Source organism: Polymorphospora sp. NPDC050346 (assembly GCF_040655695.1).
Classification (GTDB): domain Bacteria; phylum Actinomycetota; class Actinomycetes; order Mycobacteriales; family Micromonosporaceae; genus Polymorphospora; species Polymorphospora lycopeni.
The window spans coordinates 130,673-188,343 of record NZ_JBFAKM010000001.1 but is presented as its reverse complement, the minus strand read 5'-3'; the positions used below and the strand labels follow the sequence as shown (position 1 = coordinate 188,343).

Genomic DNA, 57,671 nt, shown 5'->3' with positions numbered 1-57,671 from the left:
GACGATCCTGGCCACCAACACCTCCTCGCTCTCGGTCACCGAGATCGCGGCCGCCACCGGCCGGCCCGAGCAGGTCGTCGGGGTGCACTTCTTCAACCCGGCGCCGGTCATGCGGCTGGTCGAGGTGATCCGTACGGTGGTCACCGCGCCCGAGGTCGTCGCCGACGTCGAGGCACTGTGCGCCCGGCTCGGCAAGACCGGTGTCACCGTCGACGACCGGGCCGGCTTCATCGTCAACGCCCTGCTGCTGACCTATCTCAACCAGGCGGCCGGGATGCTGGAGTCGGGCCACGTCGGCCGCGAGGACCTCGACACCGCCATGCGGCTCGGCGGCGGCCTGCCGATGGGGCCGCTCGCCCTGCTGGACCTGATCGGCCTCGACACCGCGTACGAGATCCTCGAGACCATGTACCGCCGCGGCGGCCGGGACCGGCGGCACGCGCCCGTACCGCTGCTGCGGCAGATGGTCACCGCCGGCTGGCTCGGCCGCAAGAGCGGACGGGGCTTCTACAGCTACGAGAAGCCGGGCTCGGCGGTGGTCGTACCCGACGGGTGGGCGCCGTCCCCGGCGCCGGCCGGCGCCGCCGCGCAGGTCGCCACGGTCGGTGTCGTCGGCTCCGGCGAACCGGCCGAACGGCTCGCCGAACTCTTCACCGGAGCCGGGTACGACGTCGTCGCGGTGACCGGCGAACTCGACCGGCTCGCCGGCGCCGATCTCGTCGTGACCGCCGGCCCCGGCGACCCCGACGCCGACCGGGCGCTGTTCACCGCCCTCGACGGGATCTGCAAGCCGGGCGCCGTGCTCGCCGCGTCGACCACCCGGCTGCCGGTGATCGACCTGGCCATGGCGACCGGACGGCCCGCCGACGTGCTCGGGCTGCACTTCCTCGACCCGGCACCGGACCGGGCCCTGGTCGAGATCGTCCACACCGTACGGACCGCGCCCACGACGACCGCCACCGCCCGCGCCGTCTGCGAGCGGCTCGGCCGGGCCGCCGTGGTCTGCGCCGACCGGGCCGGCTACGTGGTCGACGCGCTGCTGCTGCCGTACCTCAACGACGCGGTGCGGATGCTGGAGGCGTCGTACTCGACCGCCGACGACATCGACCACGCGATGAGGCTGGGCTGCGGTTACCCGGTGGGGCCGTTCGAACTGCTCGATCGGATCGGGCTCGACGTGGCGCTGGCGACGCTGCGCGACCTCTACCGGCAGTCGCGGGAGCCGGGCCTGGCACCGGCGCCGCTGCTCGAACAACTGGTGACCGCCGGCCGCGGCTTCCGCGTCCACCCCGGGGACTGAGCCGGGCGGGACCGGGGTTCCGCCCGACGTCACTCCGCCGCGAGAGCCGCCACCGGGGGAACCCTGGCGGCCCGCCGCGCCGGTACCACCCCGGCCAGCAGCCCGACCACCGCCGCACCGACCACCACCAGGGCGATCCGGCCGTACGGCAGGGCGAGCACCAGCCAGTCGCGGGGGATCGCCGCGTAGGCGGCCGCGACCCCGAACCCGACACCGAGGGCGACCCCGACCACACCGGCGACGGTGGCCAGCACCACGCCCTCGGCGAGCAGCATCACCCGCAACTGCCGGCGGGCCAGGCCGACCGCCCGCAGCAGCCCGAACTCCCGGGTCCGTTCGAGCACCGACAGGGTCAGCGTGTTGGCGATCCCGGCCACCGCGATCACCACCGACAGCACCACCAGCGCGCCGACCACCGCCAGCAGCCCGTCGATGATCGCCCCGGTCTGCTCGCCGCTGCTCTGCACGTCGGCCACGACCGCCAGCGGTTCGGTGTCGGTCACCGACGCGACGGCGATCCGGGCGGCCGGCGGCGGGACACCGTCCGCCATCCAGACCAGCACCCCGTGCGGGGCCGGCGTGCCGACGACCGCCGCCGCCTCCGCCGGGGTGAGAAGCACCTCCGGCAGTGGCGCCGACGGGACGGAGAGCACCGCCGACACCACCACCTCGACGCTGCCGTCCGGCCCCTCGACGGTGATCCGGTCGCCGGCCCGGACCGCCAGCGCCCGCGCGGTGTCCGGGGCGAGCACCGCGCCGCCGGCGGCGAAGTCCTCGACCCTGCCGGACCCGGCCGGCAGCGCGAACTCGCGGCGCAGGAGATCGGGGTCGAAGCCGCCGACCTCGGCCGACCCGGTCCGCGTGCCGGCCCGCAGCCCGCTGCCGGTGGCGGCCAGCGGCACCGCGCGCTCGACCTCGGGCACCGCGGCGAGCCGGGCGGCCAGGTCGCCGGGCAGCCGGTGCCCGTCCGGCGCGGTCACCAGGTAGTCCAGCGGGTACCGCTTGCGCATCTGGTCGTCGAGGCTGTGTTTGAGCGTCTCGGCGCTGACCAGGAACGCCGTCACCAGGGTGATGCCGACGGTCAGCGACAGCGCGGTCGCGGCGGCCCGGCGCGGGCTCCGGTCGCCGCTCGCGGCGGCGAGGCGGCCGGCGACCCCGAACAGCAGCGCCGGAATCCGCCCGACGAGCCGGGCCAGCGGACCCACCACGACCGGCCCGAGCGCAAGCACGCCGAGGGCGACCGGCAACCCGCCGGCGACGGTCGGCATGATCGCGCCGGTGGCCGCGCCGACCACCACGAGCGCCGTACCGAGCAGCAGGGCGGCGATCCCGACGGCCACCCGCAGCACCCCGGCGCCACCGGTGGGTGCCAGGTCCGGCTGGTTGGCCAGCGCCGCGACCGGGGCGACCCGGGTGGCACCCCGGGCCGGCAGGGCCGCCGACCCGACGGTGATCCCGACCCCGACGAGCAGCGCCACGGCGACGGTGTTCGCCCCGACCTGGAGCGGTACGTCGAGCCCGACCCCGCTGGTCCGGCCGAGAGCGGCCGCGCCCAGCCAGCCGAGGCCCAGCCCGAGACCGAAGCCGATCAGCGCCGCCAGCACCCCGAGCACCGCCGCCTCGGCCAACACCGAACCGAACACCTGGCCGCGACCGGCGCCGACGCAGCGCAGCAGGGCGAGTTCCCGTTGCCGCTGGGCCACCAGGATCGCGAACGTGTTGTGGATGACCAGCGCCGCCACGAGCAGGGCGACCAGGGCGAAGGCGCCGAGCGCGAGGCGGATCTGGGCGACGTCGCCGACCGCGGCCGAGGCCAGCGCGTCGGCGTACCGGGCGCCGGTGACGACCTCCACCGGTCGGCCGGCCAGCGCCCCGGCCACCGCGTCCCGCAGGTCGTCCTGTGCCGCGCCCGGGCCGGCCAGGACGTCGACGGCGCCCCAGCCCGACTCCCCGGTGACCGCCGTCAGATCGGCGGCGGACAGGTGCACGACCGGCCACGACTCGGTGGTGTCGGCGGTCCCGGCCAGCCGGAACGTGACCGTCTCACCCGCCGCCGTGACCAGCCGGACCGTCGCCCCCGGCGGCCAGCCCTGGGCGGCTGCCGTGTCGCGGTCGACGACGATCTCGCCCGGCCCGGCCGGGTACGCCCCGGCGGCCAGGTCGAAGCCGGCGAGCCGGGGGTCGTCGGCGAGGGCCCGCAACGTCGAGTCCGGGTTGCCCAGGCTGGTCACCACCCGCCCGTCGGCACCGAGCAGCACACCGGTCGCCCCGGCCCGACCGGCCGCCGCCGCCACCCCCGGCACATCCCGTACGGCGGCCAGGTCGGCGTCGGTCAGCCGCCCGGACCCGTCGGCGGTGACCCGTACCGCCACGTCCCTGGCCTGCCGGGCGGTGCTGTCGTAGAGCTGGGCCGCGAGGGTGTCGGTCATCGCGACCGTGGCGACCACGAAGGCCACCCCGAGCGCGACGGCGGCGGAGGTCAGCAGCAGGCGGGTGCGCCGGGCCCGCAGCCCGGCCAGGATCACGTGGCGCATGTCGGTCGACGCTATGACGCGGCGCCCGCCGCGGCGTCGGCCCCGGGTCGCGCCCGGCTCCGTCTCAGGCACGGTCCGTTCCGGGTACGGCGTACGACCCGGGTCGTACGCCGTACCCGCGGGACCCCTACTTCTTGACCCGGACGATGATCGTCGCGTCGGACGTCTGCGCGCCGGAGGTGATCCGGTAGCCGAAGATGTCGCGCTTGTCGTGGCTGGTGTCGGTGCGGACGTACGCGATCGTGTTCTGCGCGGTCACCGTCGCGGTGCCGTACTTCGGCGGGGTGGTGACGGTCAGCACCGTGCCGGGGACGACGACGTCGTTGTCCAGCACGTTGATCCGCTTGCGGTTGGTCGGGCCGACGGTCACCCGGTCCTCGACGGCCCGGATGCCCGGCGTGAAGGTGCCGTCGCCGTTGTTGACGAACAGTCGGACGGTGCCGGACCAGTTGGTGGTCTGCACGTCGGGGCGGCCGTTGCCGTCGAGGTCGACGAGGTCGACCTCCCACCCGTCGTCGCCCCACTCGTCCTGCTCGAGATAGCGGGTGCTGCCGTCGTCGAGGACCACGACGACGCCACTGAACGGGCCGCACCAGCCCTCGTAGAAGGCGATGACGACGTCGGTGGCGCCGTTGCCGTCGAAGTCGGCGAGTTCGAAGTCCGGCTGGCCGCCGCAGTATTCGACCGGGCCGGGCACCAGCGTGCCGGCCTCGGTGTTCAGGAACGTGCGGAACCCGTCGCCCTGGTCGGTCCACTCGTAGACGTCCTGCCGGCCGTCGCCGTTGAAGTCGGCCAGGCCGATGTAGCTCGGCTGGAAGATGGCGTCGAAGCCGCCGGCCGGGGCGTAGTCGCGCAGCACCAGCAGGTCGTGGGTGACGCCGGGCGGCCGGCCGTCGAACCAGGCCAGCACGAGTTCGACGGTGCCGTCGCCGCCGAGGTCGACCACGACGCCCATGTCCGGGCAGTGGCCGCCACCGCCGCTCGGGTCGGGATAGCCGTGCACCGTTCCCGGGCCGTACCCGCCTCCGCCGGTGCCGAGTTCGACGGTGACCCCGCACTCGTCCGGGCCGCCACCGGCCAGGGTCACCCGGTCGGTGACGTGGTCGCCGTCGACGTCGCCGAAGAGCGGATCACCCTGCCAGCCGGCCCAGGCGGCCGGTGCCGCCGTCATGACGGCACCGGCGACCGCCGCCGCCAGTACGCCGCCCAGAACACGTCCACCACGCATGGTCGGACCTCCCCGATGCGGCCGGCCCCCGTGGCCGGCCCGCAACCGGGACGCTACGTGACCGGCGGTATCCCCAGTGGACGCTGACCGTGATCCGACATCGTCCACTGTGGACACGTCAACGGCCGGCGCGGACCAGCCCGTGCTCGTACGCGTACACCACCGCCTGCACCCGGTCGCGCAGGTCGAGCTTGGTGAGGATGCGACCGACGTGGGTCTTCACCGTCGTCTCGGCCACGAACAGCTCGGCCGCGATCTCGGCGTTCGACCGCCCGGCCGCCACCAGCAGCAGCACCTCGCGCTCGCGCTCGGTCAGCGACCGGGTCGCCCGGTCGTCCGGCGCCTGCGCCGGATCGGGCAGGTAGGCGGCGAACCGGTCGATCAGCCGCCGGGTGGTCGACGGGGCCACCACCGCGTCCCCGGCGTGCACCACCCGGATCGCGGCCAGCAGCTCCTCCGGCGGTACGTCCTTCAGCAGGAATCCGGCGGCCCCCGCGCGCAGCGCGACGAAGGCGTACTCGTCGAGGTCGAAGGTGGTCAGCACGAGCACCCGGGGCGCGGCCGGCACGGCACAGATCCGCCGGGTCGCCTCGACGCCGTCCATCCGTGGCATCCGTACGTCCATCAGCACGACGTCGGCCTGGTGGGCACGCAACACCTCGATGGCGGCCGCGCCGTCGCCGGCCTCGGCGACGACCGTCATGTCGGGCTGGGCGTCGAGCATCATCCGGAAGCCGGTGCGGACCAGTTGCTGGTCGTCGACGAGCACCACGCGGATCACCGGATCACCTCCCATCGGTCGGGCCGCCTTCGCGGTCGAGTCCCATCAGTCGGGCCGCCTTCGCGGTCGAGTCCCATCGGTATGGCCGCCGTCGCGGTCGAGCGGCAGGGTGGCCGCCACCTGGAAGCCACCCTCGGGACGGGCCCCGACCATGAGTCGGCCGCCGGCGGCGAGGACCCGCTCGCGCATTCCGATGATGCCGTGCCCGCCGGCGCCGGTCTCGGCCGGCCCGGCGGTGCCGGTGTCGCCGCGCCGGGGATGCGGCCAGGCACCGGTCGGCGGCCCGTCGTCGGTGCCGGACCGCTGGCGGTGCCCGTCGCGGTCGGGGCCGGGCGCGGCGCCGTCGGGGCGGCTGCCGTCGTCGAGGACCTCCACCCGCAGGTGGTCGCGCGCCCAGGCCAGCCGCACGGTGGCCCGGACCCCCGGACCGCCGTGCTTGAGCGTGTTGGTCAACGACTCCTGCACCACCCGGTAGGCGGTCAGCGCCGTGCCGGCCCCGACCGGCCGGGGGCGGCCGGCGACCGTGTGTTCCACCGCCAGCCCGGTGCCACGCAGTTGACCGACCAGCTCCGCGATCGAGTCCAGGCCGGGTTGCGGGGCCCGGTCGGCGGCCTCGCCGTCCGCCGTACGCAGCACGCCGAGCAGCCGGCGCATTTCGGTCAGCGCTTCCCGGCCCGTACGGGAGATGGTGCCCAGCGCCTCGCGGGCCCGGTCCGGGTCGCCGGCCAGCGCGTACCCGGCGCCGTCGGCCTGCACCACCATCACCGACACGTGGTGCGCCACCACGTCGTGCAGTTCCCGGGCGATCCGGGCCCGTTCCTCGGCCACCGCGACCCGGTCCAGCGCGTCGCGTTCGCGTTCCAGCCGGTCGGCCCGGTCGGCGAGCTGGGCGTAGAAGCGGCGCCGGATCCGTACCGAGTTGCCCCAGACCCAGGCGGCGACCAGCGGGGCGGCGAGCAGGCCGGTGAACACCACCAGTTCGGTCAGCGGCCACGGGTTGCCGGCCCGGCGCATGCTGCCGTACGTGTCCATGGCCAGGACGGCGAGGATCGGGGCGACCGGGATCCAGAAGACGCCCAGCCGGCGGGCCCACGCCGGACCGATCGCGGCGGCGGTGTAGAGCAGGATCGGCATCGCGAGGTGGGCCGGCACCAGCATGCCCAGCTGGCCGGACGCCACGGTGGCCAGGCCGACGGTGATCACCAGCAGGTAGGCGGCGGTGAACCAGACCCGGCGAATCACGACGGCGAGGATCAGGAGGCCGTCGAAGACGACGGCGACCGGATGGCGGGCGATACCGGTCGCCGACATCAGGGTCAGCAGGATGATCGGCGCGGCGATCATCAGGTCGACGACGACCCGGTGCCGCTGGAGCCACAGGTGGAGCCGGTTCACCTGTCGAGGGTACGCATCCCACCGTTACTGTTGGTCGACGTGAGCCCCCGTCGCAACCGCCCGCGCCCCGAGGCCGGTCCGCCGCTCGACGACGACCGGGTGCGCCGTGGTGTCGACGCGGTCCAGACCTGGAGCGACGGTGAGTGGCAGGTACGCGCCATCCCCGGCGGCGCGGCGGTCAAGACGTACCGGTGTCCCGGTTGCGACCAGGAGATCCGGCCCGGCGTGGCGCATCTGGTGGTGTGGCCGGCCGACGGGCGCGGCGACCTCACCGACCGGCGACACTGGCACTCCGGCTGCTGGCGGGCCCGCGACCGGCGCTCGCCCGGCATCCAGCGTTCCCGCAGCGCCCCCCGCTACGGCTGACGCGCGCACTTCCTTGCGTTGATCAAGGAGAAGTCGTGGGGGATACGTCGGGTTTGTCGCTCAACAACCCCTCGATCGGCGGATCGGTGCGGGCCGCGGGCGGGGCACGGGCGGAGTGTGCGGGTGTGGGCGGGGGATATACGTCACGTGGCGGGCGGCACGGGCTGACGGAGCGGCAGGGCCGCGCGAGACTGGACCGGTGAGCGAACCAATCCGCGCGACCTCGATCCTGCCCGCCCACCGCGAGGACATCGAGCTGCACACCGCCGACGGCCTACGCCTGGTCGGCGAACTCGCCCGGCCGCTGGACCGTGACCCGGTCGCCACCCTGGTCTGCCTGCACCCGCTGCCCACCCACGGCGGGATGATGGACAGCCACGTCTTCCGCAAGGCCGCCTGGCGGCTGCCGGCCCTCGCCGGCCTCGCCGTGCTGCGCTTCAACACCCGGGGGACCAGCAGCGTGCGGGGCACCAGCGAGGGCACCTTCGACGCCGCCGACAGCGAGCGGTTCGACGTGGCCGCCGCGATCGAGTACGCCGAGTTCGCCGAACTGCCCGACATCTGGCTGGTCGGCTGGTCGTTCGGCACCGACCTCGCCCTCAAGCACGGCTGCGACCCGCAGGTGTCCGGCACCGTCCTGCTCTCCCCGCCGCTGCGCTTCTCGACCCCGGACGACCTGCGCACCTGGGCCCGGTCGGGCAAGCCGGTCACCGCCCTGATCCCGGAGTTCGACGACTACCTGCGCCCCGACGAGGCCCGCGAGCGGTTCGCGGCGATCCCGCAGGCCGAGGTGGTCGGGGTGCCCGGCGCCAAGCACCTGTGGGTCGGCGACGCCGAGACCGTGCTCGACGAGATCGTCCGCCGGGTCGCCCCGGATACGCCGGTGCCGCTGCCCCGGGAATGGGACGGGCCGATGGAGGTCGGTGACGCGAGCGCGTACGCCGACCGTACGGTGGCCGCCTTCGCCGACGTACCCGTGGCCGGCCCCCGCCCCGGCGGCGACCCCACCTCGTGACCCCGCCGTGCCCGCGCCGCCGCCCGGCGGCGCGGGACGCCGATCGAGGACTCGTAGAGTCGCAGCTTCCCTAGGCAGGCGGCCCGGAGCGGGCGGACCGGGCGGACGGATCGGGCGGGACCGGGACCACGGGCGGCAGTTCGGCGAGCGGTGGCCAGCCGGCGAGCCAGGTGCGGCGCTGCGCCCACACCTCCCGCCAGTAGCCGGCCCGGCCGGTGAGCCGGGCACCCGCCGCCCGTACCGCGATGCCGGCCGCCAGCAGCGCCCGGCCAACCGCCGCCCGCGACCCCGACCAGCGCAGCCGCACGTACGTCGTCTTGCCGCGCAGCACCATCACCCGCTTGCCGACACTGGTCGACGACGCACCGCCGATGTGCAGCACCCGGGCCGTCGGTACCAGCACCGGGGTCGCGCCCAGCCCGGTCGCCCGGTGACACAGGTCGATGTCCTCGCTGTACATGAAGTAGTCGGGCGCGAAGCCGCGAAGTTCGGCGAACAGCGCCCGCTCGATCAGCAGCAGGCAGCCGGACGCGGCCGGCACCGGAGTCGGCCGGTTCCGGTCGAGGCCCGGCAACTCCTCCGGATTGAACAGCCGGGAGCCGCGGAACACCGTCGACAGCCCGGCGGCGAAGCAGAAGTAGCCCCACAGGCTCGGCAGCGCGAACACCGACCGGCCGTCGTCGGTGCCGTCCTGGCGCAGGGTACGGCCGGTGTAGACGCGATGCGCGGGATTGGCCCGGGCGAACGCGACGAACTCGCCGAGCACGTCGCCGACGGGCTCGGTGTCCGGGTTCATCAGCAGCACGTAGTCGCCACGGGCCAGCTCGGCGCCGACGTTGACCGCCCGGCCGAAGCCGACGTTGTGCGCCAGCCGCACCACCCGTACCTCGGGCAGGGTCGCCGCGATCGCGTCGGCGGAACCGTCGGCGGAGGCGTTGTCGACCACGATCACCTCGTAGTCGACCCCGGTGCCGGTGTCCCGCAACGCGGTCAGCGCCCGCACGATCAGGTCCCGGGTCTGGTAGGAGACCATGACCAGGCTCACCGTCGGGTTCATCGGGCCACCGGAGTCCGGCTCGACTCGTCGCGGCCCCACGCCGCGCCGGGGCCGGTGCGGCGGGCTTTGATCCCGGCGATGACGGTCAGCGCCAGGTAGCAGACCCCCGCCGGCAGCAGCCACGGTCGGGGCAGCACCACGTCGACCAGCCACGACATCTTGCGGGACGGGCGCACCTCGGTGTCGGTGGCGGCGGCCCGCAGCGCGGCGTTGCCGGCCCGGACCCGGCCGAGCCGGCGCAGCAGGTCGGCGGTGCGCCGTGGCGTCGCCACCACCGAGGCGACCCCCTTGACCTCGCGCTTCTCGGCGTCGGTGAAGAGCGAGTCGAGGAACAGGTCGTCGGCGATCACGTCCGGAAACCGCTCGAACCGGGCCCGGCCGGCCCGCGACAGCACGATCACGCCCCGGCCGAAGAGCGCGTTACGGAACGCCGGCAGCCGTCCGTTGATCGCGAAGTACGCCTTGACCAGCAGCGGCCGGCCGCTCGTGTCGAGGACCCGGCGGGGCGCGGCGGCCAGCGCGCTGTCGTCGACCGCGCGGGAGAGCGTACGCAGGTCGGCGGTCGACAGGGCGATGTCGGCGTCGAGATAGATCCGGGGCAGGCTGGTCGCCGCCCGGTCACCGGCGTTGAGCGCCGCCGACTTCGACGCCTCGGCCAACTCGACGACGGTCACCCCGGGCACGGCGCGGGCCACCTCGGCGGTCGCGTCGGTGCACCCGTTGGCGACCACGATCACCTCGAACTCGCCCGGGGTCGCGTTGGCGAGCATCCGGCGCAGGCACCGGTCGATCACCGCGGCCTCGTTGTGGGCGGCGATCACCACGCTGGTCACCATGGCGCCCGCCCGGTCAGCGCGCGCCGGATCCGGCGTACGGCGCCCCGGCGGCGGGCCCGCCAGCCGCCGTACTCGCGCAGGTCGAGGGAGGCGGCCTGCACCACCCGGGCCGAGTGCCGCATCTGCTCGGTCCACTGCGCGACCGTGGTCACCCCGGTGTTCTTCGCCGACAGCGGCCGCCGGGCCATGAAGTCCGCGTCGGTGTGGTAGATCGTGTGCGGGCTGCGCGGATCGTCCATGTGGTCCTCGGGCAGGAACGGGTGGTACCAGCCGTTGACCCAGCCGAGCCGGGCCGAGCGGAGGCACCACGCGGTGAACGACTCGGTCGGCCCGATCGGCCCGGTCTGCGCGACGGCGGCCCGCTTGAGCAGATAGCCGCTGCCCTGCACCCAGTGGTTGCGCATCAGCCGGTGGCCACCCGGATAGTCGGCGAGCTTCTTCGCGACGAGCGCGTCGTCGACGTCCTCGTCGGGGAACCGCCAGGTGCCGATCACCCCGAACTCGGGTACGTCCTCGTGCGCCCGGCGCAACGTCTCCAGCCAGTCCTTGTCGGGCAGGCAGTCGTCGTCGACCTTGCTGACGTACGCGCCGTCCGACTCGGCCCACAGCCAGTTGGTCGGCTCGCGCAGGCCCGCGTTGGTCGGGCTGTGGTGGAACCGGTGCACCCGCGGGTGGTGCCGGAACTCCTCCACCGCTTCGAGGGTCGGCTGGTCGGTGCCGTTGTGCCACAGCCAGATCTTGGTGTCGGCGGTGGCGGTGGCCAGCAGGTGCGGCAGGGAGAGCCGTACGTACTCCGGCCGGTCGTACGTGATCATCAAGATGTCGATGCCGCAGTGTTCGGTCATGCGACACCTCGCTTCGCTCGGCGGTCGCATGACTTGAGACTGTGCTGTTTGATGCCCTCGCGGTGCTCGGTCATTGTGCTCCGATGTGGTTGACGCGTTCGGCCCGGGTCACCCGCCACATCGCGCCGGCGAGCCCGAGGAAGAGGTGCACGGTGATCAGGTAGGTCGAGAAGTACAGCGCGTCGAAGGTGAACGCGGTCACCGCCGCGACCCCGATCCCCACCGCGAGTACGGCGGCCAGGTCCCGGTCCCGCTCGTTGGTGGCGAACCGGCGTACCCGGCCGGCGGTGACGATGCCGACGACGAAGAGCCCCGCGAGCCCGACGACCCCGAGGACGCCACCGGTGACCAGGGTGACCAGCCACTGGTTGTCGAGGAGTTGGTACATCTCCGGCAACCAGGTGCCGACACCGCGCCCGAGCCACATCCGCTCCTTGATGAACGGGGCGACGAACGCGTAGTCCTCCAGCCGGCCCTGCACGCTCGGATCGTTGTCACCGGCGAGCAGCAGGGCGCGCAGCGTCGCCAGCAGCCCGGGTTTGCCGACCTGGATGAAGGCCATCAGGAAGACGCCGATCACCAGCACGTTGAAGGTGGTGCGCAGCGGCCAGACCAGGATGAAGAGCAGGATCGCGGCGGCCAGCGCCAGCACCCCGGTGCGGGACAACGAGATCGGGATGACGCCGGCCTGGATGATGGCCAGCGTGGCGTAGATCTGCCGGTTGCGCCGGCTGGTGGAGAAGCGGGCGAAGTGGATGGCGACGATGAGGCCGATCACCATCAGGACGCTGAACTCGATGTAGTGGCCGGCGGTGCCGGCCACCCGGACCAGCCCGCCACCGCCGCGCGCGTCGAAGCCGACCAGGTCCTTCTGGAACATGAGGACCGGCGGCAGCTTGAGGTAGTTGGTGAAGTCGATCCGCAGGATGAACTGCGCCAGCGCGAACAGCGCCATGACGGCCGAGCCCCAGCAGAACCACCGCAGCAGGTGGTCGATGCGGTCCCGGGTGAGCACCCCGTCGGCGGCGGCCAGCAGTACGCCGCCGGCCGCGAGCGCCATCAGGATGGTCCGGTCGGCGCTGTTGGCTTCCAGCACCTGCATGCCCCGGGCCTGTCCGGCGATGTAGGACACCCCGATCGTCACCAGGTAGCCGGCGAGCGCCCAGCGCATCGGCTGCTGCCCGCGGGTCACGAGGTTGGGGTGCAGGCGGGTCAGTGCCCACCACACCAGCAGGCCGAGGCCGACCATGACGGCCGGCCGGCCGAGGGTGGTCAGCGGCGGGAAGATCAGCCGGGCCGGCAGCAGGTAGGCCAGCATCACCGCGGCGACGACACCCGCCGTCGCGTCCGGGAAGTGCCGGGTCCGGGGGGTGAGCCCGTCGTACACCGTCGCTGAGCGTCGGGCGGAGAGGTAGGTCTGCACGGGACTCGTTCCGTCAGTACGTCGTCGGCGTACTTATCGCCTTGAATCGTCGGTCGGAGTGCGGACCGCGGTGAGGAGGATGGTGTCGTCGGACTGCGGCGCCCGGATGAAGTCGGCCGAGATCTGCGGGCCGCCCCGGCCGTTGCCGCCGAGCGCCTGGGTGACCTCCGGGGACCGGCCCTGCTGGTGGGGGGCGCCTCCACGGCCGCCCGCGACGCTCGCCTGGCCCGCGTCGCCGGCCACCGGGCGGCGGCCGGACTGCCGGCTGGCCAGCCGGGCGTTGGCCCGCCGGCGCTGGATGGCGTCGTAGACGACGGCGACGACCGCGGTGAGCAGCAGGCCGATCGCGATCACCACGATCTGCGCGCGCAGGACGTTGGAGCGCGACGGCGTGATCTCGGTGCCCGGGTCGAGGATCTCGGTGGTGATCTCCTCGCCGGCCTTGGGCTTGTAGGCCGTCTGGCTCTCCGACACCTCGTCGCTGATCAGCTTGGTGACCGCGACCACCGTGGCCAGCGCGGCCTCGTGGGTGGTCGCGGTGACGTCGACGGTCACGATCGAGCTGCGGTTCACCAGTCCGATCTCGTAGCCGGGGTCGCCGCCGGCCGCCTGGACCTTCTGCCGCGCGTCGGCGGCGGAGACGGAGATCTGCACCGCCTGGGCCATCGCGACCTCACCGACCTTCAGCCAGGGGTTGCCGGGCTGCGGGCTGGCGTTGGGTGCCGGCGCGGGCGGGTTGGTGGTCGGGGGCACGAGCAGTACGGCCGCCGAGGTCTTGTATTCCGGCTGGATCGACGAGCCGACGACCAGCGCCGCGCCGAGGGTGAGTACGACGACCGGGGCGGCGACGTACCACCGCCGGACCATCAGTCTCAGGAGGTCGAGAAGGTCCACAGCGTCGGCCCCTTCGGGTAGCGCGGGTCGTCAGGTCGTGAGGTTGGTCTGCGAGGCCCGGCCAGGGGCCTTGCCGCCGCCAGTTTCGTACCATGCGGCGTCGTTCACGCCTTGTTCGGCGTGGGCCGGGTCCATCGGTGGAGCCGGGGCCGAGCCCCTTGGCCGTGGGCGCAGAAGCCGGTCCCACAGCCGGATGTATGCCCTGGCCTGATGGTCCCAGGCGAGCAGCTCGGTGAAGCGCCGCCGGGCCACGGTCCGCATCGCCGACCGGGCCTCCTCATCACTGAGGAGCTGGTCGAGCGCTTTGGCCAGTTCGTCCGGGGAGCCGGTCGGCACGTAGGTCGCCGCCCCCTCGGCGGTGCGCCGCGTTTCCAATAGGTCGACGGCTACGACCGGCAGCCCTCGTGCCACATACTCCACGGTCTTCGCCATTGTCGACAAGTCGGCCATCCGGGTCGGCGGGTCCGGCTGGATGGCGATCGAAGCGGAGCGCAGCAACGCGTCGACCTCGTCGGCCTCCAGCCAGCCGGTGAACCGCACCACGTCGTCGAGGCCGCGCTCGGTGACGAGTTGTCGCAGTCCGGGCAGGCTGTCGCCGTCGCCGGCCACGACCAGCCGCCAGTCGCTGCGACCGCGCAGGTCCACCAGCCGTTCGGCCGCGAGCACCGCGGCGTCGACGTGGTCCTGCGGATTGATGACGCCGAGGTAGACGACCACCTGGCGGTCGTCGTCGCCCGGCGCCGTGGCCGGCTCACCGGTGCGCTGCGCCGGAATCCCGGCCGCGCCGACCTCGGCCAGCGTCGGCCCGTTGCGGACGACCACGACGTCGTCGGGGTCGCAGCCGCCGCGGCTGATCGCCAGTTCCCGGTAGGACTCGTTGGTCGACACCACCGCCGACGCGCAGCGCCAGGACAGCCGTTCCATGAGCTTGAGGATGCGCAGCACGACCGGACGCGGGTTCTCGGTCTTGCACTCGTAGAGCTCCGGGCTCAGGTCGTGGTGGTCGAAGACGAACGGCCGGCGGAGCAGCCGCATGAGCAGGGCGATGGTCCAGAAGACGTCGGGCGGGTTGCAGGCCTGCACCGCGTCGACCCGGGTGCGCGCCATCACGCCCAGCAGGCGGGTGGTGACGGCGATCAGCGCCCAGGCGAACTCGGCGGCGAAGGAGAGCACCCCCGAGCCGGCGAGCGGCTGGGGGAAGGACCGGATCTGCGTCTCGGTGCCGGGCAGCACCCGCAGCTTCTGCGGGCCGCGCGGGCAGATGACCGTTACGCGGTAGCCGGCGGCCTCCAGCGCCCGGCACTCGCGGATGACCCGCCGGTCGCGTTCAACGGGCAGGTTCACCACCACGATGACGACGTGCGGACGCCGGTCGGCCATGTCTACCTCGTATCCGCCCAGAACTGGAAAGGATGGCATCGACGAACGGTCGCAGCGCCTCGTCGGGCTGCGACCGGAAAGGAAAGAAGCTATTGCAGAGCCTGCTCTATGCGGTCCGGTGCGGGCAAGTGACTCGCATTCTTGGACGATGTCGTCTTTCTAACATGAGTCGGACCAAGTGCCTGCTTCCTTGGTCATCGAATCGGTCAGTGTCGATCATCCTTTTGGTCGCTTTGCGGCACTGAACTGATGATTCCGCCAGGGTGGAACGTCGCCGAGATCCCTTTTTGTCGATCTTCGTCCTGATTCTTCGGTCAGGAACAGGACAGCACTCAACATTCACCGCCTGGCTACTCTGTGCGCACGATCCCTCGTATCGACGGTCGTGGCTGGTGCGCGCCACCCGCGCACGTGTCTTCCGGGAGGGGTGCGATGACGCGCCTTCGACGCGGGTTGGGAATCGGCCTCACGTCCGCCCTGCTGGCCGGACTCCTCGCGCCGTTGCCGGGTGCCCCGGCGGCCGCCGTCGTGCTGCCGACCGGCTTCCAGGAGCAGGTCGTCTTCAGCGGGCTGAGCCAGCCGACGAACATCGAGTTCGCCGCCGACGGGCGGGTCTTCGTCGCCGAGAAGAATGGCCGGATCAAGGTCTTCGACGACCTCGCCGATCCCACCCCGACCCTTTTCGCCGACCTGTCCACGAACGTGCACAACGTCTGGGACCGCGGGCTGATCGGCCTGGCCCTGGCCCCCGGCTTCCCGGCCGACCCGTACGTCTACGTGCTCTACACCTACGACGCCCCGCCGGGCCGGACCGCTCCGGTGTGGAACGACAACTGCGGGGACGCCAACAACGGCCAGTGCGTCGTCACCGGCCGGCTCTCCCGGCTGCGGGCGGCCGGAAACGTCGTCAGCGGCCCCGAGCAGGTCCTCATCCACGACTGGTGCCAGCAATACCCGAGCCACTCCGTCGGCGACCTGGCGTTCGGCGCCGACGGCATGCTCTACGCCATGGCCGGCGACGGCGCGAGCTTCAGCGCCACCGACTACGGGCAGCTCGGCAACCCGCGCAACCCCTGCGGCGACCCGCCGGGCGGCACCATGACCCCGCCGACCGCCGAGGGTGGTGCGCTGCGCTCGCAGGACGTACGCACTCTCGGCGACCCGACCGGCCTGGACGGCACCGTCATCCGGATCGACCCGGCGACCGGCGCCGCCGCCCCCGGCAACCCGCTGATCGCCTCCGCCGACCCCAACGCCCGGCGGATCGTCGCCACCGGCCTGCGCAACCCGTTCCGGGCGACCGTGCGACCCGGGACCAGCGAGGTCTGGCTCGGCGACGTCGGCTGGAACCTCTGGGAGGAGATCGACCGGGTCGCCGCTCCCACCAGCGGCGTCACCAACTTCGGCTGGCCCTGCTACGAGGGCAACGCCCGGATGGCCAGCTACGACAACGCGAACCTGAACCTCTGCGAGTCGCTCTACAGTGGAGCGGGCCAGACCGCGCCCTACTACGCCTACCACCACAACGCCGACGTCGTACCCGGCGAGAACTGTGGTGCCGGCGGTGACGCCGTCGGCGGCCTGGCCTTCTACCCCGGCAGCGGCGGCAGCTATCCGGCGGCGTACGCCGGTGCGCTGTTCTTCAGCGACTATTCCCGGAACTGCATCTGGGCGATGCGCCCGGGCACCCCCGGCGGGCTGCCCAGCCCGACGAACATCACCCTGTTCGCCCAGGCCGCCGCCAGCCCCGCCGACCTGGCCGTCGGCCCCGGCGGCGAGGTCTACTACGCCGACCTGGGCGGCACGGTCCGGCGGATCCGCTACTTCCCCGGCAACCAGCCGCCGGTCGCCGCGATCTCCGCCACGCCCACCTCCGGCACCGCCCCGCTGACCGTCACCTTCGACGGCACCGGCTCCACCGACCCCGACCCCGCCGACGCCGGGCGGCTCACGTACCGGTGGGACTTCACCAGCGACGGCACCGTCGACGCGACCACACCGACCGCCACGCACACCTATCCGGCCAGCGGCACCTTCACCGCGACGCTGACCGTCACCGACACCCTCGGCGCGTCGAACAGCACCACGGTCCGCATCCAGCCCGGAAACAGCGCGCCGACCGCCTTCATCACCACCCCCACCACCGGCACCACCTGGCAGGTCGGTGACACCCTCGCCTTCGGCGGCCACGCCACCGACCCGCAGCAGGGCACCATCCCGGCGTCCGGGCTGCACTGGCGGCTGCGGATGGAACACTGCGAGTCGGTCGGCAACTGCCACACCCACCATCTGCAGGAATGGGCCGGAGTCGGGTCCGGGTCGTTCATCGCGCCGGACCACGAATACCCGTCGTACCTCGAACTGGAACTCACCGCGACCGACGCCGACGGGCTGACCAGCACGACCGTACGCCGGCTCGACCCGCGAACCGTCGACCTGACCTTCGCGACCAGTCCGCCCGGACTGCAACTCAGCGTCGGCAACTTCTCCGGCACCGCGCCGTTCACCCGTACGGTGATCGTCGGCTCGACCAACACGGTCAGCGCGCCGAGCCCGCAGAGCGGCAACTCGCTCGTGCACACCTTCGGCAGCTGGTCGGACGGGGGCGCGGCAACCCACGTGCTGATCGCCCCGGCCACCGCCGGCACCTGGACCGCGACCTACACCAGTGCCCCGGGCTGCGCCGACAGCTACGGCTACACCTGCACCACCAGCACCGACCGGCCGTTCCTGCCCGCCGAGACCACGGTCCTGCCGCTGACCGGCGACGACGCGTACACCTCGGTGAGCCTGCCGTTCGCGTTCCCGTTCTACGGCGGGTCGCACAGCACCGCCTGGGTGTCGACGAACGGATTCCTGTCGTTCACCGACCCGGGCTCACCGCTGGGCACCAACACCGCACTGCCCGACCCGGGGCTGCCGAACGCCGCCCTCTACCCCTTCTGGGACGACCTGTTCGTCCGGGCCGACTCCAGCATCCGTACGGCGACCACCGGCACCGCCCCGAACCGCAGGTACGTCGTCGAGTGGCGCAACATCGGCCTGTACGGCTCGACGTCGGCCCGGGTCACGTTCCAGGCCGTCCTGTCGGAGTCCGGCGAGATCGTCTACAGCTATGCCGACCTGTCCACGGCCGGCCGCGAACGCGGTGACTCGGCGACGGTCGGGATCGAGGACGGCACCGGCGCGGTGGCGCTGAGCTACTCGACGAACTCGCCCGACCTGCGCAACGGGACGTCGGTGGTGTTCACCCCGCCCGGCGGCGCACCGCCGACCACCGGCGCGGTGTCCGGTGTGGTCACCGGCGCGGCGACCGGACTGGCCGTCGCCGGGGCGACGGTGACGCTGTCGCCGGGCAACCACACGACGACCACGGCCGGCAACGGCTCCTACACACTGCCGTCGGTGCCGGTCGGCGCGTACACCGTCACCGGCACCGCACCCGGCGGGCTGGCCGGCAGCCGGTCGGTGACCGTCGCACCCGGCGGGTCGCACACCGTCGACCTGGCCCTCGCCGCGCCCGGCGGCGGCGAGGGCGACTACACGGTCACCACCGGGCCGCGCCCGTTCGTGCCCGCCAACGGCACGGTGCTGCCGCTGACCGGCGACGAGGGGGTGACCCAGGTCAGCCTGCCGTTCGCGTTCCCGTTCTACGGCCAGCCGCGGTCGAGTGCCTGGGTCTCCACCAACGGCTTCCTGTCGTTCTCCGATCCGGGGTCGGCGCAGCCCACCAACGCCGCCCTGCCCGATCCGGCGGCACCCAACGGCGCGGTCTACCCGTTCTGGGACGACCTGGTGGTACGCGCCGACTCGACGATCCGTACCGAGGTCGTCGGCACCGCACCCAACCGCCAGTTCGTCGTCGAGTGGCGCAACATCGGCCACTACGGCTCGACCTCGGCCCGGATCACCGTCGAGGCGATCCTCGCCGAAAATGGCGAAATCATCTTCAACTATGCCGATCTGACCACATCGAAGCCGAGGGAACTCGGGGACAGTGCCACGGTCGGCATCGAGGACGTCTCCGGTGCCGCCGCCGTACAGCATTCGTTCAACCAGGCGGTGCTGGCCAACGGAACGGCGATCGTGTTCCATCCCGTACCCTGACGGCGACGTCGCGTCCCGGGCCCGGCGGTCTCCGCCGGGCCCGGAACGCCATTCCGTGACTGACTGATCACTCAGCACCGATCGGCCGGCCGAAGTCGAGCCGTACGGCCGGGTAGTCCGGTCGGGCTACCGAAGCCATTCGGTTGGATCATGCGCGATGCTGTGGCCGCGTACTCTCTGCCGGCAACAGCCGCATCGACCTGTTTGTGCCACGGCCCTGCCGTGAGATGGGAGACCCGGGTGTCGCGAGCGATACGGCGCGCACTGTCCTCGGCGCTGGCCCTCGCACTGAGCGTGCCCGTCGGCCTGGGCCTGGTGCCCGGCTCGGCCGCGCCGGCGGAGGCGGCCGGTCCACCGGTCGGCTTCACCGAGCAGATCGTCCTGTCCGGACTCCACCTGCCGACCAAGGTGGTCTTCGCCCCCGACGGCCGGGTGTTCGTCGCCCAGAAGGACGGCGTCATCAAGGTGTTCGACAGCCTGTCGGACACCACCGCGACCGTCGTGGCCGACCTGCGCACCAACGTCTACAACTACGAGGACCTCGGGATGATCGGGATGGCGGTCCCCCCGAGCTTCCCCGCCGACCCCTACCTCTACGTCAGCTACACCTACGACGGGCTGATCGGCGGCACCGCACCCACCTACAACGACACCTGCCACGAGCGGAGCAGTTGCGCGGCCAGCAGCCGGGTCTCCCGGCTGCGGCTCAACGGCGACGTGATGACCGGCCCCGAAGAGGTGCTGCTGCACGACTGGTGCCAGCAGATCGAGAGCCACTCCATCGGCGAACTCCGCTTCGGCCCGGACGGCGCGCTCTACGTCACCGGCGGCGACGGCGCCTCCGGCACCTTTGTCGACTACGGCCAGGCCGGCAACCCGACCAACCCGTGCGGCGACCCGCCGTCGCCGGTCGGCGGCGCGATGACCCCGCCGACCGCCGAGGGTGGCGCCCTGCGCGCCCAGGACCTGCGCACCGGCGGCGACCCGACCGGCCTGTCCGGCACCCTGATCCGGGTCGACCCGCAGACCGCGGCGGCCATGCCGGACAACCCGATGGCCGCCAGCGCCGACGCCAACACCCGCCGGATCGTCGCGTACGGCCTGCGCAACCCCTACCGCTGGGCGTTCCGCCCGGGCACCGACGAGGTCTGGGTCGCCGACGTCGGCTGGCGCAACTGGGAAGAGATCAACCGGATCGTCGACCCGGCCGACGGACCGGTACGCAACTACGGCTGGCCCTGCTACGAGGGCAACAGCGTGCAGAGCGGCTACCGCGCGGCCCAGCTCGACCTGTGCCGCAGCCTCTACGCCGCCCCCGCCGGCACGGCCACCGGACCGCACTACACCTACCACCACAACGACGTCGTCGCGCCCGGCGACGGCTGCCGGACCGGCGGCTCGGCCCCGACCGGCATCACGTTCTACCCGACCGAGGGCGGCAACTACCCGGCGCCGTACGCCGGCGCGCTGTTCTTCGCCGACTACTCGCGTGGCTGCATCTGGGCCATGCGGGCCGGACCGGACGGCGTACCGGACCCGTCCGACATCATGCCGTTCACCTCGACCGCCTCCGCGCCGGTCGACCTGGTCATCGGCCCGGACAACAACCTGTACTACGCCGACCTGACCGGCGGCACGGTGCGCCGGTTCCACTACAGCTCCGGCAACCTGCCCCCGCAGGCCGCGTTCACCGCGAACCCGACCTCGGGCAACGCGCCGCTCACGGTCTCGTTCGACGCCAGCAACACCACCGACCCCGACGCCGGCGACATCCTCACCTACCAGTGGGACTTCACCGACGACGGCACGTTCGACGCCAGCGGTCCGACCGCGACCCACACCTACACCACGACCGGGACCCACACCGCCCGGCTGCGGGTGTCCGACATGGCCGGGGCGGTCGACACCGAGACCCTGCAGATCTTCGTCGGCACCGACGCGCCGGTACCGGTCATCGACTCGCCGACCACCGCGCTGCGGTGGGAGGTCGGCGAGACGGTCTCGTTCTCCGGCCACGCGACCGACCCGCAGGACGGCACGCTGCCCGCGTCGTCGCTGTCCTGGCAGCTGATCAACCGGCACTGCTACTCCGCCGACGACTGCCACACCCACCACGTGCAGAGCGCGGAGGGCGTCGACTCCGGCACGTTCGTCGCGCCGGACCACGAATACCCGTCGCACCTCGAACTGACGCTGACCGCGACCGACAGCAGCGGCCTGACGTCCAGCACCACCACCCGGATCGACCCGAAGACGGTCAACCTGACCCTGGCCACCACCCCCGGCGGCCTGGAGTTGAACCACAACGGCGCGCCGTTCAGCACGCCGGTGGTCCGTGAGGTCATCGTCGGCTCGACCAACACGATCAGCGCGCCCACGCCGCAGAGCGCCGGCAGTTCGACGTTCACCTTCGAGGAGTGGTCGGACGGCGGGGCACAGACCCACGTCATCACCGCCCCGGCGGTCCCCACCACCTACACGGCCACCTACAGCGGCTCCGGCTCGTGCGCCGACACCTTCGGCTACACCTGCGACACGGTGACCGGGCGGGCGATCGTGCCCGCCGACGACACCGTGCTGCCGCTGGCCGGCGACGAGGCCATCACCCGGGTCGACCTGCCGTTCGCCTTCCCGTTCTACGGCGAGACGTTCGACGCCGCCTGGATCGACGTCAACGGCAAGCTGTCGTTCCTCGACCCGAACGGCCCGTGGGGCGTCAACACCCCGATCCCGGACGTGTCAGCGCCCAACGCCGCCATCTACCCGTTCTGGGACGACCTGTGGGCCCGGGACAACTCGACCGTCCGTACGGCGGTGACCGGCACCGCCCCCAACCGCCGCTTCAACGTCGAGTGGCGCAACATCGGCCTCTACGGTTCCTCGTCGGCCCGGTTGACGTTCCAGGTGCTGATGGAGGAGTCCGGCCGGATCACCTTCAACTACGCCGACCTCGGCGGCGCCCGTGAACTGGGCAACTCCGCCACCGTCGGGATCGAGAACGGCACCGGCACGATCGCGTTGCAGTACTCGATCAACGAGGCGGTCCTCGCCAACAACACCGCGATCGTCATCACCCCGCCCGGTGGCGGCGGCCCGACCGACCCGCCGCCGGTCACCGGCACCGTCAACGGCGTGGTCACCAGCAACGGCGCACCGGTGGTCGGCGCGACCGTGACACTGAACCCCGGCAACCTCACCGCGACCACGGCCGCGGGTGGCAGCTACACCCTGGGCTCGGTCCCCGCCGGGTCGTACACCGTCACCGGCACCGGGCCGGGCGGACTGACCGGCTCGGGCTCGGTCACGGTCGCCGCCGGCGGCACGCACACGGCCAACCTCACGTTGACCGGGCCGACCAACCCGACCCCGACGCCGACCCCGCCGCCCACCACCCCGCCGGCGACCACTCCGCCGCCGACCACGCCACCGGCGACCACTCCGCCGCCCACCACGCCGCCGCCGGGCAGCGGTGGTGGTTCGTACACCAAGTCGACGGAGTCCCGGCCGTACACGCCGGTGTCGGGTGGTACGCCGATCCCGTTGACCGGTGACGACTCGGTGGAGCGGATCGACCTGCCGTTCGCGTTCCCGTTCTACGGGCACAGCTACAACTCGGCGTGGATCTCCGCCAACGGGTTCCTCAGCTTCGAGGACCCGGGCAACGGCCAGCCGATCAACGGGCCGATCCCCGACGCGTCGGCCCCCAACGCCGCCGTCTACCCGTTCTGGGACGACCTGGTCGTGCGGGCGGACACGGTGGTGCGTAGCGCGGTCGTCGGTAGCGGCGCGGACCGTAGGTTCGTGTTGGAGTGGTTCAACCACGGTCAGTACGGTTCGTCGTCGGCTCGGGTGACGGTTCAGGTGTCGTTGTCGGTGTCTGGTGAGATCGTGTTCAACTACGAGAGTCTGGCGCCGAGCAAGACGCGTGAGCGTGGTGACAGTGCCACGGTCGGGATCGAGAACCACGCGGGTACGCAGGCGGTGCAGCACTCGTTCAACGAGCCGGCCCTCGCCGACAACACCGCGATCATCTTCACCCCGTCCAGCGGCGGCCAGGGGCCGACGAACCAGCCGCCGGTCGACCCGACGCCGGCCACCACCGGCACGGTTTCCGGCGTGGTCACCAGCGGTGGTACGCCGGTCGCGGGGGCCGCGGTGACGCTGAACCCCGGCGGGCGGGCCGCGACGACCACGGCCACCGGCAGCTACACGATCGGTTCGGTGCCGCCCGGGACGTACACCGTCGCCGCCGCGGCGGACGGCGGGCGCACCGCCTCGGCCACGGTGACGGTTGCCGCCGCCGGCGCCCACACCACCAACCTGGCGCTGACCGCGCCGACGACGGCACCACCCACCAGCGAGCCGCCGCCGGCCACCACGCCGCCGCCGGCCAGTGGTGGTGGTTCGTACACCAAGTCGACGGAGTCCCGGCCGTACACGCCGGTGTCGGGTGGTACGCCGATCCCGTTGACCGGTGACGACTCGGTGGAGCGGATCGATCTGCCGTTCGCGTTCCCGTTCTACGGGCAGACGTACACGTCGGCGTGGGTGTCCAGCAACGGGTTCCTCAGCTTCGAGGACCCGGGCGGGGCGCAGCCGATCAACGGCCCGATTCCGGACACCACCGCGCCGAACACCGGGGTCTATCCGTTCTGGGACGACCTCGTGGTGCGGGCGGACACGGTGGTGCGTAGTGCGGTTGTCGGTAGCGGTGACGATCGTAGGTTCGTGTTGGAGTGGTTCAACCATGGTCAGTACGGTTCGTCGTCGGCTCGGGTGACGGTTCAGGTGTCGTTGTCGGTGTCTGGTGAGATCGTGTTCAACTACGAGAGTCTGGCGCCGAGCAAGACGCGTGAGCGTGGTGACAGTGCCACGGTCGGGATCGAGAACCACGCGGGTACGCAGGCGGTGCAGCACTCGTTCAACGAGCCGGCCCTCGCCGACAACACCGCGATCATCTTCCGCCCCCAGTCCTGACCCGCACCACCTCAGACGGTGGCCCCCAGCCCTCCGGGCTGGGGGCCACCGTTTTCCTCGCTCTCCCCACCCCCCAAGATCCGCGTGATCAGGGACTAGGTCCGGCGTGGCGTCGGTGTGCCGTGCGACAGAGTCCCTGATCACCGGGATCAGGGACCGGCGTTGCCCAGGCCTCACCCACCCGCCCGCGCAAGATCCGCGTGATCAGGGAGTATTTCGTCGCCACGCCGACAACACGCCCGACTTACTCCCTGATCACGCGGATCTTGGGGGTGGCGGGGAGAAGGGGAGAGGGAAGAAGGGCTACTGGGCGGGGGCCAGGGGGCGGCGGCGGGGGAGGCGTTTGCGGACCAGGGCGCGTACGCGCCGGTCGGTGGTCCACAGGATCGCCGCGGCGGTCAGACCGCCGACCGCGCCCATCACCACCACACCCGCCAGCGGGGGCAGCTCGTCGACACCGAGCCGGTTGACGGCGTACGGAACCAGCGCGGCAGCCGTCGCGGCGACCACCGCCGGCAGCGTCGGCAGCAGGAACCGCAGCACCGAGGCACCGGCCGCCCGGCGTACGGTGACCCAGATCGACACCGCGTTGACCACGACCTGGAGGCCCACCCCGGCAATGCCGATCGCGGTGGCCTGCGCCGCCGGGTTGCCGCCCGTGAACAGGGTGCCCAGCACGGCGAAGGTGGCCACCCCGAGCAGGCCCCGGGTCCACGAGATCGCGGCGAGCTTGCCCGGCTGGCCGATCGCCTGCAACGCGGGACCGAGCAGCACCCCGTAGACGTTGACCGCGCCGAACAGGCAGAGCACCTGCAACGGGACCTCGGTGCCGGCCCACTGCGGGCCGAGGAAGCCGACCAGCGGCCCGGCGGTGGCGGCCAGGACCCCGAGTACGGGCAGCCCGACGATGGCGCCGAGGTGCTGGAGCTGGGTGAGGTGGGCGGCGAAGGCGGCCCGGTCGTTCTGCAGTCGGGACAGCGACGGCAACGCCACCTGCTGAAGCGATCGGACCGTCACGTCGACCAGCATGTCGGGCAGCCGGGCGGCCAGCCGGTAGATGCCGGTGGCGATCGGGCCGAAGAAGATCCCGGTGAAGATGAGGTCGGCGCGGTTGCTGAGCATGACGCCGAGCCCGGCGTTGGCGGAGTGCAGCGAGAACGTCCACAACTCGCGGATGGCGCCGAACCGGATGCGCCGGCTCGGTCGCCAGGGGCAGACGACCCAGAGCACGACCAGACCGATGAGGGCGTTGACCAGTTGCTGGGCGACCAGCGCCCAGATACCGGCACCGGCGAGGGCGAGCGCGATCCCGACCACGCCGCTGACGAGCGCGGCGACCAGGGTACGGATCGCGACGGCCCGGAACTGCAGCTCGCGGCGGAGCACCGCCTCCGGCACGATGGCCAGCCCCTGTATGACGACGAGCGGGGCGAGCGCGATGCAGACCACGGTGAGCCGCGGCTCCCGGTTGATCAGGGACCAGACCGGACTCAGGGCGGCGGCGAGAGCGGCGACGCCGAAGCCGGCGATGGCCAGCACCCCGAACGCGGCGTCGAGGTGGGCGCCGGTCAGCTTGTCGCGCTGGACGATCGCCGACACCAGCCCCTGCTGGAGGATCGTCTGGGCGATGGTCACGAAGACCAGTGCCATCGCCAGGATGCCGAACTCGTCGGGGCCGAGCAGCATCGCCAGCAGGAACGTGACGACCACCGAGGAGCCGACCCGACCGGCGGTCAGGACGTACGACCAGCCGATCGCGGACCCTACCTTGGACTTCGGCGGTGGACCGGACTGGACCGGCGCCGCCTCGACGGTGCCGGACGGACTCGCGTTGGTCACCAGACGCTGCCGCGTGCTGTCGCGGGAGCGGGGTGCCGGACCAGGTGGCGGCGCCACCGTCCGAACCGTACCCGGACCCGGCGCACCGACCAGGCGGTGAGGAACGCGCTGGCGTTGGCCAGCCGGGTCGAACGCGGCGAGTCGGCGGTGGCGAGCACGCGCAGGGTCTCGCCCAGCATCCGCATCCGGGGCGCGCCGGAGGTGCGCCCGCCCTGGGGGGCGAACCAGGCGCTGGCGTCCGTCGCGTTGCTGTCCTTGGCCTGCCGCGTCGAGGCGCCGTGCACCCGGCGCATGAACAGCGGCTGGTCGACCTCGTGGATCTCACCCAGGGCGGCCACCTCGGCCATCAGCGTGTAGTCCGACGACAGGTAGGGGCGGATCATGCCGGTGCGGCGCAACGCTTCGAGCCGGAAGACGCCGAAGTGGGCGTGGCAGAGGCTGATGTGCGACGCCACCGCGGCGACCCGCCGCCAGGGGCGGTGGTGGCGCAGGTCCATGAGGTCAGCGTACGGGCCGATTGTTTCGCCTTCTTCGTCGATAAGAAGCGTCCGGGGATAGGCGAGCACCGTCTCCGGCCCGGCCGCGTCGAGGGCGGCGACGCAGGCGCCGAGGTGGCCCGGCAGGCACACGTCGTCGTACGCCGCCCACTTGAACAGTTCGCCGCGGGCCAGTTCGGCGACCCGGGCGAAGTTGGCGTGGCCGCCGAGGTTCTGCGGGTTGCGGTAGGCCCGGATGCGCGGATCGATCGCGGTGTAGCGCTGGCAGATCTCCCAGGTGCGGTCGGTCGAGGCGTTGTCACTGATCACGACCTCGAAGTCGTGGTAGTCCTGGGCGAGCAGCGCGTCGAGGCAGCCGATGAGGTAACGCTCGGCGTTGTAGACGGGGACACCGATGGTGACGCGGGGGGTGCCGGGCATCGTCTTCCTCCGGTCTCAGGCGACCAGCAGTTGGGCGGTCACGCCGAGCTGGCGCAAGGTGGCGGTGATCTCCTTACGGTATGCCGGATTCGTAATGATCACTGACCCGGTGCCCAGTTCCGCGAGCGTCGCCGGATCGGTGACCTCGTGCCCGGTGACCGGCAGGTAGCGCCCCCACTTGCGCGGGTTGACGTCGACGACGGCGGCGAGCCGGTGGTCGGGGTCGGCAAGGTGCAGGAACTGTACGCCGCGGGAGCCGGCACCCCACAGCACCGGCCGGTCACCCTCGGCGATCAGCCGGTCGATGGTGGTGCGCCAGTGGTCGCGCTCGGCGTGGTGCCGGTCGGCGAAGCCGGCGATGGACGTGAGTTGCCGGTCCCGGTCGGCGGTGTCGGGCAGCGGCGCGTCGGACCGGGGCGGCCCGTCGGCGTTCACGGAGAACTCCACGAACCGGAACATCCCGGAGAACAGCGGCCCGGTCGCCTCGACCCGCCAGCCGGCCCGCTCGACGATCGACCGCAGCGCGTACGCGTCGAAGTACGACACGTGCGGGTAGATCACCTCCCAGCCGGCGGTGGCCAGGTCGTAGCAGGCGTCGGGAACCTCGATGTAGCCGTGGACGGTCCGGCCGCCGGCGAGTTCGCGGAGCCGGACCAGGAAGCCGTACGGGTCGTCGAGGTGCTCGAACCAGTGCCGCGAGGTGACGAAGTCGAACGCCGGGGTCGAGTCGTCGAGCGGGGCGTGGGTCGAGTGGAACACCGCGCCGGACGGGTCCTCGCCGACCGGGCCGGCGAACATCGCGTCGTAGCCGTGCCCGCGGGCGCCGGAGACGTGGCACAGCTCACGCAGAAACTCGCCCTGCCCGCAGCCGACGTCGAGCACGGTCGCGCCCTTGAGCGGGTAGCGGTCGGCGAGGTGCCGGACCAGCTCGGCGGAGAACGTCTGGAACGCCGGTGAGTGGTGCAGGTTGGTGTCCATCGTGGTGTCGTAGACCAGCGCGGCCGGGTCGAACGCCACGTTGCGCACGTACGCGCAGGACGGGCAGTAGGCCAGCCGCATCTCGCCGAGCGGCGACGCCAGCGCCTCGTCGCGGCTGGCCCAGTGCACCCCGCAGAAGACCGGGATCGTCCCCAGGTCGGCGAACGGGACCAGTTCGGCGGCCCCGCAGGCGTGACAGGCCTGGCCGGTCATGCCGCCCCGCCGGCGGTCCAGCGCAGTTCGCCGTCGAGCCGACCGGCACCCTGCAACGACTGGATCCGGCGCAGCCGCTGGTGCCGCTCACCGCGGAAGTCCTCGATCGTCAGCCCGTGCCGCCGGTAGGCCTCGACCAGTTCCTCGACACCCTTGCGAACCGTCCAGCCCGGCTGGAAACCGGGCACCTCGGCGGCGACCAGGTCGCAACTCACCCGGTAGTTGCGGGCGTCGGCCGACGCCCCGCCGGCGAACGTCACCGTCGAGCCCGGCACCACCTCGGCCACCACCTCGGCGACGTCACGGATCAGGTAGTTCTCACTGGTCTGCCCGATGTTGTACGCCTTGCCGTGCACCACCTCGCGGGGCGCCTCCAGCAGCGCCAGGAACGCCGTCGAGATGTCCTCGATGTGCACCAGCGGCCGCCACGCCGACCCGTCGGAGAGCAGCCGCACCTCGCCGGTCAGCAGCGCGTGCGCGGCCAGGTCGTTGACGACCAGGTCGCCGCGCAGCCGGGGCGAGAAGCCGTACGCGGTCGCGTTGCGCAGCGACACCGGGGAGAAGTCGTCGTCGGCGAGGCCGGCCAGCCCCTGCTCGGACAGGATCTTCGACTCGCCGTACGGCGTCACCGGGGCGAAGCCGGCGTTCTCGTCCAGCGGCCGGTCGTCCAGGCCGGCGCCGTAGAGGCTGCACGACGAGGAGAACAGGAAGCGGGTCACCCCGGCGGCCTTCGCCGCTTCGGCCAGCCGCACCGTGGCCCGGTGGTTGATGTCGTACGTCAACTCGGGGTTGAGGTTGCCGATCGGGTCGTTGCACAGCGCCGCCAGGTGCAGCACCGCGTCGAAACCGGCCAGGTGTTCCGCCGTGACGTCGCGCAGATCCACCCGTACGGCCGGCACCTCCGCCGGGGCGGGACCGATCAGGCAGTCGGCGAACAGGTCGATGTCGAGACCGGCGACCTCGTGGCCGGCGGCGGTGAGCATCGGCGTCAGCACACTGCCGATGTAGCCGTGGTGACCGGTCACGAGAACGCGCATGGCAAAGCCCCCGCAGTGTCTTCGGGTGTGGGAGGCCGAGTCTATGAGGGGTGCGGTGACCGGGCCGAAGAGTGTCAGACTTCTTACTCAAGTGCCCTGGTGGGAGGCGCTCTGGCTAGCGTTTGCCAGACGCGCGTCGGGGACGGCGCGCCGGCGTCCCGCGCCCGGGAGCCGGCGGTGCCCCTGGGCCCGGACCCGACGGCAGCGTCGGGTGCGCCCACACCACGGAACGCCTCGACCGACATCCGCATACGCGTGGGGGAAGCTCAATGACCGTTGCCGAATGTCGGCTGTGCGCCACGGCGCTGACCGAGACCTTCGTCGACCTGGGCATGTCGCCCCTCTGCGAGAGCTACCTGCCGGCCGAACGGCTCGACTCCGCGGAGACCTTCTACCCGCTGCACGTCCGGATCTGCCCGAGCTGCCTGCTCGTCCAGCTCCCGGCATACGTGCCCGGGGAGGACATCTTCTCCGACTACGCCTACTTCTCGTCCTTCTCCGACTCGTGGGTGGCACACGCCAAGCGCTACGCCGACACGATGGCCGACACGCTCGGCCTCGGCCCGGACAGCCTGGTGACCGAGGTCGCCAGCAACGACGGCTACCTGCTCCAGCACTTCGTCGCCCGGGGCGTACCGGTGCTCGGCGTCGAGCCGGCCGCCAACATCGCCGAGGTCGCCAACGCCAAGGGCGTACGGACCCGGGTGCACTTCCTGGGGGCGGAGACCGGCGCCGCGCTCGCCGCCGAGTACGGCCGCGCCGACCTGGTGGCCGGCAACAACGTCTACGCCCACGTGCCCGACCTGGTCGGCTTCACCGCCGGGCTGGCCGCCCTGGTCAAGCCGGACGGGCTGATCACCCTGGAGTTCCCGCACCTGCTGCGGCTCATCGAGCGCCGCCAGTACGACACCATCTACCACGAGCACTACCAGTACCTCTCGCTGCTCACCGCGCAGCGGGCGCTGGCCACCGCCGACCTGGTCGCCGTCGACGTCGAGGAACTGTCGACACACGGCGGGTCGCTGCGGGTGCACGCCCGGCACGCGGCGGCGGCCGGTGAACCGTCCAGCAACGTCAAGTCGGTGCTGGAGGCCGAGGCCGAGGCCGGGCTGCACACCGTCGACGGGCACCGTGGTTTTGCCGAGGCGGTCTTCGACATCAAGCGCGATCTCGTCGAGTTCCTGCTCAACGCCCGTGCCGAGGGCAAGCGGGTGGTCGGCTACGGGGCCCCGGGCAAGGGCAACACCCTGCTCAACCACTGCGGCATCCGGTCCGACCTGCTCGAATACACCGTCGACCGGAGCACCTACAAGCAGGGCCTGTTCCTGCCGGGCACGCACATCCCGATCCACGCGCCGGAGCGCATCGCGCAGGACCGGCCCGACTACGTGCTCGTGCTGCCCTGGAACCTGCGCACCGAGATCTCCCAGCAACTCTCGTACGTACGGGAATGGGGCGGCCGGCTGGTCTTCCCGATCCCCACCCTCGAGGTGGTGTGATGAAGGTCGTCCTGTTCTGCGGTGGCCTCGGCATGCGGATGCGGGAGGGTGCCGCGTCGGCGCCCAAGCCGATGGCGATGATCGGCGACCGGCCGCTGCTCTGGCACGTCATGCGCTACTACGCGCACTTCGGCCACACCGACTTCGTGCTCTGCCTCGGCTACGGCGCCGCCGCCGTCAAGGACTACTTCCTGCACTACGACGAGACCCTCTCCAACGACTTCACGCTGGCCCGCGGCGGTCGCGACGTACGGCTCTTCTCCTCCGACATCACCGACTGGAACATCACCTTCATCGACACCGGGCTCAACTCCACCATCGGCGAGCGGCTGATGCGGGTCCGCAAGCACGTCGAGAACGAGCCGATGTTCCTCGCCAACTACGCCGACACCCTCACCGACGCGCCGCTACCGGAGATGATCGAGCGGTTCCGGGCCTCGACGGCCACCGCCAGCCTGCTCGCCGTACCGGTGCAGTCGACCCACCACGTCATCGACATCACCGACGACGACCAGGTCACCCGGGTACGGCCGATCCGCGAGCTGATGCAGTGGGAGAACGGCGGCTACTTCGTCCTGCGCCCGGAGATCTTCTCCGCGCTGCGCGAGGGCGAGGACATGGTGCCGCACGCGTTCGAGCGGCTGCTGCCCGAGCGCCGGCTGCTCGCCCAGCGGTTCACCGGGTTCTGGCGGGCCGCCGACACGTTCAAGGACCGGGCCGAACTCGAGGAGCTCTACCACGCCGGCCGCTGCCCCTGGATGCTCTGGGACGGCAACCGCAACGGTGGCGGCGCCGCCAGCGCCCTGCTCTCGTCGCCCGGCGCCCCCGCGTTGAGCCGTTGATGCCGGGCCTGCGCCTGACCGGGATACGCCGGGTGGTGCTGCTGGGCGCACACCCCGACGACATCGAGATCGGCGCCGGCGGGCTGCTGCTCGGCCTCGCCGCCGCCAACCCGCGGTTGCGGGTGCACTACGTACTGCTCACCGGCAGCCCCGACCGCCAGGCCGAGGCGCGGGCGGCGGCCACCGCGTTCCTGGCCGGTGCCGAGCTGAGCTTCGCGCTGCACGACCTGCCGGACGGGCGGGTACCCGCCCGGTGGGGCGACGCGAAACGGATCGTCGACGAGACCGCGCGGACGTTCGCCACCGACCTCGTCGTCGCCCCCGGCACCGACGACGCCCACCAGGATCACCGCACGCTGGCCGAACTCGTGACGACGTCGTTCCGGGCCGCGCCGGTGCTGCACTACGAGATCCCGAAGTGGGACGGCGACCTCGGACGGCGTAACTTTTACCTGCCGCTCAGCGAAGAGCGGGCCCGCCGCAAGGTTGAACTGCTGCACTCCAGTTTCCCGTCGCAGAAGGACCGGGACTGGTGGGACGACGAGGTCTTCCTCGGACTGGCCCGACTGCGCGGCATCGAATGCAGATCCCGGTACGCCGAGGCGTTCCGGTGCGAGAAAGCGGTGATCGAGCTGTGAGCGAGCGGAGCGTGGCGGCGGGATGAGCGAGCGAATCGACGGTGGGAGCCCGCTGTCGGCCTGCCTGTTCGGCGTACCCGGATCACATCTCAACCTCGGCGTCGGCGCGCTGCGCGCCGCCACCCTGGGCGGGCTGCTGACCCGGGAACCGGCCGCGGAGGTCACCGTCTTCGACGACGGCTGGGGGCAGCGGACCGGGCGGGCGTACGTCGGCGGGCGGCCGGTGCCGATCGGCCTGGCCGGCGCCCGGCACTCGCGCCGTTACCACCGGCCCGAGTCCTACCTCAACATGCGGGTCAGTGCCGCCCTCGGCGGGCTCGGCAACAGCGGCATCGCCAAGATCGACGCCGCGGACGTGGTGCTCGACGTCAGCGGCGGCGACAGCTTCAGCGACATCTACGGCGAGCACCGCTTCCGCACCGTCTCCTGGCCCAAGCGGCTCACCCTGCTGCGCCGCCGCCCGCTGGTGTTCCTGCCGCAGACGTACGGGCCGTTCAAGTCGACCCGGGTCCGTGCCGAGGCGGTCAGCCTCGTCCGCGGGGCGGCGATGGCCTGGGCCCGCGACCCGGAGAGCTACGCCGCGCTCGGCGAGCTGCTCGGCGCCGACCTCGACCCGGCCCGCCACCGCGAGGGCGTCGACGTGGCGTTCGGCCTCGAACCACGCGAACCCGACGAGCCGGCCCACGAGCAGTTGGCGACCTGGTTCGCGGCCGTACCCGGGCCGGTCGTCGGCATCAACGTCAGCGGGCTGATGGTGCGCGCCGAGGGCGCCGCCCAGTTCGGCCTCGCCGCCGACAGCGGACTGGTCGCCCAGCGCCTCTGCGAACGCCTCCTCGACGAGTCGGACGCCCGGATCGTCATCGTGCCGCACGTGCGGACCCCCGGCGGCACCGACGACGACACCGCCGCCAGCGAGCGCCTGCACGCCGCCCTCAGCGCCCGGCACGGCGACCGGGTGATGATCACGCCGCCCGGCCTCGACCCGCACCAGGCGAAGTGGGTCATCCGGCAGACCACCTGGTTCTGCGGCATGCGGATGCACGCCACCATCGCCGCGCTGTCGTCGGCCGTACCAGCGGCGATCCTCGCCTACAGCCTCAAGGCCCGCGGTGTCTTCGCCAGCGTCGGCCAGCAGCGCCACGTCGCCGACGCCCGCGAACTCGGCGACGACGACCTGCTCGACGCCCTGTGGCGATCCTGGACGAGCCGGGCCGAGACAGCCGCCGAACTCGCCGAACGCACCCCGGTCGCGATCCGCCGCGCCGGTGAGCAGATGGACGAGATCGTCGCCCTGGCCCGCACCGAACACGCCAACCGCAGCACCGCCGGAGCCCGTTGATGCCCCAGCCGCAGACCGTCCACGACGTCGCCGACCACAAGCTCTGCACCGGCTGCGGTGTCTGCGCCTACCTCGCGCCCGACGAGGTACGCATGGTCGACGTGCTCGAGTACGGCCGTCGCCCGCTGCCGATCACCCCGGTCGCCCGCAACGGCGCCGGTGCCGCCGCCGCGGTCGCCTGCTGCCCCGGCGTACGGCTGGAGCACGACACCGAGCGGGCCGCGCCCGGCGAGATCGCCGAACTGCGCGCGGCATGGGGGCCGGTCCGGGCCATCTGGGAGGGGTACGCCGCCGACCCGCAGATCAGGTTCGCCGGCTCCAGCGGGGGAGTGGCGACCGCACTGGCCGCCTTCTGCATCGAGCGGCAGGGCATGGCCGGCGCGCTGCACATCGGCGCCCGCAAGGACGTGCCCTACCTCAACGAGACCAAATACTCGCTGGGCCGCGACGACCTGCTCGCCAACGCCGGCTCCCGGTACGCCCCGGCCAGCCCCTGCGACCGGCTCGACCTGATCGAGTCGGCCCCCGCGCCGAGCGTCTTCATCGGCAAGCCCTGCGACGTCGCCGCCGTACGGATGGCCCGGCAGGTCCGGCCGGCCCTGGACGCCAAGGTCGGGCTGACCATCGCGATCTTCTGCGCGGGCACCCCGACGACGCAGGGCACCCTGGAGATGCTCAAGGCGCTCGGCGTGGACGACCCCGGGCAGATCGAGTCGGTGCACTACCGGGGCAACGGATGGCCCGGGCACGCCCGGACCCGCCTGGTCGACGACCCGCCGGGGCAGGAGCGCAAGCTCACCTACGAGCAGTCGTGGGGCGACATCCTGCAGAAGCACCGGCAGTGGCGCTGCTACCTGTGCGCCGACCACACCGGCGAGTTCGCCGACGTCGCCGTCGGTGACCCCTGGTACCGCCCGACCGACGGCGACCCGGGCCGCTCACTGGTCCTGGCCCGCACCGAGCGGGGCGTACGCCTCGTCGAGGCCGCCATCGCCGCCGGCGCCCTCGTCCTGGAGCCGGTCGAGCCGCGCATCCTGCCCGCCTCGCAGCCGAACCTGCTGCGGGCCCGGGGAGCCGTCTGGGGCCGCCTGGTGACGTTGCGGGCGGCGGGTCTGATGACCCCACGCCTGAAGCACCTGCCGATGGCGACCATGTGGCGCCACAACCTGTCGACGAAGGAAAAGTTGCAGTCGACGGTCGGCACGCTGCGCCGCGTCCGCCGCAAGCAGTTGCGCACCCGCGCCACCCTCACCCCGATGGACTGACCGCCCCGCACCCGCACCCACAGCCCCGTCCGCAGGGCCCGCCCGCCCGTGGCCGGCGGGCCGTGGCAGTGGCCGTGGTCGCGGGCCGTGGGGCCGCGGGCCGTGGGGTTGCGCGGGGTTCCCCGGCTGGGCCGATCAAGGGCTAGTCGTGGGTCTTCTGTCTGGAATGTCGTGTGATTTGTCCAAGGTCGACGGCGGCGGGCCCGCGGGGAGCGACGGCTCGGACCTGACCGGGGCGCGGCTGACCAGCGGGCTCGGCGGCGTCGGGGTACTGCTTCCACTGGCCACAGCGAATTCGCTGTGGCTACGCCGAATTCGCTGTGGAGCCGAACAGTGATGTGCCCGCCGGGTCCCGACGAGTGGCGGCGCGAACGAGGGACCGAGCGCGCCGGGTATCACCGGCCGTCCCGCCGGGTCGGACCTTGACCGTCACGTCCCGACCACGGCCGGCCCCTGAGTACGAGCCGGCCGCCGATCGTGGCCGCACCGTCGGCCCGCACCGTCGGCCCGAACCGCAGACCCGGGCGTCGGCCCAGGCGTCGGTTCGGGCGTCGGTTCGAACCGAGGCCCGGGCGCCGGCCCGAACCACCGGCCCGGGCGCCGGTCACCGGGCGGGCGTGGTCAGTCGGTGACGACCGGCTGCTTGTTGTCCAGGTAGACGTTGCTGGACTCCCAGGTGACGCCCGGGTGGTTGTGCCGGGCGACCACGCCGTAGCGGAAGTCGCGGCCGAAGACGTTGCGGCGGAACACCACGTTGGACGCGTTCGTGTCGTCGCGGATGTTGATCGAGTAGTTGCCGCCGTTGCAGTAGTTGTCCTCGAAGGTCAGGTTGCTGACCTGCGGCCCTGTCGTCGAGCCGACCATCAGGCAGGCGTTGAACGGGTCGCCGGTGCTCGCCCGGTAGGTGTCCAGGCGGTTGTGCCGGACGACGATGTTGCTGGCGCCGGTGGTCTGCAACGCGTCGTTGTGCGAGCCGCTGGCCCGGGCCAGGTCGTGGATCCAGGAGTCGACGATGGTCACCCGGGAGCCGAGCCGGGGGCCGTCGATCACGTTGTGGATGTTGACCCGGCGCAGGGTGTAGTTGCCGCAGCAGACCGCGGCCGAGTTCTGGCCGCCGCCGTTGATCTCGACGTCCTCGACGACGAGGTTGACGGTCGTGTCGTAGGTGCGGATCGAGTACGTGCTGCGGTTGCAGTTGATTTTGGACTTGCGGATGGTGACGTTCTTGGCGCGTACGTCGACGCAACCGTTGATGTTCAGGCCGGAGACGACCTGCCCGTCCTTCTTCAGTTCCAGGGAGCCGGAGTTGGTGAGCCGGGTGCCGGCGGGCACGCCGGTGTTGCGCTCGTTCGGCCACGACGACGGCAGTGTGACCGCGCCGGAGCCGGCGGACCGGCTGGCCGACGGGGAAGGGGAGGCGCTCGGGGCGGCGCCGAGGAATCCCGCGCCGCCTGGGCCGCTCGGGGTCGGGCCGGCGGTGGGCGGTGCGGCCTCGGCCCCGTACGGCTGGCCGTCGTGCCGGGAGTCGGCGATGACCGCGGGTGCCTCCGGCGTCTGGGCGTACGGCTCCCGGCAGCCGTAGGTGCTGACCCGCAGTGCCGTGTAGCCACCGGGGACGATGCCGTCGGTGTCCCGGGTGGTGCACCGGATCTCGGTGTCCTCGATCACGGTGCCCCGCACGCCGTCGCGGATTCGCAGGGCGGCCGAACCACCCGCGTTCAGCACGACGGCGCGGATGGTGACGTTGTCGGCGGCGACCTCGATCGGCCGTTCGATGGTCTGGTCGGCGACCAGCTCGCCCGGCTCGGTGATGACGAGCGGTGCGCCGCGGTCTTCGGGAGCGAGGAAGGTCCAGGCCGTGTAGCCGGCCGCGGCCACGACGGTCACGCACAGTCCGATGACGACGAGCAACGGCGGCCGTTTGGCCCGGTGGCGGCGTGGCCGCCGGCTCGGGGCCGGCTGCCTGACCTCGACGGGCATCGCGGCGGTGTGGGTCACGATTCTCCCTGAGGTCGCGATCGGCGCCGCTCGACGTGTGGCTCGGTGAGCGGGCCGGGGCTCCGCCGGGCTGCCGTGGCACCGGGTCGCCCGGCGCCGACCAGTCGAGCGGTCGGGCGGGTCTGCCGCCGGGCCTGCCGACGGACGCTGTGCTGCCCAAACCCGCTGAACCATACAAGTCCGCGACGACGGCTCACAACCCCGCGGCGGTTGAACTATGGGCCAAAATCAGCGGGACTCCTGCCGGGGCAGGACGACTTCGCGCAGGACGAGTTGCACCGCGGCGACCGTCGGAATCGCGATCAGCGCACCGATGACGCCGACGAGGGCGACACCGAGCAGGGCGGCGACGATGGCGGCCACGTCACTGACCTTCACCGACCGGCGCATCACCTTCGGATAGATGAGGTAGTTCTCGATCTGCTGGTAGACGACGAAGAAGACGACGCAGGCGATGCCGACCGGCAGCGACATGGCGAAGCCGACCAGGCTGACGATGACCGCGCCGAGGGTGGCGCCGATCTGCGGGATCAGGTCGCAGACCGCGACCACGACGGCCAGCGCGAACGGGTACGCCAGCCCGACGATGACGGCGAAGACGTACGTGCTGACGCCGGCGAGAACCGCGATCGACAGGGCACCCACCAGGTAGGCCCCGACCTTGGTCAGGATCTCGTCGCCGATGAGTTCCACCCGCTCCCGCCGGGAGGCCGGCACCAGCGCGTACGCCAACCGCTTCAGCCGCTCGAAGGTGGCCATGAAGTAGATGGTCAGCACCAGCACGGTCAGCACGTTGAACGCGGTGCCGAAGATGAACCGGGCGCCGCCGAAGACGCCGCCGAGGGCCCGGCCGATGGTGTCGGCGTTCGCGGCGGCCTGGACCTTCTCGATCACGTCGTAGCGTTCGACGAGTTCGTTGACGGTGTCGTTGCGCCGCAACTGCTCCACGTAGGACGGCAGCTGCTCGATGAACTGGCTGGACTGGGTGACGACCGGCGGCACGAGGGCGAAGACCCCGCCGCAGAGCAGCAGTACGACGGTCAGTCCGACCACGGTCACCGCGAGCCCGTGCGGCAGTCCCCACCTGCGCAGCCGTACGACCGCGGGGTTGAGGCCGATGGCCAGGAACAGCGCGATGAAGACCAGGACCAGCATGGACGCCGCGTTGCGCAGGGCGAGGAACGCCGCGTACGCCACCATGAGGCCGAGGCCACCGGTGAGCCCGATGAGGAACGCGTTGCGGCGCAGCGGCGGGCCGGGCTTGCCGAACCGGCTCTCGATCCCGCCCGCCAGGGCATCCGCGACCCGGGCCTCGGCGGATCGGGCGGCGTCGGCGGATTGGCCGGCCTCGGCGGACCGGGCGGCGTCGCCGGGCCGGGTGTTGTCGCGCCGGGCGCTGTCGGCGGGCCGGGCGTTGTCGGCGGCCGGACCGGCGGGTTCGCCGGGGGTGGACGGCGGCGTCTGCCCCGGGTTGTCGTCCGGCACCGGGACCTCCCGACGTCTCGCCCCGGCAGGATGCCGAAAGCCCGAACCGGGGCGCCCCGGCCGACCCGCTGGTCGGACACTTCGGGCACCCCGGTCCGCAGACTAACCGGCCGGGCCGGCCTGGGCCAGCAAGGCGCTACTTGTCGGCCGCCACCTTCCGCGACCTGCCGTCGGTGCTCCCGGTCGTCTTCGGCGCCGGCTTGGCCTGGTCGCCGCCGCTCGCGACGGTGGCCGTGATGACCTGGGTGTCCTCGGCGTCGGACTCCGTGGCCGGCGGGGCGGTGTCGTCCGCCCCCTCGACCTCGCCGGCCGGGGTCCCCGCGCCGTTGGCGGTCGGTTCGGCCGTGGGCCGGCTGCCGTTGGGCGTCCCGTTGCTCTTCGCCCGGTCGCCCGTCGCCTTCTCGGCCTCGGCACGGTCCGCCGCCGCGTTGTCCGCGGCCGCGGTCTGCGCGATCGCCCGGTCGGTGGCCGTGTCGTCGGTCTTGGCCCGGCTCTTCGCGGTCGTGATGACCTGGGTCGCCTCGGCGTCGGTCACCTCGTCGGCCGGAGCGGTGTCGGCCCGGCCCCCGGCGGCGCTCTTCGCCCCGTCGCTCTTCGCCCCGTCGGGCCGGGCACCGTTGGCGTTCGCCTCGGTGCCGTCGGCGGCCGCCAGCGTCTTGAGCAGGACGGTCTGGTCCGAGATGGCGGAACCGTCGCTCGGGGCCTGGGCCAGGTCGAGTTCGGCCTGTGCCTCGACGGTGCCGCGTTCGGCCTTGCTCGCCGAGCGCTGCGCGTCGAGCAGGCGCTCCTGCTCGACCGTCAACTGCTGCTGCACCTCGGCCAGCCGGCGCTGCATCTGGTCGGACTCCTGGCGGGTCTTCACCGTCGCGGAGCGCATGTCGGCGAGCGCCTGCTGGGCCTGCGCCACCTCCATCGACACGTCGGCGAGGTGCTGCCGGGCGACGGCCGCCTCGTGCTGGGTCGTGGCGAGCAGTTGCTGCGTCGTGGCCAGGTGCTGCTGCGCGGTCGCGGCGTGCTCCTCGGACTGGCGACGGACGAGGGCGGCCTGCTCGTCGGCCTCCCGGCGGACGGCGGTGGCGTATTCCTCCGCCTGTCGCCGCGCGCTGGCCACGTGCTCGTCGGCCTGCCGGTGCATCTGCGCGACGTGCCGTTCGGCGTCGGCCCGCATCGCCGCGATCTCCTGCTCGGTGGCCGTCCGCCACTGCGTGAGTTCCTGCTCGGCGGTGGCCCGCCGGGCGGCCAGCTCCTGGTCGCCGACGGCCTGCCGCTGGGCGATCTCCTGCTCCACGCTGGCCCGCCAGATGCCCAGCTCCTGCTGGGTCTGGGTGCGGACCTGCTGGACGTACGCGTCGGTCTCGGCGCGGGTGCGCTCGACGTACTGGTGGGTCTCGGCCCGGGTGCGCTCGACGTGCCCCTCGAGTTCGGCCCGCTGCTGCGCCACGTACGAGTCGATCTCACCGCGCTGGTGAGCGACGTAGCGCGCGGTTTCCTCGGCCGCCTCGCGGGCCTCGCGCTCGGTCTTGGCGCGGGTCTCCTCGTTGGCGCTGGTGAGCCGTACCGCCTCCTCGCGGGCGCCGGCGATCGACGCCTCGATCTCAAGGCGGCGGGTCTCGTCGGTCCGCTCCTCCTCCTCCCGCCGGGCGGCGAGGGCGAGTTCGAAGTCGCGGATCGCGTCGGCCGCCTGGGTGCGAGCGTCGCTGAGCACCTGTTCGGCCTCGGCCCGGCGCCCCTCGATCTCCTGGGCGGCGTCGACCTGGATCTGCTCGGCCTGCTGCTCGGCGAGGGTCATGATCTGCTCGACGAGCGGGCCGAGGTGCCGGAACGACACCTTGTCGACCACACCGACCTGATTACGGACCGTGGCCAGGTCACGTTGCAGCTGTTCGACCTGCCCGGCCAGGGTGTGGATCTGTGTATACGCCTGTTCACGTTCGGCGGCGAGGGTGGTGATCTCGTTCTCCGCGCGGACTACGTATCGATCGACCTGCCGTTTGTCGTAGCCCCGCAGGGCCGATTCGAAGCTCGGCTCCGTAGTCACATCTCCGCCAAGGTTGAACAGTTCTCCGCCGTGCGCCATGCACCCATCCTCACACGCGAGCTTCAGCCGTGCGGCGATACACACCGTCCCGAGGTGGCACAGGTAACTCCTTCTGAAATGGCCGAATGTGATGTATTTCCAACGGCTTGCGCAATGACGGGCCGCGCCGGAGAATCCCCGGCGCGGCCCGTCAACGCTCAGCCATGCCCCTTGGCGCCTGGCGCCCGCCCGGGCGGTTGGCCTGCTCGGAGGGGTGCCACACGGTGATCAGCCGGTCGTTTTGGCCGCCACGCGGTCGGTCGCGTCTTCCTTGTCCGCTTTGGCGTCGGCCGCCTTGGCGTCGCCCGGCGGCTGCACGGTCGGCACGATGCCGGCCAGGCCGGAGAGCATCTGACCGAGCTGTGCGGTCACCGCGTCCTTCTGCCGGGTGAGGTCCTCGACCTCGCGGCGGGCCGCCTGGGTGGTCAGCTCGGCCTCGGTGCGCGCCTCGTTGAGCAGGCGGGTCGACTCCGCCCGCGCCTCGCTGAGGGTCTTGTCGGCCAGGGCCTTCGCCTTCTCGACGGTCTCGGCGGCGGTGCGCTCGGACTCGATCCGGCGGGCCTCCGCCCGCTGCTCGATCTCCTTGGCCCGGTCCTGGGCCGCGCGGGCCCGCTCCTCGGCCTCGGCCACCATCTTCTGGGTCTGCGCGACCTGGGCGGCGTGCCGCTCCGACTCCTCGCGCTCGGCCTTCTCCCGCCGCTCGGCGAGTTGCAGCTCCAGGGCCTGCAGGTCCTTGTCCCGCTTGTCGCGGGCGTCGGTGAGCAGCTTGGTCGCCTCGGCGCGCTTCTCCTCGGCCTCGCGGGCCGCCTTGGCGCGCTGCTGGGTGATCTCCCGCTCCGCGGTGGCCCGCAGGGTGGCGACCTCGCGCTCGACCGTCGACTTCAGCTCGGCGACCTCGTGGGCGGTCACCGTACGGAGCTGCTTGGTCTCCCGGTCGGCGTCGGCGCGCAGGGTGTCGGCTTCCCGGCGGGCCTGCACCCGCACCTCGGCGGCTTCCCGCTCGGCGGCGGTACGCACGCTGCCCGCCTCGCGTTCGGCGGTGGCCTTCATCGCGGCGGCCTCGGCGCGGGCCTTGTCGGTGATCTCGCGGGCCTCGAGGCGGGCGGCCGAGAGGATCCCCTCCGACTCGCGCTTGGCCTCGCCGCGGTGGTCGTTGGCCTGTTCTTCGGCCAACCGCAGGATCTGCTCGACCCGGGTGCCGAGACCGGACAGGGTCGGACGGTTGTTCTCTTCGAGTTGCTTGTTGGTGTCGGTGAGCTTCTGCTCGACCGAGTTGAGCCGTTGCTCGGCCTGGCGGAGCCGACGCTGCGCGTCGTTCATCCGCTGCTCGGCCTCGCCCTGAGCCTGCTGAGCCTGGGTGAGCGCGGCGCTTAGGCGGCCGACGAAGTCGTCGACCTGCCCACGGTCGTATCCACGCAGGACGACGGTGAAGTCGTGCTGCGAGGTCGCGTTCTCGAAGAACGCAAGGGAGGATGGCTGCTGCTGGGGCATTGGGACATACTGGCAGACGCCCCGGGGGGCTTCGCAAGAGCTGACCCGGCCATGTCGCCGCGACCCTTGCTTGGTCAACTTATGCCAAAGGCGCCAATGCCGAGGTAGGCCCGGCGTGTCGCGCTTTCGCCCTGATCAGTGCGTTGGCCAGCGCCTTCCCCATCATGTTGTCGACCCGCCGGAAGTGAATCGGAAAATCCCGGGCTCGATTGATAATCGTACGAACGTCGACAACGTACAGTGACCATGCGTGTTGATCTCAACGGAGTGGGGAACGTCATTGCCTGAATGTTCCGGCGCGCCGTTGTTCGGCTCGCCGGATCCGCCGGTTGGACGGTGTGGACGGTCTTCCGGTCTGTCCGGAAAGGACTTCGGGGGGACCGGTGGCGGGGGGCGGAAGGCGACGCCCCGGCCCCGTCGGCTCGTGCCGAGATCGTTACTGTTGGTTACTGTGCGAGGTCATCGGCCCGCCCGCCGGTCGCCGGTCAGCGGTCGCCGCGGTGGTGGTGGCGCGCGCCGTACGCGATCGCCCGTGAACCGGCCGGACGGCTACCCGATCGGGTGATCGATCGAGGCCGCCGTCGTACGGCGGCGCCCGGCCCGGCACCGGCCGGCGCCAGTGGTCGCCGACAATGCGCCGCCCGACCGGACGGTGCCGGTCAGCGCCCGGCCAGCCGCGCGACGATCGGCGCCGCCGCGTCGAGATTGCCGCCCAGGTGCAGATAGTTGATGCCGTACCGCTCCCGGATCGCCAGCAGCCGGTCGACGCACTCGTCGACACTGCCGTGCAGCACCGAGGGCGACGCGGCCAGCGCCTCCGGCGGGGCCAGGGCGGCGTGGCTGGACGTCGAACGGTGCTCCTGCCCGCGGTGGGTGACCCGTACGTCGAACATCCGCAACTGGAACTCCAGGCCGGCCGGGTCGCGGCCGGCCGCGACGGCCGCCGCCCGGGCCCAGTCCACCTTGCGGTCCATCCGCTCCGGGCTCATCTCGGCGACCGCCGACAGCGGGTCGACGTCGGGGGCCAGCCGGGGGTTGATCCCGATGATGTCGGCGGTGCGCCCGGCGAGTTCGAGTACCCGCCGGCTGCCGCCGCCGACCAGCAGCGGGGGACGGGGCCGCTGGACCGGCTTCGGCAGCCCGTCGAGGCCGGTGATCCGGTAGTGCTTGCCGGCGAAGTCGACCGGGTCCGCGCCGAACAGGCCGGTGATCACCTCGATCGCCTCGGTGAGCCGGTCGACGCGTACGCCGGGCGGGTCGAACGGCAGGCCGGCGGCGTCGTGGTCGGCGCGCATCCAGCCGGCGCCGAGCCCGATCTCGACCCGGCCGCCGGAGAAGACGTCGAGGTTGGCCATCGACTTGTGTAGCAGCACCGGGTGCCGGAAGTCGTTGCAGAAGACCATGCCCAGCACCCGCAGGTGGGTGGTGGCCTCGGCGGCGACGGTCATCGCGACCAGCGGATCCATCGCCCAGCCGCCGGTGAAGTGGTCGGAGACGGACACCGAGCTGAAACCCAGGTCCTCGATCCGGCGGATCTCGTCACGCCACCGGGACACCGGCCGGTTCAGGCCGGGCATCGAAGCGGTGAAGCGGAACGGAAGCGGGGCGGCGATCGCGATCCTCCCTGGTGCCGGCGGTAGAGGCCGACTCTAGGCCAGCGGTGCGGTGCCCGCCGAGGCGCGCCCAGTCGGATTGGCGACAGGCTCCGTGGTCAGGGGCCGAAGTGCCCTTCCGGGAGGCCGGCCGGCGGCATACCGTGGCCACCGTTTACACCTGAACGCAGGAGGCCCCGATGACGGTGGTGTACTTCGACTCCCCGATGTCCGACGACGATCGCCGCCGGAAGCTGTTCGGCGGTGACCTGTTCGTCTACTCGCCGACGCGGCACTCGCTGGAACTCGTCGCGTTCGCCCGGGAGATGGCCGAGAAGGCGTTCGCCCCGCACTTCCCGCCGGAGGCCCAGCACCACCTGGCCGGCCGCGAGTACGTCGACGTGCTCGCCGGCCTCAAGCCGGCCTTCATCAACCACCCGCGCAGCAAGGAGCTGGTGGCCGGGATGCTCGCCGACCTCGGCGCCGACCTGGCCCAGACCTACTTCGACGTGCCCCGCCTGCGCTCGATGACCAGCGAATACCTCAACGCCGGGCTGACGCTGCAGTTCGAGTCGCACCGTGACACCTGGTTCTCCGCCCCGATGTCGCAGATCAACTTCTGGATGCCGGTGTACGACGTCGAGGAGGCCAACGTGATGGCCTTCCACCCGCCGTACTTCGCCAACGGGGTGCGCAACTCCTCGCGGGACTACAACTACGGCGAGTGGGTGGCCCACGGGCGCACCGCGGCGGCGCAGCAGATCGACACGGAGACCCGCAAGCAGCCGGAGGCCGAGGAGGAGATCCAGCGCGAGCCGGACATCCGCGTCATCACCCCGCCCGGCGGCATCCTGATCTTCTCCGGCGCCCAGTTGCACACCACGGTGCCCAACACGTCGGGCAAGACCCGGTTCTCGATCGACTTCCGCGCCGTCAACCGGCGTGACGTCGAGGAACGGGCGGGTGCGGCCAACGTCGACTCCGGGTGCACCGGTACGACCCTCGGCGACTTCCTGCGGGCGACCGACCTGACCCAGCTCCCACCGGAGCTGATCAGCTCCTACGACACCGTCCCCGCCTGACCCCCGCCCCGCGCCTCGTCCCGCCCCACCGCCCCGCGATCTTGCACTTGTCGCCCGACAAACTCGACAAAAGGGGGAGATAACTGCAAGATCGCGGGTGTCAGGGGGTGGTTGGCGGCTCGACGAGTTCGATCAGCACGCCGCCGGCGTCCTTCGGGTGCACGAAGTTGATCCGCGATCCCGCCGTACCGCGGCGTGGGGCGTCGTAGAGCAGGCGTAGGCCGCGCTCGCGCAGGGCCGCGCCGGCGGCCTCCACGTCGCTGACCGTGTAGGCCACCTGCTGCACGCCCGGCCCGTTGCGGTCGAGGAACTTCGCGATCGTCGACGACCCCGACAGGGGCGCGAGGAGTTGCACGAAGCCGCCCTCGGGCGACGGGCCGACGGCCATCATCGCCTCGCTCACCCCCTGTTCCTCGTTGACCTCGCGGTGCGCGCAGCGCATCCCGAAGACACGCTCGTAGAACTCGATGGCCGCGTCGAGATCGGCGACGGCGACCCCGACATGATCGATACGTAGCAGTCCGATGCCTGTGACAAAGTCCGCAGCGGGCTCGGCGGGGGAGTGGTCAGCCATGGCGCTAGTCTGGCCGAACTATCGTTAAGGTTCGCGCGCGGGTTCCCCTCTGGAGGCGATGGGCATGGCTTCGGTGATCGTGAGTGGTGCACGTACCCCGATGGGGCGGCTGCTCGGCAACCTTCGGGACTTCCCGGCCACCAAGCTCGGCGGGGTCGCCATCAAGGCCGCGCTGGAACGCTCCGGCGTCGCCCCCGACCAGGTCGAATACGTCATCATGGGACAGGTCCTCCAGGCCGGCGCCGGCCAGATCCCGGCCCGCCAGGCGGCCGTCGAGGCGGGCATCCCGCTGTCCGTGCCGGCCCTGAGCATCAACAAGGTCTGTCTGTCCGGGCTCGACGCGATCGCCCTGGCCGACCAGCTGGTCCGGGCCGGCGAGTTCGACATCGTGGTCGCCGGCGGCATGGAGTCGATGACCAACGCCCCGCACCTGCTCATGGGGCAGCGGCAGGGCTACAAGTACGGCGACGTGGTGATCAAGGACCACATGGCGCTCGACGGGCTGACCGACGCGTGGGACTGCTGTGCGATGGGTGAGTCCACCGAGCGGCACGGCGACCGTCACGGCATCAGCCGCGTCGAGCAGGACGCCTTTGCCGCCACCAGCCACCAGCGGGCGGCCGCCGCGCAGAAGAACGGCCACTTCGCCGAGGAGATCACGCCGGTCGAGGTGCCGCAGCGCAAGGGCGACCCGGTGCAGGTCACCGAGGACGAGGGCATCCGCCCCGACACCACCGTCGAGTCGCTGGCCCGGCTGCGTCCCGCGTTCACCAAGGACGGCACCATCACCGCCGGCAGCTCCTCGCCGATCTCCGACGGCGCCGCCGCCGTGGTCGTGATGAGCCGGACCCGGGCCCAGCAGCTCGGCCTGCCCTGGCTCGCCGAGATCGGCGCGCACGGCAACGTCGCCGGCCCGGACAACTCGCTGCACTCCCAGCCGTCGAACGCCATCAAGCAGGCGCTCAGCAAGGCCGGCCTCGGCGTCGAGGACCTCGACCTGATCGAGATCAACGAGGCGTTCGCGCAGGTCGGCATCCAGTCGACGCGCGACCTCGGGGTCAGCCCCGACATCGTCAACGTGAACGGCGGCGCGATCGCGCTCGGCCACCCGATCGGCATGTCCGGGGCGCGGCTGGTGCTGACCCTCGCCATGGAACTCCGGCGGCGCGGCGGCGGCACCGGCGCGGCGGCCCTGTGCGGCGGCGGCGGCCAGGGCGACGCCCTGATCATCCGCGTCCCGAAGGCATGACCGAACGGAGCGAGGGAAGCCGACCCACCGTACGTCGTAGCCGGGACGTGCCGTTGCTGGTCGCCCGGGCCCGCGAGGGCGATGCCCGGGCGGTGGCCCGTCTGATCACCCTGGTCGAGTCGGGCGACCCGCTGCTGCCGCGGATCGCGGCGGCGCTCGCCCCGCACACCGGTCAGGCCCAGGTGATCGGCCTCACCGGCTCGCCCGGCGTCGGTAAGTCGACCACCACCAACGAGCTGGTCCGGGCGCTGCGCGCGCAGGGGCACCGGGTCGGGGTGCTCGCCGTCGATCCGTCCAGCCCGTTCACCGGCGGCGCCATCCTCGGTGACCGGGTACGCATGCAGGACCACGCCACCGACCCCGGCGTCTACATCCGGTCGATGTCCAGCCGGGGTCATCTCGGCGGGCTCGCGGCGACCACCCCGCAGGCGGTGCGGGTGCTCGAGGGGGCCGGCTGCGACGTGGTCCTGGTCGAGACGGTCGGTGTCGGGCAGGCGGAGGTCGAGGTGGCCTCGCTGGCCGACACGACCCTGGTGCTGCTCGCCCCGGGCATGGGCGACGCGATCCAGGCGGTCAAGGCCGGCATCCTGGAGATAGCCGACGTCTTCGTGGTCAACAAGGCCGACCGGGACGGCGCCGACGCCACCCACCGCGACATCCAGGGCATGATCGCGCTCGGTGAGCGCGGACCCGGCGAGTGGCGGCCCCAGGTGGTCCGCGCGGTGGCTCCGCGGGCCGAGGGGATCGACGACATCGTCGCCGCCCTGGAGAAGCACCGGAACTGGCTGGTCGAGCACGGCGAACTGCGCCGCCGCCGGGAGGCCCGGGCCGCCGCCGAGGTCGAGGCGATCGCGCTCGGCACCCTGCGCGCCCGGATCGGGTCACTTCGTTCGGGTACGACCCTCGGTGCGCTCGCGGCCCGGGTGGCCGACGGTGCCGTCGACCCGTACGCTGCCGCCGACGAACTCCTGATCGGACTCGAACGGGACTGACGGCGCTTGCGTCGCCGGGTTAGGGTGCGCCGCAAAGATCCGAAGTATCTTCACTTATGGAGCCCGCGGCGTGCACAACCTGTTCGTCACGTTACGAGGAATCCGGCACCGCCGGGCCCGCTCACTGATCGTCGTACTGCTCGCCACGATCGCCACCGCGGCCGCGGTCGTCATCCCCGCCTACATCCGGGCGGCGCAGCAGTCGGTGCTCACCGACACCGTCACCGCCACCCGCCCGGCCACCGTCGGTGTCACCGTCGGCGGACGGCTCGGGCCGACCGCCCCCGACCTGGCGACCGTCCGGGCGTCGATGGACGCGGCGCTGCCCGGCACCACCGTCGCCGAGTTTCTCGACCCGCCGATCGGGACGGTGTGGTGGCAGGGGGAGTCCCTGGTCGCCCCGGCCCGCCACCGGACGACCGCGGATGTGGTCTTCCGCGCCGGCGTCTGCGACCATCTTGTGCTGACCGCCGGCAGCTGCCCGCGACAGCGGGGCGAGGTGCTGGTGAGCGCCCGGTCGGTGGCCGACACCGGCTGGCAGGTCGGCCAGCGGATCGACATCCTGCCGCCCGGGTTGCCCGGCTTCCGCGACACCGGCGCGCGGCCGACGGTCCCGTTCACCATCACCGGCCTCTATCAGCTCGCCGACGAGCAGGCCGCGTACTGGGGCAGCACGCTATATCTCGACGGTGGTCGACTCGATGAAAATGACAACTACACCGCCGACACGATCTTCGTCGGTGTCGAGTCCGACCTGCTCGCCGTCCCCGGCACGCCGGAACCGCGGTTCGCGGTCGAATACCACCTGCGCGACGCCGCCGGGCTGCGGCTGGACCAGGTGCCGGTGGTCCGGGCCGACCTCGACAAGCTGAGCCGCGACGTGACCGCCGGTGCCGTCTCGTCGGGGCTGCCGGCGTCGCTCGACGAGGCCGCCGAACACCAGGCCGTGCTCGTACGAAGCGTGCCGCTGATCGCCGTACCGCTGGTGCTGCTCTGCTGGTTCGTGCTCTTCCTGGTGGTCGCCGCGCTGACCGAGGAGCGCGGACCGGAGATCGCGCTGGGCAAGCTGCGTGGACTGCGCCTGGGACAGGTCGCGTTCTTCGCCGTCGCCGAACCGATGCTGCTCATCGCGTTGGCCACCCCGTTCGGTATCGCCCTGGGCCTCGGCCTCACCGAGGTTGGCGCACGGGCCTTCCTCGCCGACGGCGGACACGTCGAACTCCGGGCACCGGTGCTGCTGGCGGCGGCGGCCGCCTTCGCCGGGGCGGGTGTCGCCGCGGCCCTCGCCACCCGCCGTACGGTGCGGGCCAGCGTGCTGTCACTGCTGCGCCGGATCCCGCCACGGGCGCCGTGGCGGGCGGTCGTCGTGGAGAGCGCGGTCGGTGCCCTCGCGCTCGTCGGGCTCCTCCAGGTCCTCGCCGCCGGTGACCGCACCTCGCCGCTGGCCTATCTCGCGCCGCCGCTGCTGGCGGTGGTCGCCGGGCTGATCGCCGCCCGCCTGCTCACCGGCTGGGCCCGGCTGCGCGGACGTACGGCGGCCCAGCGCGGCGACGTGTCACTGCTGCTGGCCACCGCCCAGCTCGGCCGCCGGCCAGCGACGGCGCGGGTCGTGGTGCTGATGACCGTCGCCGTCGCCCTGCTCTCCTTCTCGGTCACCATCTGGGACGTCGGTGCGATCAACCGGATGATCGCCGCCCGCGTCGAGGTCGGTGCGCCGGTCGTGCACACCGTCACCGCCGCCGATCCGGCCGCCCTGCTGGCCGCCGTACGCGCCGCCGACCCCGACGGGCGGCGGGCGATGGCGGTGGCGTGGAGCAGCCAGCGGTACGCCGACGAGAACCTGCGCATCGCGACCGTCGACGCGCCCCGGCTCGGCGCGGTCGCGAGCTGGCCGGGCCGCGACGCCGCCCAGACGGCCGCGGTCGGCGAACTGCTGGCCCCGGCCGGGACGGACGGTTCCGCCCCGATCCCGGTACGTGGCCCGGTGGTCGAGGCCGACGTCGAGGTCGGTCAGCTCACCCAGACCGAGCCGATGAGGCTCGTGCTGCTGGTCGCCCGCGGCACCGAGCCGCAGGTGGTCACCCTCGGCCCGCTGCGCCCCGGCCGGCACACCTACCAGGGGCGGATCGACGGCTGTGCGGACGGCTGCCGGCTGCTCGGGCTGTCGGTGCGGCGCTATCCGACCGACTCGACCGAGTCCACGGTGGACCTGACGGTGGCCGCGCTGCGCGACGGTGGCCGGCCGCTCGACGCCGGACTGACCAGCGACGGAGCCTGGCGCGCCCCGGCCGAACCGCCCACCGGGCTGCGACTGACCGTACGGTCCGGGGCCGGCGGGCTGCGGCTGACCGGTACCAGTTCGTCGGCCGACCTGGTCGCCGAGTACGCCGACGATCCGGTGGCCGCCCCGGCGGTCGTCGCCGGTTCGCCGCTGTCGGCGGACGGGGCCGCGCAGGAGTTCAGCTTCCTGACCTTCGGCGACGAGATCACCCGGATGCGGGTCGTCGACCGGTCGCAGGCACTGCCGGGTGTCGGGCGGCCGGCGCTGATGCTCGACCTGTCGACCGTGCTGCGCCAGGCCGAACGGGACGGCCTGGGCGACCTCAGAGGCTGGGAATACCAGGTGTGGACCACCGCTGACGCCGGCCCGGAGCTGGTCGCCGCGCTCGCCGACGCCGGTGTCCGGGTGACCGGTACGCGCTTCACCGAGCAGCGGCACGAGGAACTCGGCCGGCTGGCCCCCGCCCTCGCCCTGCGGCTCTACCTGCTGGCCGGGGTCGTCGCCGCGCTGCTCGGGATCGGCGTACTGCTGCTGAACATCCGGGTCGGTGCCCGCGCCCGGCTGCGGGACATGGCCGCGCTGCGGCTCGTCGGGGTGTCCCGGCCGGCAGTGCGCCGGGCACTGCGCCGCGAGTACACAGTGGTCGTCGCCGTACCGCTGGTGGTCGGGCTGCTCGCCGGCCTGGGCGGTGCCGCGCTGCTGCTGCCGGCGATCCCGCTGGCCGAGGTCGGTGCCGACGCGCTCGAACCGGTCTACCGCGTCGGGGCGGTGTGGATACCGAGCGCGGTCGCGGCGCTGCTCGTCGCCCTGCTGCTGGCTGCCGCGAGCGTGCTGCGTACGGCGGACCGGGCCGATCCCCGGCTGCTGCGAGAGGAGGCCCGGTGAAGGCGATCGGTGTGACCTGCCGGGGGCTGGTCTTCATCTACCGGCTGGAGGGCTACGACGTCGTCGCGCTGGCCGGCGTCGACCTCGACATCGAGGCCGGCCAGTCGGTGGCGCTGGTCGGGCCGTCCGGGGCCGGCAAGTCGACGCTGCTGTCGCTGATGGCCGGGCTGCTCAGCCCGTCGGCCGGGCGGCTCTTCGTCGGCGAGCACGACCTGGCCAAGGCCACCGCCGCCGAGTTGCAGGCGATGCGGGCGGTCGACGTCGGGGTGATGCTCCAGGGCGCCGCCCGCAACCTGCTGCCGTACCTGTCGGTGGAGCAGAACGTGCGGTTCGCCCGGAACGGCGCGGTCGCCCGCGACGAGTTGCCCCCGCCGCGCGAGATCCTGGCCCTGGTCGGCCTGGCCGATCCGGCCCGGCTCAAGCTGATGCCGGGGGAGTTGACCCCCGGCGAGCGCCAGCGGACCGCGCTGGCGGTGGCGCTGGCCAACAATCCCGGCCTGCTGCTCGCCGACGAGCCGACCAGCCAGCTCGACACCGGCGCCCGCGACGAGGTGCTGACGGCGGTCGAGGCGGTCCGGGCGGCGGGTACGACCGTGGTCGTGGTGACCCACGACCCGGAGATCGGGGCCCGGATGAACCGTACGGTGACGATCCGCGACGGCCGGGTCGGTGCCGAGGGGCGCAGCGGCGTCGACTATTCGGTGGTCGGCCGGGACGGGTCGGTGCACCTGCCGGCCGAGGCGCTCGACGTGGTGGCGCCGGGCACTCTGTTGCGGGTCTCCGTCCAGCCGGACGGGACCGTGTTGCTGACCCCGAGCGAGGCGGTACCGCACGCCGGGGCGGGGCTGGGTCGGGAGGGGCAGCGGTGAGCAGGACGGTGGTGGCCAGCCGGGTCACGGTCGGGTACGGCGGCGAGCCGGTGCTGCGCGAGGTGTCGGCGATGGCCGTACCCGGGCGGGTGCTGGCGGTGACCGGCCCGTCGGGGGCGGGCAAGACGACGCTGCTGTGGACGCTGGCCGGCCTGTTGCGACCGGTCGCCGGTGAGGTGAGCGTCGCGGGACACCCGCTGCGCGACCCGGACCACGCGGTCGCCGAGAAGATCGTGCTGGTGCCGCAGGGCAACGGGCTGGCCGCGATCCTCACCGCCGCCGAGAACGTGCGGGTCGCGCTGCTCGCCGGCGGGGTGGCGGCCGACGAGGCCGGCCGGCGGACCACGACGGCGCTCGACCGGCTCGGGCTCGCCGGGCAGGCCGATCAGCTCGTCGAGGAACTGTCCGGCGGGCAGCAGCAGCGGACCGCGATCGCCCGGGGGTTGGCGATGCACGGCGACGTGTTGCTGGCCGACGAGGTGACCAGCGAACTCGACGCGGCGAACCGGGGGCGGGTCCTCGACCTGTTGCACGGGGAGGCCCGGCGGGGCGCGGCCGTGGTCTTCGCGACCCACGATCCGGAGGCGGCGGCGACCTGCGACGCCGAACTCCACCTGGTCGACGGGCGGGCCGAGACGGTCCGGCGCTGACCCCGGGAACCGGGGAGACTTAGCGATCGTTCAGGGGTAGCGCCTACACTCGATCGCAGGTCGAGGACTCAAGGAGGAGCCCCCCGGATGGACGCCCACGAGATCGCCGCCGGACGCGCCCGCTGGCAGGCCCGTTACGACGCCGCCCGCAAGCGCGACGCCGACTTCACCACCCTGTCCGGCACGCCCGTCGAGCCGGTGTACGGCCCGCCGCCCGGCACCGACGTGCCCGGCTTCGAACGCATCGGCTGGCCGGGCGAGTACCCGTACACCCGGGGCCTGCACCCGACCGGCTACCGCGGACGGACCTGGACCATCCGGCAGTTCGCCGGCTTCGGCAACGCCCGCCAGACCAACGAGCGCTACAAGATGATCCTCGGCGCCGGCGGCGGCGGACTGTCGGTGGCCTTCGACATGCCGACCCTGATGGGGCGCGACTCCGACGACCCGCAGTCGCTCGGCGAGGTCGGCCACTGTGGGGTCGCGGTCGACTCGGCCGCCGACATGGAGGTGCTGTTCGACGGCATCGACCTGGCCGCCGTCACCACCTCGATGACCATCTCCGGACCGGCCGTCCCGGTCTTCTGCATGTACCTGGTCGCCGCCGAGCGCCAGGGCGCCGACCTGTCCAAGTTGGACGGCACGCTCCAGACCGACATCTTCAAGGAGTACATCGCCCAGAAGGAGTGGCTCTTCGCCCCGGAACCGCACCTGCGGCTGATCGGCGACCTGATGGAGTACTGCGCGGCCGAGATCCCGCGCTACAAGCCGCTGTCGGTCTCCGGCTACCACATCCGCGAGGCCGGCGCGACGGCCGCGCAGGAGTTGGCGTACACCCTGGCCGACGGCTTCGGGTACGTCGAACTCGGCCTCTCCCGGGGTCTCGACGTCAACACCTTCGCGCCCGGGCTCAGCTTCTTCTTCGACTCCCACGTCGACTTCTTCGAGGAGATCGCCAAGTTCCGGGCCGCCCGCCGGATCTGGGCCCGCTGGCTGCGCGACGAGTACGGCGCCACCAGCGAGAAGGCGCTCTGGCTGCGGTTCCACACCCAGACCGCGGGGGTGTCGCTGACCGCGCAGCAGCCGGTCAACAACGTCGTACGCACCGCGGTGGAGGCGCTCGCGGCCATCCTGGGCGGCACCAACTCGCTGCACACCAACGCGCTCGACGAGACCCTCGCGCTGCCGACCGACGAGTCCGCCGAGATCGCGCTGCGTACCCAGCAGGTGCTGATGGAGGAGATCGGAGTGACCAACGTCGCCGACCCGCTCGGCGGCTCCTGGTACGTCGAGGCGCTGACCGACTCGATCGAGGCGGAGGCCGAGGCGATCTTCGCGCGGATCAGGGAACTCGGCGGCAAGGGGGAGCACCCGATCGGCCCGATGACCGCCGGCATCCTGCGCGGCATCGAGGACGGCTGGTTCACCAGCCACATCGCCGACTCCGCCTTCACCTACCAGCAGGCGCTCGAGAAGGGCGACAAGAAGATCGTCGGGGTCAACTGCCACACCGCCACGATCGCCAAGGACCTCGAGATCCTGCGCATCTCGCACGAGGTCGAGGTCGAGCAGAAGCGGCTGCTCGCCGACCGCAAGACCGGCCGGGACGACACGGCCGTCAAGGCCGCCCTGCACCGGATGCTCACCGCGGCCCGCGACGGCGAGAACATGATCCCGGCGATGCTCGACGCGGTACGCGCCGAGGCCACCCTCGGCGAGATCTGCGATGCCCTGCGCGACGAGTGGGGCGTCTACCGCGAACCGGCCCGGTTCTGAAGTCACGGCGACGGACGGCGGTGGTACGCGGGGCGTGGTGGTCCGGCCGCGGAGGGCTGACCACGTGCGAGACTAGACAACCATGAGCGACCCACGGACCACCCCGTCGATCTTCACCCGCGGCGCGGTAGACCTCGGCGCGCTGCGCAGCGCCGCACCCACCCCCGCCCGGCCCGCGACCACCACACCCGCCGGGGGCCACCCCGTCCCCGGGGGCGTCGCGCCCGGCGCGGTCACCGTGATCGATGTCACCGAAGCCACGTTCCAGACCGAGGTGCTCGAACGCTCGATGACCACCCCGGTGGTGCTCGACTTCTGGGCCGAGTGGTGCCAGCCCTGCAAGCAGCTCTCCCCGCTGCTCGAACGGCTGGCCGCCGAGGGCGGCGGAAGCTGGGTCCTCGCCAAGATCGATGTCGACGCCAACCAGCGCCTTGCCCAGATGTTCCGGGTCCAGAGCATCCCGACCGTCTACGCCGTCATCGGCGGCCAGATGGCACCCGGATTCGCCGGGCTCCAGCCGGAATCGCAGATCCGCCAGTGGGTCGGCGCCGTCCTCCAGGCCGGCGGGGTCACCGTGGAGACGCCCGAGGACCCGCGCCTCACCGAGGCCGACGAGGCGCTGATCACCGGCGACCTCGACGCCGCCGAGCAGGCATACCGGAAGATCCTCGCCGAGTCGCCGGCCGACGCCTCGGCCGAGGCCGGGCTCGCCCACGTCTCGCTCGCCCGCCGGGTCGCCGGCGTCAACCCGGCCCAGGCCCTCGCCGCCGCGCAGGCCGGCCCTGACGACGTCGCCGCACAGTTGCTCGCGGCCGACGTCGAGGTGCTCAGCGGCCAGGCCGAACTGGCCTACCAGCGGCTGGTCGACCTCGTCCGGCGCACCGCCGGCGACGACCGGGAGACGATCCGCAAGCACCTGTTGTCGCTGTTCACCGTCGCCGGGCCCGACGACCCGGCCGTGGGCAGCGCCCGCCGGGCGCTCGCCAACGCGTTGTTCTGATCCGTGGCGGGAGCGGGGAGCACACGCTCCCCGCACCCACCCGGCGGCCAACCGGTCTCCGCACCCCCGCGGAGCCGCCGACCAGGACGGGGAGCCCATGAATCGCCGGATCGCGATCCTCGACGCCCCGTCCAACCTCGGCCTGCGCCCGCCGACCACCACCTCGGTGCCCGGCTGCGCCAAGGCCCCCGGCGCGCTGCGCGACCACGGCCTGGTCGAACGGCTCGACGCCCGCGACGCCGGCTGCCTCACCCCACCCCGGTACGACCCGGCCGACTGGCGCCCCGGCGACGGGGTCTGCCACGCACCGGCCATCGCCCGCTACTCGACCGCGCTCGCCGAACGGATCGGCGCGATCATCGACGCCGACGAGTTCCCGGTCGTCCTCGGCGGTGACTGTTCGATCCTGCTCGGCTCGGCACTGGCCATGCACCGCCTCGGCGAGGCGGTCGGCGGGCGGATCGGGCTGGTCTTCGTCGACGGGCACTCCGACTTCCGGCACCCGGGCAACGCCTCGTACGTCGGCGCCGCCGCCGGCGAGGACCTCGCCCTGGTGACCGGCCGGGGCCAGGCCGACCTGGCCGCCATCGAGGGGCGGCGGCCCTACTTCCGGGACATCGACGTCGTCGTGCTGGGCATCCGCACCCAGGACGAATACCGGCTCGACCTCCAGGCCGCCGGGATCGTCACCCGGCCGGTGCCGCTGCTGCGCACCGAGGGCGCGGCCCGGACCGCGCAGTGGGCCCACGACCAGCTCGCCGACTGCGCCGGCTACTGGGTGCACGTCGACGTCGACGTCCTCGACCCGGCGGTGATGCCGGCGGTCGACGCCCCCGACCCGGGCGGCATCGCCTTCGCCGAGCTGGAGCTGCTGATCGCCGGCCTGGTCGACACGCCACACTGCCTCGGCATCGAAATCACCGTCTTCGACCCCGACTACGACCCGGACGGCTCGTACGCCGCCGAGATCGTCTCCACCCTCGTCGCCGGACTGTCCGCGGTGCGCCGGCCGGAGCCGGCGCCGGAACCGACCGCCCCGATCCGGGACGGTGCGGACGGGCCGGCCGGGGTGGCACCGGGTGCGCCGACCCCGGTGGGTGCCTCGGATGCGGTGACCCCGGTGGGTGTCCCGGGTGTGGCGCCGGTCGACTACCCGCCGACGGATGCCCCGGCCGTGGTGATCCCGCCTCCGGACCGTCCCGACCCGGTGGCCGCCCCTGCTCAACGGGCGGACTCGGTGATCGGGCTGGCCGAGCAGGTGGCCGCCGCCGGTGCCGCCGCCCGCGACACCGCCTGGCGGGCCGGCCGCAGCCCCGAACCGCGATTCACCGTCCGCGCCGCGGACCCGGCCGACGCGGCGGCGGGCGCGCCGGAGCCGGGCCTGCCGGCAGCCGAACCACCCGTGACCGAGGCGACGGCGGCGGCGACCGCCGCCGGGGCGACACCGGAGGTGGCTGGGCCGGCCGAGCCGGCGTTGACCGATCCGGCGTCGGACGGGGCGGCGCCGGACGGGGCGGCGCCGGAGACGGTGCCGGCGGAGACGGTGCCGCCGGAGCAGTCCCGGCCGGCCGAGGTGGCGCCGGAGCAGGTGGCGTCGGGCTGGTCCGTGCTGACCCGGGCGGCACCGAGGCAGGTGGCGCCGGCAGAGCCGGCCGTACCCCCGGCCGGACCCCCGGCTCCGGCCGATTCCGGCCGTCCCAGGCGTATCTCGGCCGCCGACATTTTGACCGGTCGTCCCGGCGTGGCACCTGGGCAGCGGCAGCCCGCCAGTGATCAGGGCGCGGACGCCGACCCCACCTGACGCCGTCCGCGTCGATCGTTGTCGTTCCGACAGCCGACCCGCCGGCCGGAAACCGCCTGAACCCCAGACGATCACGAACGCCCCGGGCGTCACAGTGTGGGCTTGTCGATCTGGGCGCCAGCGACCTTACGGAGCCTGGATAAGGTCGCTGGCGCCCAGATCAACGGTGTGGCGGGCGGGCTGACGAGGGTTGCCGCGCACTACTGCCGTGCCGGGTCGCGTCCGGGGTGGTCAGGAGCGGGCGAGTTCGCGGAGGAAGCGTTCGGTCAGCGGGACCGCGCTGGTCGTGCTCGAACCGCCCTTCTCCACGAACACCGCGAACGCCACGTCGCCCTGCCAGCCGATGAACCAGGCGTGGGTGTTGGCCGGGTTGTCGTCGTACTCGGCGGTGCCGGTCTTGCCGTGCACCGGGCCGCCGGGCACGTCCCGCAGGGCGGTGGCCGTGCCGGTGGTGACCACCTCGCGCATCATCGTGCGCAGCGGCTCGACCGAGGTCGGCTTGAGCTGCGGCCCGGGCGGCGCGGGCGTGGCCGGCGCCGGGTCGAGCAGCAGGGTCGGCTGCTGCCACTGGCCACGGGCGACCGCCGCGGTCGCCGACGCCATCGCCAGCGGGCTGACCAGCGTGGTGCCCTGCCCGAACGCGGCCGCCGCCCGCTCGGCCGCCGGGCCGCCGGTCGACACCTTGCCGCTGAACGCGTCGATCCCGAGGTCCCAGGCGCCCTCCAGGCCGAGGGTGCGGCCGGCGGCGGCCAGCCCGTCCGGGCCGAGCTTCGGGGCCAGGTCGGCGAACGCGGTGTTGCAGGATCGGGCGAAGTCGACCCGGAACGGCACCGGGCCGAGTTCGAAGTTGTCGGAGTTCTTGAAGGTACGGCCGTCCACGGTGGTGTTGCGCGGGCAGGCGACCACCTGGTCGAGGGTGACCGCGCCGGCGTCGAGCAGGCCGAGTGCGCTGACCATCTTGAAGCCGGAGCCGGGCGGCACCTGGGCGGTGAACGCCAGGTTCTCCTGGCCACCGCCCGGACCGTTCGCGGCGGCCAGGATCGCGCCGTCGGTGACCCGTACGGCGACCAGGGCGGCCCGGCGGGTCTCGCCGGCGAGGGCGGCGTCGGCGGCGTTCTGGGTGCGTACGTCGATCGTGGTGCGGACCGGCTCGCCGGGCTTCGG

The 57,671-nt window shown here is 72.6% G+C and carries 39 protein-coding genes and 1 pseudogene (2 of these 40 running past the window's edge); 19 read left to right on the top strand and 21 right to left on the bottom strand.

Features of this window, described 5'->3' with window-relative positions; translation table 11 throughout:
* A protein-coding gene (locus tag AB0I42_RS00760; protein WP_357532873.1) for a 3-hydroxybutyryl-CoA dehydrogenase crosses the window boundary here: on the top strand, window positions 1-1,300 show its 3' portion. Its footprint begins 338 nt before the window's first position; the window shows 1,300 of its 1,638 coding nt (coding positions 339-1,638); its start codon lies beyond the left edge, outside the window; its stop codon occupies window positions 1,298-1,300.
* A gap of 29 nt (window positions 1,301-1,329) precedes the next feature.
* On the opposite strand, the gene AB0I42_RS00755 is transcribed toward AB0I42_RS00760, so the two are convergent.
* The 4 genes from AB0I42_RS00755 to AB0I42_RS00740 all read right to left on the bottom strand — a co-directional run bounded on the left by AB0I42_RS00755 (window position 1,330) and on the right by AB0I42_RS00740 (window position 7,238).
* Complete coding sequence (locus tag AB0I42_RS00755) at window positions 1,330-3,834, bottom strand: FtsX-like permease family protein (protein WP_357532871.1); 2,505 nt, start codon at window positions 3,832-3,834, stop codon at window positions 1,330-1,332.
* Between the two features lie 127 nt (window positions 3,835-3,961).
* A complete protein-coding gene (locus AB0I42_RS00750) occupies window positions 3,962-5,062 on the bottom strand; it encodes an FG-GAP-like repeat-containing protein (protein WP_357532870.1) in 1,101 nt (366 codons plus the stop codon).
* Between the two features lie 118 nt (window positions 5,063-5,180).
* On the bottom strand, window positions 5,181-5,843 hold the full coding sequence (locus tag AB0I42_RS00745) for a response regulator transcription factor (protein WP_357532868.1): 663 nt from the start codon (window positions 5,841-5,843) through the stop codon (window positions 5,181-5,183).
* A gap of 45 nt (window positions 5,844-5,888) precedes the next feature.
* The gene (locus tag AB0I42_RS00740) at window positions 5,889-7,238 is read right to left on the bottom strand and encodes a sensor histidine kinase (RefSeq protein WP_357532866.1); all 1,350 of its coding nucleotides are present in this window, start codon (window positions 7,236-7,238) and stop codon (window positions 5,889-5,891) included.
* 39 nt (window positions 7,239-7,277) lie between these two features.
* On the opposite strand from AB0I42_RS00740, the gene AB0I42_RS00735 reads away from it, so the two are divergent.
* Both AB0I42_RS00735 and AB0I42_RS00730 read left to right on the top strand, forming a co-directional pair.
* A complete protein-coding gene (locus tag AB0I42_RS00735) occupies window positions 7,278-7,604 on the top strand; it encodes a hypothetical protein (protein ID WP_357532864.1) in 327 nt (108 codons plus the stop codon).
* Window positions 7,605-7,803: 199 nt separating this feature from the next.
* Window positions 7,804-8,619, top strand: a complete 816-nt coding sequence (locus AB0I42_RS00730; RefSeq protein WP_357532863.1) for an alpha/beta hydrolase — start codon at window positions 7,804-7,806, stop codon at window positions 8,617-8,619.
* 70 nt (window positions 8,620-8,689) lie between these two features.
* Here the strand turns inward: AB0I42_RS00730 and AB0I42_RS00725 are convergent, their stop codons facing one another.
* From AB0I42_RS00725 to AB0I42_RS00700, 6 genes are all read right to left on the bottom strand, one after another.
* The gene (locus AB0I42_RS00725) at window positions 8,690-9,676 is read right to left on the bottom strand and encodes a glycosyltransferase family 2 protein (RefSeq protein ID WP_357532862.1); all 987 of its coding nucleotides are present in this window, start codon (window positions 9,674-9,676) and stop codon (window positions 8,690-8,692) included.
* Window positions 9,673-10,512, bottom strand: coding sequence for a glycosyltransferase family 2 protein (locus tag AB0I42_RS00720; protein ID WP_357532860.1), 840 nt, complete (start codon window positions 10,510-10,512; stop codon window positions 9,673-9,675). Before AB0I42_RS00720 ends, AB0I42_RS00725 begins: the two co-directional genes overlap by 4 nt.
* A complete protein-coding gene (locus AB0I42_RS00715; protein WP_357532859.1) occupies window positions 10,506-11,357 on the bottom strand; it encodes a glycosyltransferase in 852 nt (283 codons plus the stop codon). Before AB0I42_RS00715 ends, AB0I42_RS00720 begins: the two co-directional genes overlap by 7 nt.
* A gap of 70 nt (window positions 11,358-11,427) precedes the next feature.
* Complete coding sequence (locus AB0I42_RS00710) at window positions 11,428-12,780, bottom strand: O-antigen ligase family protein (protein WP_357532857.1); 1,353 nt, start codon at window positions 12,778-12,780, stop codon at window positions 11,428-11,430.
* 33 nt (window positions 12,781-12,813) lie between these two features.
* Window positions 12,814-13,674: a hypothetical protein gene (locus AB0I42_RS00705; RefSeq protein WP_357532855.1), complete on the bottom strand. Its 861-nt coding sequence runs from the start codon at window positions 13,672-13,674 to the stop codon at window positions 12,814-12,816.
* 30 nt (window positions 13,675-13,704) lie between these two features.
* A complete protein-coding gene (locus AB0I42_RS00700; protein ID WP_357532853.1) occupies window positions 13,705-15,054 on the bottom strand; it encodes a glycosyltransferase family 4 protein in 1,350 nt (449 codons plus the stop codon).
* 432 nt (window positions 15,055-15,486) lie between these two features.
* Here AB0I42_RS00700 and AB0I42_RS00695 point away from each other — a divergent pair, with 432 nt between their 5' ends.
* Together AB0I42_RS00695 and AB0I42_RS00690 are read left to right on the top strand one after the other, a co-directional pair.
* On the top strand, window positions 15,487-19,161 hold the full coding sequence (locus AB0I42_RS00695; RefSeq protein WP_357532851.1) for a PQQ-dependent sugar dehydrogenase: 3,675 nt from the start codon (window positions 15,487-15,489) through the stop codon (window positions 19,159-19,161).
* A 240-nt stretch (window positions 19,162-19,401) separates the two neighbouring features.
* The gene (locus tag AB0I42_RS00690; protein WP_357532849.1) at window positions 19,402-24,138 is read left to right on the top strand and encodes a PQQ-dependent sugar dehydrogenase; all 4,737 of its coding nucleotides are present in this window, start codon (window positions 19,402-19,404) and stop codon (window positions 24,136-24,138) included.
* A 303-nt stretch (window positions 24,139-24,441) separates the two neighbouring features.
* Here the strand turns inward: AB0I42_RS00690 and AB0I42_RS00685 are convergent, their stop codons facing one another.
* From AB0I42_RS00685 to AB0I42_RS00670, 4 genes are read right to left on the bottom strand one after another with little or no spacing between them, the layout of a single operon-like run.
* Entirely contained in the window at window positions 24,442-25,977 is a 1,536-nt protein-coding gene (locus tag AB0I42_RS00685; protein WP_357532848.1) for a lipopolysaccharide biosynthesis protein, read from the bottom strand.
* Window positions 25,974-26,894 (bottom strand): glycosyltransferase family A protein, encoded by a 921-nt coding sequence (locus tag AB0I42_RS00680; RefSeq protein ID WP_357532846.1) that lies wholly within the window; start codon window positions 26,892-26,894, stop codon window positions 25,974-25,976. The genes AB0I42_RS00685 and AB0I42_RS00680 overlap by 4 nt, the downstream gene beginning before the upstream one ends.
* Window positions 26,895-26,909: 15 nt before the next feature.
* Window positions 26,910-28,085 carry a methyltransferase domain-containing protein gene (locus AB0I42_RS00675; protein WP_357532845.1) on the bottom strand — a complete coding sequence of 392 codons (1,176 nt, stop codon included), beginning with the start codon at window positions 28,083-28,085 and terminating at the stop codon, window positions 26,910-26,912.
* On the bottom strand, window positions 28,082-29,122 hold the full coding sequence (locus AB0I42_RS00670) for an SDR family oxidoreductase (protein WP_357532843.1): 1,041 nt from the start codon (window positions 29,120-29,122) through the stop codon (window positions 28,082-28,084). The genes AB0I42_RS00675 and AB0I42_RS00670 overlap by 4 nt, the downstream gene beginning before the upstream one ends.
* A 269-nt stretch (window positions 29,123-29,391) precedes the next feature.
* On the opposite strand from AB0I42_RS00670, the gene AB0I42_RS00665 reads away from it, so the two are divergent.
* Genes AB0I42_RS00665 through AB0I42_RS00645 form a run of 5 tightly spaced genes read left to right on the top strand, consistent with a single transcriptional unit; the run spans window position 29,392 to window position 34,705 of the window.
* Window positions 29,392-30,621 carry a class I SAM-dependent methyltransferase gene (locus AB0I42_RS00665; protein ID WP_357532842.1) on the top strand — a complete coding sequence of 410 codons (1,230 nt, stop codon included), beginning with the start codon at window positions 29,392-29,394 and terminating at the stop codon, window positions 30,619-30,621.
* Window positions 30,621-31,463, top strand: coding sequence for a glucose-1-phosphate cytidylyltransferase (locus tag AB0I42_RS00660; RefSeq protein WP_357532841.1), 843 nt, complete (start codon window positions 30,621-30,623; stop codon window positions 31,461-31,463). The genes AB0I42_RS00665 and AB0I42_RS00660 overlap by 1 nt, the downstream gene beginning before the upstream one ends.
* Entirely contained in the window at window positions 31,463-32,101 is a 639-nt protein-coding gene (locus AB0I42_RS00655) for a PIG-L family deacetylase (protein ID WP_357532839.1), read from the top strand. Before AB0I42_RS00660 ends, AB0I42_RS00655 begins: the two co-directional genes overlap by 1 nt.
* 22 nt (window positions 32,102-32,123) lie before the next feature.
* Entirely contained in the window at window positions 32,124-33,440 is a 1,317-nt protein-coding gene (locus tag AB0I42_RS00650; RefSeq protein WP_357532837.1) for a polysaccharide pyruvyl transferase family protein, read from the top strand.
* A complete protein-coding gene (locus tag AB0I42_RS00645; RefSeq protein ID WP_357532836.1) occupies window positions 33,440-34,705 on the top strand; it encodes a Coenzyme F420 hydrogenase/dehydrogenase, beta subunit C-terminal domain in 1,266 nt (421 codons plus the stop codon). Before AB0I42_RS00650 ends, AB0I42_RS00645 begins: the two co-directional genes overlap by 1 nt.
* 621 nt (window positions 34,706-35,326) lie before the next feature.
* Here AB0I42_RS00645 and AB0I42_RS00640 read toward each other — a convergent pair.
* The 5 genes from AB0I42_RS00640 to AB0I42_RS00620 all read right to left on the bottom strand — a co-directional run bounded on the left by AB0I42_RS00640 (window position 35,327) and on the right by AB0I42_RS00620 (window position 43,369).
* On the bottom strand, window positions 35,327-36,703 hold the full coding sequence (locus AB0I42_RS00640; protein ID WP_357532834.1) for a right-handed parallel beta-helix repeat-containing protein: 1,377 nt from the start codon (window positions 36,701-36,703) through the stop codon (window positions 35,327-35,329).
* A 228-nt stretch (window positions 36,704-36,931) separates the two neighbouring features.
* On the bottom strand, window positions 36,932-37,996 hold the full coding sequence (locus AB0I42_RS00635) for an AI-2E family transporter (RefSeq protein WP_357533426.1): 1,065 nt from the start codon (window positions 37,994-37,996) through the stop codon (window positions 36,932-36,934).
* Window positions 37,997-38,324: 328 nt separating this feature from the next.
* On the bottom strand, window positions 38,325-40,265 hold the full coding sequence (locus tag AB0I42_RS00630) for a hypothetical protein (RefSeq protein ID WP_357532833.1): 1,941 nt from the start codon (window positions 40,263-40,265) through the stop codon (window positions 38,325-38,327).
* Between the two features lie 228 nt (window positions 40,266-40,493).
* On the bottom strand, window positions 40,494-41,756 hold the full coding sequence (locus AB0I42_RS00625; protein WP_357532831.1) for a DivIVA domain-containing protein: 1,263 nt from the start codon (window positions 41,754-41,756) through the stop codon (window positions 40,494-40,496).
* A 659-nt stretch (window positions 41,757-42,415) separates the two neighbouring features.
* The gene (locus AB0I42_RS00620; protein WP_357533424.1) at window positions 42,416-43,369 is read right to left on the bottom strand and encodes a TIGR03621 family F420-dependent LLM class oxidoreductase; all 954 of its coding nucleotides are present in this window, start codon (window positions 43,367-43,369) and stop codon (window positions 42,416-42,418) included.
* A 179-nt stretch (window positions 43,370-43,548) separates the two neighbouring features.
* Between AB0I42_RS00620 and AB0I42_RS00615 the strand changes: the two genes are divergently transcribed.
* On the top strand, window positions 43,549-44,430 hold the full coding sequence (locus AB0I42_RS00615) for a hypothetical protein (protein WP_357532829.1): 882 nt from the start codon (window positions 43,549-43,551) through the stop codon (window positions 44,428-44,430).
* A gap of 100 nt (window positions 44,431-44,530) precedes the next feature.
* Here the strand turns inward: AB0I42_RS00615 and mce are convergent, their stop codons facing one another.
* Entirely contained in the window at window positions 44,531-45,004 is a 474-nt protein-coding gene (gene mce, locus AB0I42_RS00610) for a methylmalonyl-CoA epimerase (protein ID WP_357532828.1), read from the bottom strand.
* A gap of 64 nt (window positions 45,005-45,068) precedes the next feature.
* Here mce and AB0I42_RS00605 point away from each other — a divergent pair, with 64 nt between their 5' ends.
* From AB0I42_RS00605 to AB0I42_RS00570, 8 genes and pseudogenes are all read left to right on the top strand, one after another.
* A complete protein-coding gene (locus tag AB0I42_RS00605; protein ID WP_357532826.1) occupies window positions 45,069-46,253 on the top strand; it encodes an acetyl-CoA C-acetyltransferase in 1,185 nt (394 codons plus the stop codon).
* A complete protein-coding gene (meaB, locus tag AB0I42_RS00600) occupies window positions 46,250-47,245 on the top strand; it encodes a methylmalonyl Co-A mutase-associated GTPase MeaB (RefSeq protein ID WP_357532824.1) in 996 nt (331 codons plus the stop codon). The genes AB0I42_RS00605 and meaB overlap by 4 nt, the downstream gene beginning before the upstream one ends.
* A gap of 70 nt (window positions 47,246-47,315) precedes the next feature.
* The gene (locus AB0I42_RS00595; RefSeq protein WP_357532822.1) at window positions 47,316-50,411 is read left to right on the top strand and encodes an FtsX-like permease family protein; all 3,096 of its coding nucleotides are present in this window, start codon (window positions 47,316-47,318) and stop codon (window positions 50,409-50,411) included.
* Window positions 50,408-51,280 carry an ATP-binding cassette domain-containing protein gene (locus AB0I42_RS00590; RefSeq protein ID WP_357532821.1) on the top strand — a complete coding sequence of 291 codons (873 nt, stop codon included), beginning with the start codon at window positions 50,408-50,410 and terminating at the stop codon, window positions 51,278-51,280. Before AB0I42_RS00595 ends, AB0I42_RS00590 begins: the two co-directional genes overlap by 4 nt.
* On the top strand, window positions 51,277-51,930 hold the full coding sequence (locus AB0I42_RS00585) for an ATP-binding cassette domain-containing protein (RefSeq protein WP_357532820.1): 654 nt from the start codon (window positions 51,277-51,279) through the stop codon (window positions 51,928-51,930). The genes AB0I42_RS00590 and AB0I42_RS00585 overlap by 4 nt, the downstream gene beginning before the upstream one ends.
* Before the next feature lie 87 nt (window positions 51,931-52,017).
* On the top strand, window positions 52,018-53,706 hold the full coding sequence (locus AB0I42_RS00580) for a methylmalonyl-CoA mutase family protein (RefSeq protein ID WP_357532818.1): 1,689 nt from the start codon (window positions 52,018-52,020) through the stop codon (window positions 53,704-53,706).
* 82 nt (window positions 53,707-53,788) lie between these two features.
* Window positions 53,789-54,706 carry a tetratricopeptide repeat protein gene (locus tag AB0I42_RS00575; protein WP_357532816.1) on the top strand — a complete coding sequence of 306 codons (918 nt, stop codon included), beginning with the start codon at window positions 53,789-53,791 and terminating at the stop codon, window positions 54,704-54,706.
* Window positions 54,707-54,803: 97 nt separating this feature from the next.
* Window positions 54,804-55,700 (top strand): annotated as a pseudogene (locus AB0I42_RS00570) (arginase family protein); the annotation flags it as partial.
* A 1,038-nt stretch (window positions 55,701-56,738) separates the two neighbouring features.
* On the opposite strand, the gene AB0I42_RS00565 reads toward AB0I42_RS00570, so the two are convergent.
* Window positions 56,739-57,671: the end of a penicillin-binding transpeptidase domain-containing protein gene (locus AB0I42_RS00565; RefSeq protein WP_357532814.1), read on the bottom strand. It continues 1,023 nt past the right edge of the window; 933 of the gene's 1,956 nt are visible here — the last part of the coding sequence; its start codon lies off the right edge, out of view; the stop codon is at window positions 56,739-56,741.

What these genes read in the sequence shown, in the direction of transcription:
- AB0I42_RS00575 (WP_357532816.1), top strand. Translation starts at nt 53,789, where the DNA reads ATGAGCGACCCACGGACCACCCCGTCGATCTTCACCCGCGGCGCGGTA.
- AB0I42_RS00755 (WP_357532871.1), bottom strand. Translation starts at nt 3,834, where the DNA reads ATGCGCCACGTGATCCTGGCCGGGCTGCGGGCCCGGCGCACCCGCCTG.
- AB0I42_RS00580 (WP_357532818.1), top strand. Translation starts at nt 52,018, where the DNA reads ATGGACGCCCACGAGATCGCCGCCGGACGCGCCCGCTGGCAGGCCCGT.
- AB0I42_RS00695 (WP_357532851.1), top strand. Translation starts at nt 15,487, where the DNA reads ATGACGCGCCTTCGACGCGGGTTGGGAATCGGCCTCACGTCCGCCCTG.
- AB0I42_RS00645 (WP_357532836.1), top strand. Translation starts at nt 33,440, where the DNA reads ATGCCCCAGCCGCAGACCGTCCACGACGTCGCCGACCACAAGCTCTGC.
- AB0I42_RS00630 (WP_357532833.1), bottom strand. Translation starts at nt 40,265, where the DNA reads ATGGCGCACGGCGGAGAACTGTTCAACCTTGGCGGAGATGTGACTACG.
- AB0I42_RS00605 (WP_357532826.1), top strand. Translation starts at nt 45,069, where the DNA reads ATGGCTTCGGTGATCGTGAGTGGTGCACGTACCCCGATGGGGCGGCTG.
- AB0I42_RS00715 (WP_357532859.1), bottom strand. Translation starts at nt 11,357, where the DNA reads ATGACCGAACACTGCGGCATCGACATCTTGATGATCACGTACGACCGG.
- AB0I42_RS00665 (WP_357532842.1), top strand. Translation starts at nt 29,392, where the DNA reads ATGACCGTTGCCGAATGTCGGCTGTGCGCCACGGCGCTGACCGAGACC.
- AB0I42_RS00670 (WP_357532843.1), bottom strand. Translation starts at nt 29,122, where the DNA reads ATGCGCGTTCTCGTGACCGGTCACCACGGCTACATCGGCAGTGTGCTG.
- AB0I42_RS00660 (WP_357532841.1), top strand. Translation starts at nt 30,621, where the DNA reads ATGAAGGTCGTCCTGTTCTGCGGTGGCCTCGGCATGCGGATGCGGGAG.
- AB0I42_RS00680 (WP_357532846.1), bottom strand. Translation starts at nt 26,894, where the DNA reads ATGCCCGGCACCCCCCGCGTCACCATCGGTGTCCCCGTCTACAACGCC.
- AB0I42_RS00725 (WP_357532862.1), bottom strand. Translation starts at nt 9,676, where the DNA reads ATGAACCCGACGGTGAGCCTGGTCATGGTCTCCTACCAGACCCGGGAC.
- mce (WP_357532828.1), bottom strand. Translation starts at nt 45,004, where the DNA reads ATGGCTGACCACTCCCCCGCCGAGCCCGCTGCGGACTTTGTCACAGGC.
- AB0I42_RS00720 (WP_357532860.1), bottom strand. Translation starts at nt 10,512, where the DNA reads ATGGTGACCAGCGTGGTGATCGCCGCCCACAACGAGGCCGCGGTGATC.
- AB0I42_RS00650 (WP_357532837.1), top strand. Translation starts at nt 32,124, where the DNA reads ATGAGCGAGCGAATCGACGGTGGGAGCCCGCTGTCGGCCTGCCTGTTC.
- AB0I42_RS00615 (WP_357532829.1), top strand. Translation starts at nt 43,549, where the DNA reads ATGACGGTGGTGTACTTCGACTCCCCGATGTCCGACGACGATCGCCGC.
- AB0I42_RS00625 (WP_357532831.1), bottom strand. Translation starts at nt 41,756, where the DNA reads ATGCCCCAGCAGCAGCCATCCTCCCTTGCGTTCTTCGAGAACGCGACC.
- meaB (WP_357532824.1), top strand. Translation starts at nt 46,250, where the DNA reads ATGACCGAACGGAGCGAGGGAAGCCGACCCACCGTACGTCGTAGCCGG.
- AB0I42_RS00700 (WP_357532853.1), bottom strand. Translation starts at nt 15,054, where the DNA reads ATGGCCGACCGGCGTCCGCACGTCGTCATCGTGGTGGTGAACCTGCCC.
- AB0I42_RS00675 (WP_357532845.1), bottom strand. Translation starts at nt 28,085, where the DNA reads ATGACCGGCCAGGCCTGTCACGCCTGCGGGGCCGCCGAACTGGTCCCG.
- AB0I42_RS00750 (WP_357532870.1), bottom strand. Translation starts at nt 5,062, where the DNA reads ATGCGTGGTGGACGTGTTCTGGGCGGCGTACTGGCGGCGGCGGTCGCC.
- AB0I42_RS00655 (WP_357532839.1), top strand. Translation starts at nt 31,463, where the DNA reads ATGCCGGGCCTGCGCCTGACCGGGATACGCCGGGTGGTGCTGCTGGGC.